Annotated in this window: 50 protein-coding genes (1 of these 50 running past the window's edge); 25 read left to right on the forward strand and 25 right to left on the reverse strand. The window is 58.0% G+C overall.

Going from position 1 to position 57,671, the window contains the following annotated elements; all coding sequences use genetic code 11:
* Positions 1-188 precede the first annotated feature (188 nt).
* Positions 189-2,144: a BACON domain-containing protein gene (locus tag EYB53_RS13060; protein ID WP_135478620.1), complete on the reverse strand. Its 1,956-nt coding sequence runs from the start codon at positions 2,142-2,144 to the stop codon at positions 189-191.
* Positions 2,145-2,188: 44 nt separating this feature from the next.
* Here EYB53_RS13060 and EYB53_RS13065 point away from each other — a divergent pair, with 44 nt between their 5' ends.
* Both EYB53_RS13065 and EYB53_RS13070 read left to right on the forward strand, forming a co-directional pair.
* Positions 2,189-3,322 carry a DegT/DnrJ/EryC1/StrS family aminotransferase gene (locus tag EYB53_RS13065; RefSeq protein ID WP_135478621.1) on the forward strand — a complete coding sequence of 378 codons (1,134 nt, stop codon included), beginning with the start codon at positions 2,189-2,191 and terminating at the stop codon, positions 3,320-3,322.
* Entirely contained in the window at positions 3,319-4,323 is a 1,005-nt protein-coding gene (locus tag EYB53_RS13070; RefSeq protein ID WP_135478622.1) for an NAD-dependent epimerase/dehydratase family protein, read from the forward strand. Before EYB53_RS13065 ends, EYB53_RS13070 begins: the two co-directional genes overlap by 4 nt.
* A gap of 49 nt (positions 4,324-4,372) precedes the next feature.
* On the opposite strand, the gene EYB53_RS13075 is transcribed toward EYB53_RS13070, so the two are convergent.
* Together EYB53_RS13075 and EYB53_RS13080 are read right to left on the reverse strand one after the other, a co-directional pair.
* Positions 4,373-7,528, reverse strand: coding sequence for a DUF2298 domain-containing protein (locus EYB53_RS13075; protein WP_135478623.1), 3,156 nt, complete (start codon positions 7,526-7,528; stop codon positions 4,373-4,375).
* 69 nt (positions 7,529-7,597) lie between these two features.
* A complete protein-coding gene (locus EYB53_RS13080) occupies positions 7,598-8,167 on the reverse strand; it encodes a dihydrofolate reductase family protein (RefSeq protein WP_205712652.1) in 570 nt (189 codons plus the stop codon).
* A gap of 174 nt (positions 8,168-8,341) precedes the next feature.
* Between EYB53_RS13080 and EYB53_RS13085 the strand changes: the two genes are divergently transcribed.
* The 4 genes from EYB53_RS13085 to EYB53_RS13100 all read left to right on the forward strand — a co-directional run bounded on the left by EYB53_RS13085 (position 8,342) and on the right by EYB53_RS13100 (position 12,612).
* Positions 8,342-8,845 carry a hypothetical protein gene (locus EYB53_RS13085; protein ID WP_135478624.1) on the forward strand — a complete coding sequence of 168 codons (504 nt, stop codon included), beginning with the start codon at positions 8,342-8,344 and terminating at the stop codon, positions 8,843-8,845.
* 270 nt (positions 8,846-9,115) lie between these two features.
* Entirely contained in the window at positions 9,116-9,805 is a 690-nt protein-coding gene (locus EYB53_RS13090) for a response regulator transcription factor (RefSeq protein WP_135478625.1), read from the forward strand.
* Positions 9,806-9,811: 6 nt separating this feature from the next.
* Positions 9,812-11,392, forward strand: coding sequence for a sensor histidine kinase (locus EYB53_RS13095; protein ID WP_254151059.1), 1,581 nt, complete (start codon positions 9,812-9,814; stop codon positions 11,390-11,392).
* An 8-nt stretch (positions 11,393-11,400) separates the two neighbouring features.
* Positions 11,401-12,612 (forward strand): molybdopterin molybdotransferase MoeA, encoded by a 1,212-nt coding sequence (locus EYB53_RS13100; protein ID WP_216863644.1) that lies wholly within the window; start codon positions 11,401-11,403, stop codon positions 12,610-12,612.
* A 45-nt stretch (positions 12,613-12,657) separates the two neighbouring features.
* Here EYB53_RS13100 and EYB53_RS13105 read toward each other — a convergent pair whose 3' ends face one another.
* The 4 genes from EYB53_RS13105 to EYB53_RS13120 all read right to left on the reverse strand — a co-directional run bounded on the left by EYB53_RS13105 (position 12,658) and on the right by EYB53_RS13120 (position 15,705).
* Positions 12,658-13,029: a cupredoxin domain-containing protein gene (locus EYB53_RS13105; RefSeq protein ID WP_135478627.1), complete on the reverse strand. Its 372-nt coding sequence runs from the start codon at positions 13,027-13,029 to the stop codon at positions 12,658-12,660.
* Between the two features lies 1 nt (position 13,030).
* Complete coding sequence (locus tag EYB53_RS13110) at positions 13,031-13,624, reverse strand: SCO family protein (protein WP_135478628.1); 594 nt, start codon at positions 13,622-13,624, stop codon at positions 13,031-13,033.
* A gap of 89 nt (positions 13,625-13,713) precedes the next feature.
* On the reverse strand, positions 13,714-14,265 hold the full coding sequence (locus EYB53_RS13115; RefSeq protein ID WP_135478629.1) for a copper chaperone PCu(A)C: 552 nt from the start codon (positions 14,263-14,265) through the stop codon (positions 13,714-13,716).
* 777 nt (positions 14,266-15,042) lie between these two features.
* The gene (locus EYB53_RS13120) at positions 15,043-15,705 is read right to left on the reverse strand and encodes an HD domain-containing protein (RefSeq protein ID WP_135478630.1); all 663 of its coding nucleotides are present in this window, start codon (positions 15,703-15,705) and stop codon (positions 15,043-15,045) included.
* A gap of 184 nt (positions 15,706-15,889) precedes the next feature.
* On the opposite strand from EYB53_RS13120, the gene EYB53_RS13125 reads away from it, so the two are divergent.
* On the forward strand, positions 15,890-16,861 hold the full coding sequence (locus EYB53_RS13125; RefSeq protein ID WP_135478631.1) for a bifunctional enoyl-CoA hydratase/phosphate acetyltransferase: 972 nt from the start codon (positions 15,890-15,892) through the stop codon (positions 16,859-16,861).
* Positions 16,862-16,994: 133 nt separating this feature from the next.
* Positions 16,995-18,185, forward strand: coding sequence for an acetate/propionate family kinase (locus EYB53_RS13130; protein ID WP_205712653.1), 1,191 nt, complete (start codon positions 16,995-16,997; stop codon positions 18,183-18,185).
* Positions 18,186-18,281: 96 nt separating this feature from the next.
* Here the strand turns inward: EYB53_RS13130 and EYB53_RS13135 are convergent, their stop codons facing one another.
* A complete protein-coding gene (locus EYB53_RS13135; RefSeq protein WP_135478632.1) occupies positions 18,282-18,986 on the reverse strand; it encodes a glycosyltransferase family 2 protein in 705 nt (234 codons plus the stop codon).
* Positions 18,987-19,217: 231 nt separating this feature from the next.
* Here EYB53_RS13135 and EYB53_RS13140 point away from each other — a divergent pair, with 231 nt between their 5' ends.
* From EYB53_RS13140 to EYB53_RS13150, 3 genes are read left to right on the forward strand one after another with little or no spacing between them, the layout of a single operon-like run.
* Positions 19,218-20,291 (forward strand): lysylphosphatidylglycerol synthase transmembrane domain-containing protein, encoded by a 1,074-nt coding sequence (locus EYB53_RS13140; RefSeq protein ID WP_135478633.1) that lies wholly within the window; start codon positions 19,218-19,220, stop codon positions 20,289-20,291.
* 15 nt (positions 20,292-20,306) lie between these two features.
* Complete coding sequence (locus EYB53_RS13145; RefSeq protein ID WP_167857388.1) at positions 20,307-21,095, forward strand: WecB/TagA/CpsF family glycosyltransferase; 789 nt, start codon at positions 20,307-20,309, stop codon at positions 21,093-21,095.
* Between the two features lie 52 nt (positions 21,096-21,147).
* Positions 21,148-22,548, forward strand: a complete 1,401-nt coding sequence (locus EYB53_RS13150) for a sugar transferase (RefSeq protein WP_135478635.1) — start codon at positions 21,148-21,150, stop codon at positions 22,546-22,548.
* An 82-nt stretch (positions 22,549-22,630) separates the two neighbouring features.
* On the opposite strand, the gene EYB53_RS13155 is transcribed toward EYB53_RS13150, so the two are convergent.
* On the reverse strand, positions 22,631-23,455 hold the full coding sequence (locus EYB53_RS13155; protein WP_135478636.1) for a sortase: 825 nt from the start codon (positions 23,453-23,455) through the stop codon (positions 22,631-22,633).
* Positions 23,456-24,134: 679 nt separating this feature from the next.
* Between EYB53_RS13155 and EYB53_RS13160 the strand changes: the two genes are divergently transcribed.
* Positions 24,135-24,890 carry a YceI family protein gene (locus tag EYB53_RS13160; RefSeq protein ID WP_167857389.1) on the forward strand — a complete coding sequence of 252 codons (756 nt, stop codon included), beginning with the start codon at positions 24,135-24,137 and terminating at the stop codon, positions 24,888-24,890.
* A 78-nt stretch (positions 24,891-24,968) separates the two neighbouring features.
* Here EYB53_RS13160 and EYB53_RS13165 read toward each other — a convergent pair whose 3' ends face one another.
* Both EYB53_RS13165 and EYB53_RS13170 read right to left on the reverse strand, forming a co-directional pair.
* Positions 24,969-25,757 carry an RDD family protein gene (locus EYB53_RS13165; protein ID WP_135478638.1) on the reverse strand — a complete coding sequence of 263 codons (789 nt, stop codon included), beginning with the start codon at positions 25,755-25,757 and terminating at the stop codon, positions 24,969-24,971.
* 136 nt (positions 25,758-25,893) lie between these two features.
* On the reverse strand, positions 25,894-26,568 hold the full coding sequence (locus tag EYB53_RS13170; RefSeq protein ID WP_135478639.1) for a histidine phosphatase family protein: 675 nt from the start codon (positions 26,566-26,568) through the stop codon (positions 25,894-25,896).
* Between the two features lie 170 nt (positions 26,569-26,738).
* Here EYB53_RS13170 and EYB53_RS13175 point away from each other — a divergent pair, with 170 nt between their 5' ends.
* Positions 26,739-27,386: a CAP domain-containing protein gene (locus EYB53_RS13175; RefSeq protein ID WP_135478640.1), complete on the forward strand. Its 648-nt coding sequence runs from the start codon at positions 26,739-26,741 to the stop codon at positions 27,384-27,386.
* 93 nt (positions 27,387-27,479) lie between these two features.
* On the opposite strand, the gene EYB53_RS13180 is transcribed toward EYB53_RS13175, so the two are convergent.
* The 7 genes from EYB53_RS13180 to EYB53_RS13210 all read right to left on the reverse strand — a co-directional run bounded on the left by EYB53_RS13180 (position 27,480) and on the right by EYB53_RS13210 (position 35,767).
* Complete coding sequence (locus EYB53_RS13180; RefSeq protein WP_135478641.1) at positions 27,480-28,400, reverse strand: diacylglycerol/lipid kinase family protein; 921 nt, start codon at positions 28,398-28,400, stop codon at positions 27,480-27,482.
* Entirely contained in the window at positions 28,400-29,599 is a 1,200-nt protein-coding gene (gene trpB / locus EYB53_RS13185) for a tryptophan synthase subunit beta (protein ID WP_135478642.1), read from the reverse strand. Before trpB ends, EYB53_RS13180 begins: the two co-directional genes overlap by 1 nt.
* 107 nt (positions 29,600-29,706) lie before the next feature.
* A complete protein-coding gene (locus tag EYB53_RS25320; RefSeq protein ID WP_097654546.1) occupies positions 29,707-30,048 on the reverse strand; it encodes a Trm112 family protein in 342 nt (113 codons plus the stop codon).
* A gap of 156 nt (positions 30,049-30,204) precedes the next feature.
* On the reverse strand, positions 30,205-31,635 hold the full coding sequence (locus EYB53_RS13195) for a metallophosphoesterase (protein WP_254151060.1): 1,431 nt from the start codon (positions 31,633-31,635) through the stop codon (positions 30,205-30,207).
* 7 nt (positions 31,636-31,642) lie between these two features.
* Positions 31,643-32,281 (reverse strand): phosphoribosylanthranilate isomerase, encoded by a 639-nt coding sequence (locus EYB53_RS13200; RefSeq protein WP_135478643.1) that lies wholly within the window; start codon positions 32,279-32,281, stop codon positions 31,643-31,645.
* A gap of 98 nt (positions 32,282-32,379) precedes the next feature.
* Positions 32,380-34,455, reverse strand: coding sequence for an NYN domain-containing protein (locus EYB53_RS13205; protein WP_135478644.1), 2,076 nt, complete (start codon positions 34,453-34,455; stop codon positions 32,380-32,382).
* Between the two features lie 388 nt (positions 34,456-34,843).
* Entirely contained in the window at positions 34,844-35,767 is a 924-nt protein-coding gene (locus tag EYB53_RS13210) for a glycosyltransferase family 2 protein (protein ID WP_135478645.1), read from the reverse strand.
* A 73-nt stretch (positions 35,768-35,840) separates the two neighbouring features.
* On the opposite strand from EYB53_RS13210, the gene EYB53_RS13215 reads away from it, so the two are divergent.
* Positions 35,841-36,617: an inositol monophosphatase family protein gene (locus EYB53_RS13215; protein ID WP_135478646.1), complete on the forward strand. Its 777-nt coding sequence runs from the start codon at positions 35,841-35,843 to the stop codon at positions 36,615-36,617.
* Positions 36,618-36,640: 23 nt separating this feature from the next.
* Positions 36,641-37,696, forward strand: coding sequence for an SPL family radical SAM protein (locus EYB53_RS13220; RefSeq protein ID WP_135478647.1), 1,056 nt, complete (start codon positions 36,641-36,643; stop codon positions 37,694-37,696).
* Between the two features lie 203 nt (positions 37,697-37,899).
* Here EYB53_RS13220 and rimI read toward each other — a convergent pair whose 3' ends face one another.
* Both rimI and EYB53_RS13230 read right to left on the reverse strand, forming a co-directional pair.
* A complete protein-coding gene (gene rimI / locus EYB53_RS13225; protein WP_135478648.1) occupies positions 37,900-38,550 on the reverse strand; it encodes a ribosomal protein S18-alanine N-acetyltransferase in 651 nt (216 codons plus the stop codon).
* 17 nt (positions 38,551-38,567) lie between these two features.
* The gene (locus EYB53_RS13230; protein ID WP_135478649.1) at positions 38,568-39,395 is read right to left on the reverse strand and encodes a hypothetical protein; all 828 of its coding nucleotides are present in this window, start codon (positions 39,393-39,395) and stop codon (positions 38,568-38,570) included.
* Positions 39,396-39,736: 341 nt separating this feature from the next.
* On the opposite strand from EYB53_RS13230, the gene rny reads away from it, so the two are divergent.
* From rny to EYB53_RS13250, 4 genes are all read left to right on the forward strand, one after another.
* Positions 39,737-41,269, forward strand: coding sequence for a ribonuclease Y (gene rny / locus EYB53_RS13235; protein WP_135478650.1), 1,533 nt, complete (start codon positions 39,737-39,739; stop codon positions 41,267-41,269).
* Between the two features lie 134 nt (positions 41,270-41,403).
* A complete protein-coding gene (locus EYB53_RS13240) occupies positions 41,404-41,742 on the forward strand; it encodes a stage V sporulation protein S (protein WP_167857391.1) in 339 nt (112 codons plus the stop codon).
* Between the two features lie 161 nt (positions 41,743-41,903).
* A complete protein-coding gene (locus EYB53_RS13245; protein ID WP_135478652.1) occupies positions 41,904-43,760 on the forward strand; it encodes a DUF294 nucleotidyltransferase-like domain-containing protein in 1,857 nt (618 codons plus the stop codon).
* Between the two features lie 213 nt (positions 43,761-43,973).
* Positions 43,974-44,681: a 3'-5' exonuclease gene (locus tag EYB53_RS13250; protein WP_135478653.1), complete on the forward strand. Its 708-nt coding sequence runs from the start codon at positions 43,974-43,976 to the stop codon at positions 44,679-44,681.
* A gap of 3 nt (positions 44,682-44,684) precedes the next feature.
* Here EYB53_RS13250 and EYB53_RS13255 read toward each other — a convergent pair whose 3' ends face one another.
* Positions 44,685-45,626 carry a DUF4938 domain-containing protein gene (locus tag EYB53_RS13255; RefSeq protein WP_135478654.1) on the reverse strand — a complete coding sequence of 314 codons (942 nt, stop codon included), beginning with the start codon at positions 45,624-45,626 and terminating at the stop codon, positions 44,685-44,687.
* A gap of 47 nt (positions 45,627-45,673) precedes the next feature.
* Between EYB53_RS13255 and EYB53_RS13260 the strand changes: the two genes are divergently transcribed.
* The 5 genes from EYB53_RS13260 (at position 45,674) to rpsR (ending at position 51,684) form a co-directional block, all read left to right on the forward strand.
* On the forward strand, positions 45,674-46,378 hold the full coding sequence (locus EYB53_RS13260; protein WP_135478655.1) for a class I SAM-dependent methyltransferase: 705 nt from the start codon (positions 45,674-45,676) through the stop codon (positions 46,376-46,378).
* Between the two features lie 14 nt (positions 46,379-46,392).
* The gene (locus EYB53_RS13265; protein WP_135478656.1) at positions 46,393-46,872 is read left to right on the forward strand and encodes a hypothetical protein; all 480 of its coding nucleotides are present in this window, start codon (positions 46,393-46,395) and stop codon (positions 46,870-46,872) included.
* Positions 46,873-47,331: 459 nt separating this feature from the next.
* The gene (locus EYB53_RS13270; protein ID WP_135478657.1) at positions 47,332-48,432 is read left to right on the forward strand and encodes a calcium/sodium antiporter; all 1,101 of its coding nucleotides are present in this window, start codon (positions 47,332-47,334) and stop codon (positions 48,430-48,432) included.
* A gap of 3 nt (positions 48,433-48,435) precedes the next feature.
* Positions 48,436-51,300 (forward strand): CHAT domain-containing protein, encoded by a 2,865-nt coding sequence (locus EYB53_RS13275; protein ID WP_135478658.1) that lies wholly within the window; start codon positions 48,436-48,438, stop codon positions 51,298-51,300.
* A gap of 123 nt (positions 51,301-51,423) precedes the next feature.
* A complete protein-coding gene (gene rpsR, locus EYB53_RS13280) occupies positions 51,424-51,684 on the forward strand; it encodes a 30S ribosomal protein S18 (protein WP_097654429.1) in 261 nt (86 codons plus the stop codon).
* Between the two features lie 72 nt (positions 51,685-51,756).
* Here the strand turns inward: rpsR and EYB53_RS13285 are convergent, their stop codons facing one another.
* From EYB53_RS13285 to EYB53_RS13300, 4 genes are read right to left on the reverse strand one after another with little or no spacing between them, the layout of a single operon-like run.
* On the reverse strand, positions 51,757-52,302 hold the full coding sequence (locus tag EYB53_RS13285) for a nucleotidyltransferase family protein (RefSeq protein WP_135478659.1): 546 nt from the start codon (positions 52,300-52,302) through the stop codon (positions 51,757-51,759).
* Between the two features lie 56 nt (positions 52,303-52,358).
* A complete protein-coding gene (locus EYB53_RS13290) occupies positions 52,359-52,964 on the reverse strand; it encodes a GNAT family N-acetyltransferase (protein WP_135478660.1) in 606 nt (201 codons plus the stop codon).
* A gap of 12 nt (positions 52,965-52,976) precedes the next feature.
* Positions 52,977-54,395 carry a serine/threonine protein kinase gene (locus EYB53_RS13295; RefSeq protein WP_135478661.1) on the reverse strand — a complete coding sequence of 473 codons (1,419 nt, stop codon included), beginning with the start codon at positions 54,393-54,395 and terminating at the stop codon, positions 52,977-52,979.
* On the reverse strand, positions 54,392-55,162 hold the full coding sequence (locus tag EYB53_RS13300; protein ID WP_167857392.1) for a class I SAM-dependent methyltransferase: 771 nt from the start codon (positions 55,160-55,162) through the stop codon (positions 54,392-54,394). The genes EYB53_RS13295 and EYB53_RS13300 overlap by 4 nt, the downstream gene beginning before the upstream one ends.
* A 322-nt stretch (positions 55,163-55,484) precedes the next feature.
* Here EYB53_RS13300 and EYB53_RS13305 point away from each other — a divergent pair, with 322 nt between their 5' ends.
* Positions 55,485-57,671: the 5' portion of an RNA-binding domain-containing protein gene (locus tag EYB53_RS13305; protein ID WP_135478663.1), read on the forward strand. It continues 174 nt past the right edge of the window; 2,187 of the gene's 2,361 nt are visible here — the first part of the coding sequence; the start codon lies at positions 55,485-55,487; its stop codon lies off the right edge, out of view.

A 57,671-nucleotide genomic window follows, 5' to 3' on the forward strand; every position in this document is an offset into this window, starting at 1 on the left:
TTGCGGGTGCCCTTGCGGGTGCCCTTGCGGGTGCCCTTGCGGGTGCCCTTGCGGGCACCCCTTGCGGGCACCCCTTGCGGGTGCCCGCAAGGGGTGCCTTGGCGGGGTGCATACACGGAAGATGCAATCGCCCTGACGGCCCCACGCGGGGCGTCGTTGACGGCCACGGCAGGAAGTTGCAACCGCTGTCACCGCCCCACAATTGGCAGGTAATGCCGGTTGAGCCGTGAACTGACGATTATGCGCAATGGGATGGTCGCGTTGCCAGCGCTGCTGGTGATGCGCAAGGTGCCGGTGTGCGTTCCTTCGCCCAGCGCACTGGGATTCAGGGTGAGTTGCACGTCGCTTGTGTAGCTGGTTCCGCTTGTCGGCTGAACGCTTGCCCACGCAACATCCAGTTCGGTTTGCCAGGTGATCGTCCCTGACCCTGTGTTCCTGAGCGCGATGTTGACGTTTTGTGGCCCTGTGCCCGGGCGTACCATGATCCCGATGGCGTCTGGGCTATGCTGGAGCACCGCAGGCAATCCTTGCCGCAGATAGACGGGACTCTCGCTGAGCCGAATGATGCCTTGACCCTCCTGGATTGGTAGGGATACTGCTTGCCCGTCGCGGTTGAAGAGATTCGCGCTCGTTCCAGGTTGCAAGGGGACGGCGACATCTTCAAGGCCTTCGTTCCGCCAGATGAGGTCGACCGTCTGGCGATCAGGTGTGGTAAAACGTAGGTGAAAGCGCGCCACGCTACTCAGCGCATCGGCCTGGTGCTGAAAGGTGTGCAGTGGCCCAAAGCCCACAAATTGCGGTTCCGGTCCAAGCTGAGCGACGAGGGTGGCATACGCATTCGCCGCCGGTTTGCGGGCGTACCCTTCCCTGACAGTACGCAAAAGCGCGGCCTGCTGCCAGAAGTTCTGGGCGGCCCCGTCAAATTTGTCTTCCAGTTGGAACCAGTTGAGATGGGTGATGCCCTGCGCCAGCGCGATCCCGTAGGTGCGCACCAGATAGTTCGCCTGCTGATCCTCGCTCTTGCCCACCAGCGCACTCAGGTCGCCCCGCGCGTTACAGTCACGACAGCTATGCAGCGGTGCGCGTGATGCGGTTGGGCCAAAATAGATGTGCTGGGACTCAGGGTTGCTGGCGATCTGGTTGCGTGCGGCTCCCCCGATGATGCAGCCAGGATCGGCAGCCGTACAGGTCGACCAGCCGACCTCGCTGATCCAGATTGGCCGCACTGGCCCGCCGCGCCGGGCAGTCTGCTCATTGAGCCAGTTGCGACTGGTGGTCAGGCGGCCCCACATGGTGACGCTGCCAAAAATCCCCGCCCCATCCGGCGCAGCCGTGGGCATATACGGGTGGATCGCCAGCGCATCAAAATTGAACCAGATTGACGGGCGGGCTGCCAGCGCATCGTTCATGAAACTCAACCCGTCACGATGCCCGATGCCGTCGTTCCAGCCTCCATCAAAGACATAGAGCCCGCCGGTTGCGACGATGGCGGTTGGATCGGCGGCTTTGGCGGTTAGGTAGCCCGTCTCGAGGAGGGCCGCATATTCGGCTGGCGAGGCCGGCCAGGTCTCCCAGGCATTCGGTTCATTCCAGATTTGCCAGACAGCAATGCGTGGTGAACCGGGCGCATCATTGATCCCGTCGCCATCGTAGCGCTCAACCACGGTCGCGACATAGTCGGCAAAATCTTGCGTACTGGCCGGAGGGCACCAGTATGCTTCGGCAAAAACACCTGCCCAGGCGTACTGGGTGCGGCGTTGCTCGCAATCGGCGATGCGCGCCCACTGGGGGGTGGTCAAGAGCATCCCGACAATGCCATAGCCGGCTTCGGCCATCTCCAGGATGCGTCGATCCATCAAGGCCCAATCCCACTGGCCTTTGCCCGCCCGCTCAAGATTGGCCCAACTCAGTTCCTCTCGGCCCCAGGCGACCCCAAGTTGCCGCCCCTCGGCCACGAGGGTGGCAATGCCGGCATCGCCGTCATTCCAGAAGCGTTCAAGACCCGTAAAGTAGGTGTTCATCCCAAACATCGTCAACCGCTCAGGCTGCCTCGTCGCCAACCCCGGATTAGGCTCGGCATGACTCGACGGCACGGTTGTGACTAGGATGCTGATGATCACGAGCAGTAAGATTAGTATTCTCATATACGGTATAATACCATTCAAAGTGTATTGCGGAGAAGAAGCATATGGCGAGCGCAGCGGTTCCCTTTGGCGACCTGAAACGTCAGTATGAAGCGATGCGCCCTGAACTTGATGCGGCGATTGCCCACACGCTCGCGAGTGGATGGTACATCCTCGGCGAGCAGGTTGCGGCGTTCGAAGCTGAGTTTGCGGCCTATTCCGGGGCGAGCCATTGCGTCGGCGTGGCCAGCGGGGCCGAGGCGCTCTACCTCGCTCTTGCTGCGCTCGGCATTGCTCCCGGCGACGAGGTGATTACCGTAGCTAATGCGTGTATGTATCAGGTTGCGGCTATCCTGCAAGTTGGGGCGCTTCCGGTACTGGTTGAGGTTGACCCTGCAACCCAGAATATGTCGCCAGCGGCCTTCGAGGCGGCCATTACGCCAGCTACCCGTGCGGTTATCCCGGTGCATCTCTTCGGGCGCATGGCTGATATGCCTGCAATTATGGACATTGCGCTTGGCCACGATCTCGTGGTGGTGGAGGATGCCGCCCAGGCGCACGGCGCTTTTCTCCTTGATGACCAGGGCCAGCCCAGGCGCGCCGGGTCATGGGGCCACCTTGCCTGTTTTAGCTTCTATCCTAGCAAGAATCTTGGGGCCATTGGCGACGGCGGGGCGCTGACAACCGAGGATTTTCTGCTCGCCGAGGTGCTGCGCCGCCTGCGTATGTATGGCTGGGGCAAGAAGTATGAGACTGTTGAAGCCGGCGGGCGCAATTCTCGCCTCGATGAGTTGCAAGCCGCGATCTTGCGGGTCAAGCTGCGCTATCTTGAACATGGCAATCAGGCGCGCCGCGAGCGCGCCGCCTGGTATCGCCAGTTGCTCGCCGATCTCCCGCTTGCATTGCCAGTTGATGATCCCGGCATGGTCTATCACCTCTTTGTGATCACGCTGCCCGATCACGCCGCTCGTGAGCACCTCCGTCAGACGTTGCTCGCCGCCGGGATTGGCTGCGATGTCCACTATCCCCTTCCCGCCCATCACCATCCCGCGTATGCCGAACTCTATGCTGGCACCGTGAGCTTGCCAGTGACCGAGGATCTCGCCGGACGCATTCTCTCGCTGCCGATGTTTCCCGAGTTGACCCGCGCCGAGATCGAGCGGGTCTGCGCAGTGGTGCGTGAAGGAGTCGCGCGATGAATGCTCTCTCTCCCTATGCCGATAGTTTCCATGGGGCACGGGTCTTGATTACCGGCGGCATTGGTTTCATTGGCTCAAATCTGGCTTTCCGCCTCGTTGAGCTCGGCGCGACGGTGACGCTCGTCGATTCGCTCATCCCTGAATATGGCGGCAATCTCCATAATCTTCAGGGTCTCGAAGATCAGGTCAGGGTTAATTTCTCTGATGTGCGCGATGAGCATTCGATGAACTATCTTGTCCAGGGCCAGGATTATCTCTTTAATCTGGCTGGGCAGACGAGCCATATGGATTCGATGCGCGATCCGTATACCGATCTTGAAATCAACGCACGTTCGCAGCTTTCGATTTTGGAAAGTTGCCGCAAGTATAATCAAGCTATTCGCGTTGTCTATGCGTCAACTCGGCAGATCTACGGCAAGCCTGATTACCTGCCCGTTGATGAGCGCCATCCCTTGCACCCGGTTGATGTCAATGGTATCAATAAAATGGCCGGCGAGTGGTACCATATTCTTTACAATAATGTCTATGGCATTCGCAGTTGTGCCTTGCGGCTCACCAATACCTATGGCCCACGTATGCGCGTGAAAGATGCCCGTCAGACCTTTCTTGGCATCTGGATCAAGCAATTGATCGAAGGACAGACGATCCAGGTCTGGGGCGATGGCTTGCAGATCCGTGATTTCACCTATGTTGATGATTGTGTCGAGGCTCTCTTGCTCGCAGCGGCGAGTCCCAATGCCCATGGGCAGATCTTTAACCTGGGCAGCGATGAGACGATCAACCTCCGTGATCTCGCGGCACTGATGGTCGAAATCTATGGGGAAGGTCAGTACGAGATCATTCCCTTCCCGAGTGACCGCAAGCCGATTGATATCGGTGACTACTACGGCGACTATCGCCTCATCCGCGGGCGCCTCGGCTGGATGCCACGGGTTCCCCTTCGTGAGGGACTTGCCCGTTGTCTCGCCTTCTACCGCGAGCATCGGGCGCATTACTGGTGAGACAAGGTTTAAACGAGCTTCCCCTCTTTCCTCTTTCCTCTTTCATCTTTCATCTTTCATCTTTCCCCCGGTAGATCTGAAAATCCCCCTGGCTAAACACCAGTTCAAAGTGCTCGGCAAAGAGTTGCTCGCCTTGCGTGCCATGAAATTCACGTTCGAGCGGGCTGACATAGATGTAGCTGATGTCGTGTTTCTGGAGCAGTTCGAGCGCTGTTTCGAGCGTTGTCGCCGCGTAGATCGCTGGTACGTCACGCTGCCGTTCGTTCATCACCGCCACCTGCTCGGCAAGGCCACTGCGCCAGAGCCGCTCGTGACCAACAAGCCAGCCCAGGACGCTCTGGACGCCACTCAAGGCCGAGGCGCGGTTCAGCCGTTCGTATTCGCAGTTGCAGAAGCCGTTGACCATCCGTTCCTCAAGGCCCACGTTGGCTTCGAGCCAGCGGATCGCGCCCAGTTCGTCGGGGGCGGTCTTCCCCAAAAAGGCCATTCCGTCAAAGGTGCGTTCGCCCGGTAGAACCGGTTCAGTCCAGCGGGCCAGACCAATTGGATAGATCGATGCACCGGCGAGCAAGATGATCAGCGGAAGTATCCACGCCAGATGGCTGCTTCGCCTGAGCCACGTGTGCCACACGGGGTGTCGCGCCTTCGTTTTATCATGGATCTGCTGTCGCTCAAGCCCTATTTGTGCGATCAGCCACCAGACGGCGTAGGCGGCGATGATGCCCCAGATGAGCCAGACTTGATAGTAGAATTTGAAGATCATATTCTGTCGGCTCATGATGGTCTGAAGATGATCTTCAATATAGACCACTTCGGGCACAAAAAGCGCGACGCCTCCCACTGCTGCCGCCCAGAATGCCACGCTTAATCCGGCACTCTGGGCTTGCCAGGCCCGTAATGTGAGCAGCACGATCAGGGGGAGCAGGAAGAGCAGGGGGAAACCGATGACCAAGCCGACCACCAGCGTGATCACGCCACCCCAGATCGCCCCCCGCACAAGCCAGTCTGGGACATACGTGGGCCTGGCTTGCGCGGCCTGATCTTGCCCAACCCGAGGTTGTGTGTCACCCGGACCACGCAGCGCAGCGGCTATGATCGGCACGAGAAAGAGCCCGAACATCACCAGAAAGCCGAGCAGCCGCGACCGGTGGTGTGACCAGGCCAGCATGGTTGCCAGCCGCCCAATGATGGGGAGGTCGGCGAAGCTTTCGTCCAGAACCGAGCCGGCTGGCGCAGTGAAGGTGAGCAGAAATGGGGCAATGGTGAGACTTGCTGCGATACCAAAGCAACAGGCCGCGATCAGCAGACGCGGCCAGTGTTCTCGTTCGCTAGTGCGCCAGGCCCCTAGGATCATCGCACCTCCAAAGAGCAGCGCGTAGGTCGGGGCATCCCACGAGTTGATGCAGTAGAGCGCACTTACCACGATCCCCGCGACCGCCGCCGTGAGCGGTTGTGCGCCACCTGCGACCAGCGCTAGCGCCAGCCCGAGCCCAAGCAGGGCAATGGGGAGCGCCAGGGTGTGCGGGTGCAGATCGCCAAGATAAAAGGTAAAAGCGGGGAATTCGGTAATTGCCTGTCGCCGCTCAACGCCGCCTTCAGGCAGGGGCATTTCATCGAAGATTACCCGCGAAGGCCGAAACCAATCGAACGAAGGCCACGGATCGACCGTCAGTTCACTCTGCGCTGGTTCTTGCCAGCCGCGCACCGTAGGCCGACTGAGCGTGATCGTCTCGGCCCCGGCGAGCCGTTGCTGCAACGCTTCGCCAAGCTGATCGATATCAAGTACCCACCAGCTCTGCGTGCCAACCGCGAGCTGGATCGCCGACGCCTGGCTGCCAAGCGGAATGACAAAGATCAGCGCCAGCAACCCAACCGCAAGGGCCTCTATCTGGCCCACTGGCCGCCTTGCGCGTTGGGTCAAGCGCACTAGCGCGACGGCAAGATAGGCCACGCCGACAACGATCAGCGCGACGACAACCGCAAAGCCAAGATTGAACGCATATGCTCCTGGTGTGCCCGTGAGCAGCGCCAGCGCTCCAATCGCGACATAGCCCAGGTAGTAGTAGTTGAACGGATACCCGGCAAACCAGGGTGAGGCCGGAGGAATCTGATCATACCGCAAGAGCGCGTTGATGATCATGACCTCCATTGGTTTTTCGGTACCCGTCAGGGCCGGGCCAACTGACCCATGCCAGCGAAACATGCATCCGGCAAAGAGGCCAACCAGCAAGAGCAATTCCCAGCCGACGATGGCCTGCCAGTTGAGGCGCGGCCAGTCAAGCCCCCGGCGCTGGGCGATGATCCACGCACCAATGCCAACCAGGGCCACCACCAGCAGCGCACCGATCACGAGTGGAACCTCGAATGGCGCAAGACCAGCAAGTGCGCCAACCCAGGCGACCAGGGTGACGAGCAAGAGACCAAGGATCTTGGCAAGCGGATACCCGGCGAGCGGCAGTGAGCGTAGGGCGAGCATCGTCAGGGGAAGACCAGTCAGGCCAACGAGCTGAAGTGCCAGCCACCAGCGCAAGACCAGTGGATCAAGGAAGGCTTGCAGATCCCGCAAGAAGGAAACCGTCAATTCGGGACGCAACGCCCACACGAAGACCAGGGCAACTCCGGCTGCGCTGGCGATCGTCACCGCCCGCGTCAGACCCAACCCGGCAAGCCCCAGGGCGATGAGCAGAGGCAGGATGCTCAGGGTTAGCCAGGCGAACCCTGGCGGCAGACGAATCGCCGGATCAAATGGACGTACCTCAACTTCAAACAGTGCCAGACCAATCTGCCGTCCCTCGACCACTGCTGGCGGCTCGGCGCGCAGGTGCAGATCAACCCACCCGAGGTGATCAGCAGGCAGCGGGGTGAGCAGATGATAGTGGCGCAACTCTGGTTCGCCTTCGTCAGTTACAAGCGTGACGAGTGGCATCGCGCCAACGCTGAGCGCAATCGTGGCCCCTGGTGCCACCGCACCGCGCAAGGTCAACGCACTGCGTTGCGTTGCCCGCACCGGCAGACTCAACCGCGCCTCGGGGCCACTCCAACGATATGCGCCAGTGGCATTGCGTTCAACCGGCTCGAAGCCTGCCAGTTGATCAAAGCTATGCAGTGACGCAGGGCGTACAACCGTAGTACCCTGATACTGCCACAGCAGCAGCGCCGCCAGCGGTGGCAAGAGCAATAGCCAGAGAATCTTCCATCTACGCATGGCATGATTCTACCTGATCACGCCTTGCGAGGAAAGACGAAACGAACGCCCACCAGGCCTCACAGGTCTTCAAGACTTGTGTGGTCTGACTCTTGCATACCTGACTTGCACAAAGCCATTCGCCGAGACACTGCATTCAAGCAGCTCCAGGCGTTGCTCGGGCGCAGGATCACCAAAGAGTCCGATGCCTGCCCCGAGTACGATTGGGACACGGGTGATCGTTAGCTCGTCAATCAGCCCGGCCTCCAAAAAACGCTGGATCGTCTTGCCCCCATCAATATAGAGATGTTGTTTGCCCTCGACACCTAGCTGTGCAACGATCTCTGCCGGCACCCCGTTCATCAGGCGCACCTTGCCTGCTAGTTGCTCGGGGATCGCCAGTGACCTATGCGAAAGCACAACCACCGGCACGCCCTCATAGGGCCACTGCTCAAAGGTCAACACCTGCTCAAACGTCTTGCGTCCCATCACCAGCGTATCCACCGTAGCAATAAAATCCTCGTAGCGCAACCCTTGCAACTCAGTCGTCGCATACTCAGGCCGCTGCAACCAATCAATGCTCCCATCAGGGCGGGCAATGAAGCCATCAACACTCGTTGCGATATACACCGAGCATTTCACCGTAGACGCGCTCATCATCTTTCTCCCCAGGATCTTCATAACTCCTTCACAATTCTTCCGTACTATACCTCTTGTCAGGACGCAAATAATCGTCCGCAAGGCCTATCCATACTCCTTTCAGCGGGAGGGCAGAGGCCCCAGAAACACCTTCATTTAGCTGGCTGATTGTGCCAGCGCAACAAGGAGAAAGCATTGAAAAAGCAAAACTGGCTCGGATGGCTCGCCCTTGGTGTCGCAGGGCTGGCCTTGATGGTTGCCCTTGGTGGATTTTTTGGTGGTACCATGATGCGGATGCGTACGATGGCGTATCAGCAGACAGCGCCACAGGCCGGTGCTCTGGTGGTACCCTTAGAAGGTTCGAGTATGCGCGGCGACCATGAACGTGGCGGGCCGCCGGCATTTGTTTTCGAACGGCAGCAGGAGCGCAATGACGCTATGCGCGAACGGATGGATCGTGGCGATATGCGCATGGAAATGGGGCAGATGGCGCATCCTTCGCGTGATCACGGACGGTTCGGCATCTTTGGGATGTTTGGGATGTTTCTGGGGTTGCTCAACGCGCTGAGCAAAATGGTTGCCCTGGGTTTGCTGGCCTGGCTCTTGTTGCGGCTCTTCCAGCAGCGCAATGCCAATAGTGGTGGTACACCGCCAGCCCCACCATTGACGCCCGCCGGGCATGATCCGCGTGTCGAGTAGGGGCGAAGCACTATGGTGCTGCGCGAAACCTCCCCTCCCCCCTCGTGGGGGAGGGGCCGGGGGTGGGGGGCAAAGGCGTCGCCAACGTGCATCGTTGGCAGGGAGAACGCAAAAACCTTTGCGCCTTTGCGCCTTTGCGCCTTTGCGTCAAAATAGCCGCCTTATTTGCCCATTATTGCCGCTCAACGCCCTTTGCGTCTTTGCATCAAATCATCAGAAAATGCAATTCATACCCTCCTAACGAGCGCACAGGTGTGAAAGAGAACGCCGATGAAAACAATCCTGGTGGTAGACGATGAACCTGGCATTGTCCAGATTGCCCGCGATTATCTTGATCGTGCGGGCTTTCGTGTGCTTACGGCTGATGATGGGCCTGGGGCTTTACGCCTTGCCCGTACCGAGCGCCCACATTTGCTGGTGCTTGATCTGATGCTGCCAGGGATGGACGGTCTCGATGTGACGAGGTCGCTGCGTCAAGATCAGGCGACCCGCAAGTTGCCGATCATTATGCTGACCGCCCGCGTCGAAGAGGCTGATCGCCTGATTGGCCTCGAGCTCGGGGCTGATGATTATATGACCAAGCCCTTTAGCCCCCGTGAGCTTGTCGCCCGCGTGCGCGCGGTGTTGCGCCGTACCGAAGATAATGCTCCCCCTGTTGCTCTTATCCAGATCGGCGCGTTGAGCATTGACCTCGAACGGCGCATTGTCCGTCGCAATGGGATCGCTATTGAACTCACGGCTACCGAGTTTGACCTGCTTGCGGTGCTCGCTCGTGAACCCGGGCGACCTTTTACCCGTAGTCAGTTGCTCGATCTGGTCTTTGATCTGAGCTATGCCGGGTACGATCGTACGGTTGATGCCCATATTAAAAATCTCCGCCGTAAAATTCAACCTGACCCCGATGGTCTTCAGTATATTGTGACGGTCTATGGGGTTGGATATAAATGTATTGAACTGTGAAAATATATGCGTAAAAACCCTCGTATCTTTAGTTTGATGCTGACTGCCTTTGGTCTTGTTATTGTGCTAGGCATTGGTGGCATGCTGCTCTTTTTCTGGGTTGCTGTGCTCAGCTTTCAGCGTGGTCATGATGATTGGGGTGCGCCGCCCGAGTTTGTCGCACGGGGCGAGGCTGCACGTCTGGCCCAGGTCTATCGCCGCGAGGGTTCGTGGGAGGGGGTCGAGCCACGTTTTGATGTGATCGAGCGCCAGTTGCGCGATGATCGCTGGCAGAGCATTACGCTGCTTGATGCCGATGGGCAGGTTGTCTCACGTCGCGTTGGGACTGAACCAATGATGCCGATGATGCCGATGATGGCTTCGGCTGAAAGCATGTCAAGTCGACCGCCACGTGGCGCGACCCCGCTTCTCTTGCCTGTTCCTCCCGAAGATGTTCTGTCAAGCACAGTGACTGCTGGTGGTGTTGCCATTGTCCCTGCCAATCCTGTGCAGATGATGTCAGCCGATGGGCAGGTTCTCTTGACGATTCCTATTCAGTTGCGCGACGAGACCGTGGGGGCGCTGGTGATCGATTATGCCAGTGGCGAGGGTCGGACGTTCGGGTTCGCTAATCTTGCCCGCGGGGTTGGCGCCGCCGGTCTGGCCCTGGCCGGGATCTTGCTTGGCCTGGCAATCTTCTTTTCGCGCCGGATCAGTACGCCCCTTGCTCAACTCAACCAGGCGGCCCGGGCGCTGACGGCGGGTGATATGCAGGTGCGGGTCGAGCCGGGCCGCGTGCGCGAGGTGGCCGATCTGGCGCTTAGTTTCAATCAACTGGCTGATGCCCTGGCTGCGGCTGACCAGCAACGGCGTCAGTTGACCGCCGATGTTGCCCACGAATTGCGTACGCCTCTCTCGATCATCAAAGGTCGCCTCGAAGGGGTGCAGGATGGCGTCTATGAACCCGATCAATCGCAGATCGCTGGTCTGCTCGGCGAAGTTGCCCTACTCGAACGCTTGATCGAGGATCTGCGTTTGCTCGCGCTGGCTGATGCCGGTCAACTCGCGCTCTATCCCGAACCTTGCGCCCCCGCCCACCTGTTGCACGATACGGCACGCTCGTTTGCCCGCCAGGCCGAGGAACAGGCGGTCGCGTTGCACGTGGAAGCCGCCGACGCGCTGCCCGAGGTGCTGGTCGATCCCCAGCGCATCAGTCAGGTGCTCGGCAATCTGGTCGGCAATGCGCTGCGCCATTCACCCCCAGGCGGCCAGATAACCCTGTCGGCGCAGGTTGTTGCTGATGAGGGCGTGGCGTTTGCGGTGAGCGATACGGGGCATGGTATCGCGCCCGCCGATCTTCCCCATATCTTTGACCGCTTCTATCGCGTTGATCGCGCACGGTCGCGTAGTGCTGGCGGTGCTGGCCTCGGTCTTGCGATTGCCCGCCGCATCATCGAAACCCATGGCGGCACGATCAATGCTACAAGCACGCTCGGTCACGGTACGACGATGCGCTTTGTCTTGCCCCTTGAACCGGCCAGCGATGGTACAATGGATCGTGCGCTGCCCCATCAAGGCAGCGCAGACGATCAAACACTGCCCGCGTGAGGAATGGCATGCCAGAGTCGCCCTATCCGATGGTGTCAGTTGACGAGGCCCAGCAGGTGATTATGGGCCGTGTGGTGCCGCTCGAAGCCGAAGAAGTTGATGCGCTGACCGCCGATGGTCGCGTGCTTGCCCAGGCAATTCAGGCACCGCTGAATATTCCCGATGTGCCCAAGGCGGCGATGGATGGCTATGCGCTGCGTACCGACGATGGCCTGAAGCCGCGTCGTATCGTCGCCGAGTTGACGGCTGGTACGGCTGCCGGGGTGTCGCTCGAACCAGGTACTGCCGTACGCATTATGACCGGTGCGCCAATGCCTGCCGGTGCCGATGCGATGCTTCCTGTCGAACTCGCCGAGGAGCACGCTGGCTGGCTGACGTTGCACCACACGTTGCAATCTGGTCAGCATGTGCATACCGTGGGCCAGGATGCCGCTCAGGGTGCGACGATCCTTGCTCGCGGTACGGTTATTGGTACGCCGGAACTTGGCTTGCTCGCTACCTTTGGCTTGACCAGGGTGCAGGTCTATCGCCGCCCGCGGGTTGCTGTGCTGGCGACTGGTGATGAAGTGATCGAGCCAGGCTTACCTCGCCCTGCTGGCGCAGTCTATGACTCGAATCGCTACGCCTTGATGGCGGCGTTGCGCGAGGCGGGCTGCGAGGTTCTCTCCCTCGGCATTGCCCCTGATGACCACACTAAGCAGCGCGAAGCCCTTCTCCGCGGGCTCGAAGCGGCTGATGTGCTGGTCACGAGCGGCGGCGTCAGCATGGGTTCACGCGATCTAATCAAGCCCCTGCTTGCTGAACTTGGCACGGTTCACTTTGGGCGCATCGCCTTCAAGCCGGGCAAGCCAACCACGTTTGCAACCGTGGGGGCCAAACTTGCGTTTGGATTGCCGGGCTATCCCGTCTCCTCACTGGTCTCGTGCGAAGTCTTTGTGCGCCCTGCCCTCCGCGCCTTGCAGGGCGATCCGCATCCCTGGCGCCCCCGCGTGCGCGTGCGCCTCAGCACCCCGATCCGCCCCTCGCACGATCGCCCCGAATACCAACGGGTCACCATTCGTCAAGAGGGCGTGCATCTGGTGGCGGGAACAACCGGCGGCCAGGGTAGCTCCCGCCTGATGTCGCTCCTCGGAGCCAACGGGCTTTTGCTTGTCCCCCCCGGCGAGGCAATCTACCCTGTCGGCACCGAACTCGAGGCGCTGTTGACGGCGTCACTCTGATGCGCTTCGTTGAAAAAAGCCAGCATAGCTGGCTTTTTTCTCCTCTCACCGTTTTACTACGATGCGCAGTTGCTCACTCGGATGGAGCGAGCAGACCAACTCGAACGTGCCGGGGCCGGCAAAGTGCTGGATAAAGCGTTGACCAGGGGCAATCCGATATGGCCCGATCGTGATCGCCTCGTCGTCGTCGTTCTGGATCACCAGCGTATCCTGTTCACTCAGGTGCAAGACGATCTCTTGGGGAAAGAGGTCGAGCTCTTCTCCGGCGGCAAGCCGCACCGCCGTACCGGGTGGCACGCTAATCACCAGTGTGCGCTGGGCTTCGTCACGCGTATTCAGCCACCAGATGCTTCCAATGCCCACGCCAACCAGCAGAACGAGCCCCACCAGACTGAGCAGCAGAGAACGACGATGCACCTCAGCCTCCCTCACGGGCGAGTAGGCGCAGGTCAGCGGTAATATCTTCTACCGGAGTACCGTGGGCAAAGAGGATCCGCCAGTTCCCGGCTTTGTCAATCGCGTAGATAAACCCCGAATGATCGATGGTATACCCCATCGCCGAATTCGGCAATTCGCGCTGCTCGGAAAAGACCCCGTACGACTTCAGAATCGGCGCGAGCGTTGCTTCATCGCCGCGCAAACCCTTAAAGCGCGGATCAAACGCCGTGACATATTGCTGCAAGCGTTCGCTCGTATCGCGTTCAGGATCAAGGCTAACCAGGGCTACCTGAATCGCCTCGGCATCCGCCCCGAGTTCCCGACTCACCGCCGACAGATCCGCCAGCGCCGCCGGACAAATATCAGGGCACATCGTAAACCCAAAAAAGAGCACAACCACCTGCCCTTTCTGCTCGCTCAACGTAAATGGTTGCCCCTGTTCATCAATCAACGTGAAATCAAAAGCTGGCTCAGCTGGCTCCAGTACCGTCCCGCGAAACTGGGGCGCGCTCGGCCCACAGGCAGTTAGCATCAATAACACCATCCCTAGCAGGATGAAGGAGAATTTTTTCATTATCAACACCTCAAAGCAACAGGTTTTAAGGGCGTCAGCCCTGAATGTCATGGGGATGAGGCGAACGCCCCATCCCCATCCCCAACACCTTACGGCTGACGTACAACGGCATTCACCTCGACGGTTCCTGCCCGCTCAAAAGTCAGCGTCACCGGAATACTCTCGCCTTCCTTCACATCCCTGGTAACATCAATGAACATCACGTGAAACCCACCCGGACGTAGTTCCACCTCGCCGCCGGCAGGAACCTCGATCTTCTCGACCGGGCGCATACGCATGACATTGTCTTCCATCAAGACATTGTGCAGTTCAATGGTCTCGGCAATGTCGGCAGCGGCAGCCACAAGATAGTCCGGTTCACTGCCACTGTTCGTGATGACCATATACCCTGCCGTCGTCGTTCCTGCGGACATAGCCCCATGTTCCGTTGTCTGATCCATCGTCCCATGCCCGCTTCCGCTCTGGGCAGTGCCCTCCATCGGCATCGCGGCAAGACTGGCGGGCCGTACCCAGGCGTCACGTATTTCAAGCGCCATCCCCGTCGCAGGGGCTACCGCAGGTGTTGTCGTCGGGGCAGCCCCACAGGCCACCAGGATCAGACTGCTGATTGCCAGCAGGATCACGATTATTGTATTTCGCATTGTTCTTAGCTTCCTCTTCCTTATCAAGCCCACATCAGGTGGGCTGCACCTTTAATAGTCTGTAACCTACGTCTCTTGATCCCAGCGGGAGCTTCGACAGACTCAGCATCCGTCTGTTCGCAACGCCCATCGTCCGCCGTTGGCTGAGCTTGTCGAAGCCAATACCTAGAGCAGCAAACTTCTGTTACGCACCACGTAGTGGTCTATGAAGTAAGTTTCCCGGTAGCGCCGCCGACCACGAATGCTGATCACGAAGAAACGAAGGGAGTGCCGGCTTTAGCCGGCTGAAGCCGGCACTCCCTTACCCTTTGCGCCTTTGCGCCTTTGCGTCAAATCATCAGCAAACTCGCTGCCGCATCAGGCGCGGGGGAGGCACCGGCGGAGCGTCGTTTATCCGCCTCTGCCAGAGGGGTGTATGCGCTCTGAGGCTATCTTGGAGGCGCAGAGCCAGGATAAGCAGCGCCGCAAGGGCTAAGTCCCCTTGCGTCAGGCTCTGAATCAGTCCTGGACTAAGCGGCGGGGGGAGGTTCTGGGCGAGGGCAAGGGTGTGACCACAGACAAAGGGTGATGCTTCATCAGTCGGGGCACCCCAAGAAAACGGCACTGAGCAGTGCAGAACACATGCCAGCAACGTGCCTGGCAAGATAAAACTCAGGAACGCACTGATCCAGGTACGATGCGCAGCGAGCCGGATCAGCCGTGACATCTGTTGGTGATGCGGTACAGCCATGCCATGATTATGGGCCAGATATCACAAGATTGCAAATAAGGCAACGCTTATTCAAGCACCGTCCCATTGATCACCAACCCAAACTTGCACTGCAAACGAGCCGCCGCCGAGCGACACATCACCATCCGCGAGAGAAAGATCGCAAAATAGTCCATGACAGTCGCAATTGATGGGTCAATCGTCATATTCAGCACAATACATCGTTCGTCGGCAAGCACCTCAAGGGTAGAGCGAGTGACCGCTAGATTGACCCGATCATGAATATCATGCTTCGCCGGATCAGGTTCGTTTACCCGTGAAAGATGCACATCGGCTTTATCGGCAAGAATCAAGGCCGCCGCGACCGCACTCGTGGCATGCCCATACTCCTCTTCGTGATTGCCGATCGCACAAATAATGACAAGGATTTCTGATAACTCCATGCCCAGTTCACCCAGCAATTCCTTCGCCAGCATTGCCCCAGTCTGACCATGCAACTGGCGATTGATCAGATTGCCAATATCGTGCAGCATCCCGGCAATGGCCGCCAGTTCACCTTCACGCTCAGGATACCCGAGCTCGGCAAGTACCCGGTGAGCCGCTTTGCTTACGCGGGTCGCGTGACGTACACCGTGTTCCGTGTAGCCGATCTGTCGCAAGTTTTCGTTGGCCGCATTGAGGTACGCAAGGGTGGTTGGATGCTCACGCACCTGCTGGATCGAGACGGGCATATGCAAACTCCTTGTTGGCAAGGTTGAGGAACGGGCGGGTTGGCTGGGTCTGCTACCCTGCCCCAACTACGCTGTAACTTGAACCAGTACGCTTAGATTGGCGCAGACTTTGCCTACGCTTTTTTAGTCTGGTATCTCGTGGCTAGTATACCAGACGACGCACCATATAGTCAGGAGTACTACCATGGGTCTGTATCATCAAGCAAACGATTTCCCCGAAGACAACGCTTTTAATGGCTATGAAATGTTGATGGATGCATGCAAGAATCTTGATCCCATCAACGTTGCGGTTGTGCATCCCTGTGACGATGTCTCGCTCTCTAGTGCAATTGATGCAGCCGAGAAGGGCTTGATTATTCCCATACTGGTCGGCCCTCAGGCTCGGATTCGGGCTGTCGCCGAAGAACACGGGCTTGATCTGAGCCCGTACAAGATTATTGATGTGGAACACAGTCACGCTTCGGCAGCCAAGTCGGTGGAACTGATCAGGCTCGGTGTCGCCGAGGCCTTGATGAAAGGGAGCCTGCACACCGATGAGTTGCTGGCCGAGGTTGTCAATAAGACGACTGGCCTCCGTACCGAGCGCCGCATCAGTCACTGTTTCATCATGGATGTGCCGACCTATCCCAAACCCTTGATTGTGACCGACGGTGCGGTGAATATTACCCCCAACCTCAAGGCCAAGGCCGATATCTGTCAGAATGCGATCGAATTGGCCCAGGTGTTGCGCATCGAACAACCAAAGGTTGCTGTGCTTTCCGCTGTTGAGACGATCAACCCCGAAATCCCTTCGACCATTGACGCCGCAGCTCTGTGCAAGATGGCCGACCGTGGTCAAATTGTCGGCGGTATTCTTGATGGTCCGCTGGCGCTCGATAATGCGATCAGCATGGAGGCCGCCCGTACCAAGAAGATCGTCTCGCCTGTGGCTGGTCAGGCCGATATTCTCCTCGTTCCAAACCTTGAAGCTGGCAACATTCTTGCCAAGCAACTCACCTTCCTCGCCCGCGCCGAGGCGGCCGGGGTGATCATGGGGGCACGGGTACCGATTATCCTCACAAGTCGCGCCGATACGCTCCGGGCACGCCTGGCCTCGTGTGCAGTCGCTGTCTTGCTCGTCTATGCCCGTCGTGCTACCCTGAAATTACCAGTCTAGGCGCAAAACGGTTCAAAGAAGCTGGTTTTTTGACGCAAAGGTGCAAAGGCGCAGAGGTTTGATGTAAGTCTATGCGTAGCTTTGCGTCTTTGCGCCTTTGCGTCAATATGGGTCAACCTTCTTCAGGAGTTCAATGATGAGCAAAGCCATTCTGGTACTTAACGCAGGCTCGTCGAGTATCAAATGTACGATCTTTGATGATGTCGATACCACGCTGACTGTACGCTATCAGGGTCAGATCGAGGGAATCGGAACACAGCCCCATTTCAAGATGACTGATCAAGCCGGTGCGGTGCTCCTTGAGACTACCTGGGCCAATCCGCCCTCAGGCAAAGGTCATGCCTATGCGCTTGAGCAACTCGCTGCCTGGCTCGATCCCCATTTGCCCGAGGCTGGTCTGCTCGGTATTGGCCACCGTGTCGTCCACGGTGGGGCGCGCTACAGTGCCCCCGTGCTCATTGACGAAGTGGTGCTGCAGGATCTGCACGGGTTTATCCCCCTGGCCCCCTTGCATCAGCCTGCCAACCTCGCTGGCATTGAAGCAACGATGGCTTTCTTGCCTGGTGTGCCCAATGTTGGCTGCTTTGATACCGCTTTTCACCGTACTCATTCCATCGAGGCCGACCGTTTTGCCCTGCCCTATGCTTTCTATGATGAGGGTGTGCGTCGCTATGGCTTCCACGGTCTCTCCTACGAATATATTGCCCGCACGCTACCCAAACTTGACCCCGACCTGGCTCAGGGTCGCGTTGTTGTGGCGCATCTCGGCAATGGGGCAAGTATGTGCGCTCTCAAGGCCGGGCGTAGTGTCGATAGCACGATGGGCTTTACGGCGCTCGATGGCTTGCCAATGGGTACCCGGTGTGGCCAGATTGATCCGGGGGTCTTGCTCTATCTGATGCAAGCCAGAGCCATGGATGCTAGCGCAATCCAGGATCTGCTCTATAAAAAATCTGGTTTTCTCGGGATGTCTGGGGTCAGTAGCGATATGCGCAATCTTGAGGCCAGCGCTGACCCGCGGGCCGCCGAGGCGATTGATTATTTTGTCTACCGGATTATTCGTGAAACGGGTGCCCTGGCATCGGTGCTGGGTGGGCTCGATGGCATCATCTTTACTGCGGGGATTGGTGAAAATGTGTATAGAATCCGCGAACGTGTCTGCCGTGGCCTGGCTTGGCTTGGCCTCGAATTTGATCCGGTCGCGAATGCCCACCACGGTCCACGGATCTCGACCGCTGCCAGTACCGTTTCAGCCTGGGTCGTGCCCACCAACGAAGAGCGCATGATCGCCCTGCATACAATTGCCGCCCTGACCGATTGTTAACGTGAGACCTCACAGGTCTTGAAGACCTGTGAGGTCTGTTTTTTGATCTATATCCGCTTGGTATTCAGATACGTTCTCAATACCCTTTGCGTCAAATTAATCGGCTAAGCGATAGCGAAACAAGGCCAAAATGGCATACAATCCCTGGCTCGGTTTCATCTTTTTGCCCTCTTCATAGGTGCGCCCGATGTATGAGATTGGCACTTCAAGGATGCGATGGCCCCGCTTTAAGACTTTGGCGGTGATCTCGGGTTCGAGACGAAAGTCGTTGCTCTCTAGGCTAAGCTCACGAATGATGTCGGTGCGCATCACTTTGTAACAGGTCTCCATATCCGAGATCCAGCAGTTGAAGAGGAAATTGGTCAGGAAGGTCAACCCTTTGTTGCCAATGGCATTCCAGAAGTACATGCCGGTGTGACTTCCCATAAACCGGCTGCCGTAGACGACATCAACCTGGCCTTTGACAATCGGCTTGACGAGCGCATAATAATCATGCGGATCGTATTCCAGGTCGGCATCCTGAATAATCGTAATCTTGCCGCGGGCATGCGCCAGACCGCTTCGTACCGCTGCTCCTTTGCCGCGATTGGCGGGATGGCTGATCACGCGCATCCGGGGGTAGCGCTCGGCTGCTGCTTGCAAGACGGCCAGGGTCTCATCCGACGAATGATCGTCTACCGCAATGACCTCTTTTTCTAGCTCAATTGCATACACCTGCTCGAGGATCTGGGGGAGGGTCGTAGCCTCGTTGTAGCAGGGCATAATGATTGAGAGCAAAGGGCGTTCGTTGTGTTGGTCCATAGGATGTGTGATTTTTATTTATATTTGTGATCTAAAATCACAATGATGCCGCATGATCACCGACGTGACGGCAGATTGTAGCAGAAGCATGTGTCTCCCGTCAAACCCGGCTCAGGTTTGGTGGTATACTGCGCTCAGTTCCTTCTGTCGCTAATGCGTCAGGTTTCGTGTGCCGATGCACCGCATCGGGATGCGCTGTAGTGCCTGGCAGATCCCCACGAGAAGAGGGAGATGGCAATGTGGCGGCTCCAGAGACACCAGTGGTTCCGCCTGGGCCTCGGGCTCGTGATTAGTCTTGTGACGATCTATCTGGCGCTCAAGGGGGTTGACCTGGCAAGCGTTGGGCAGTCGCTGCGTGAGGCGAGTCTGCTCTTTGTTGGGCTGGCGCTCGGGAGTGTGGTGATCAATAACGTTGCGAAGGCCGCCCGCTGGAAGGTGCTGCTGGGTGAACGTGGTGCGCCGATTAGTCTGTGGCAGGCGTTGCGCCTGCATCTCGTTGGTCAGATGATCAATAATCTTTTGCCGGCTCGCGTTGGCGATGTGAGTCGCGTCTATCTCGCGGGTGAACTCGGGGTTTCGCGGTCGTTTGTGCTCGGTACGGTCGCGATCGAGAAGGTCGTGGATATGCTCTGTTATGCCATGATCTTTGTGCTGCTGGTTCTGTTGATGCCGTTGCCAGCTTGGGTCAGTCAGCCAGCATATCTGATGCTGGTTGTGACTGGGCTTGCGCTTGTTGCGGTGCTTGCTGGCCTTGTTGCCTACCGACGTGGTCTGCCAGTGCCTGCGTGGGTGCTTCGCTGGCTGCCCCGGCGCTTCCAGGATCGCGCTGATGCTATGCTTGCTCATCTTCTCGCAAGTTTGCATGTGTTGACCGATGCCCGCGGGCGCTGGCAGATCCTCTTCTGGTCAACGGTGGTCTGGATCACCGCCACCCTGACCAATTATCTGGTTTTGCGGGCGCTTGCCATTGATGTTCCTCTCGTTGCGTCGCTCTTTGTGCTCTTTGTGCTGATGGCCGGGATCAATGTCCCTTCAGCCCCCGGGCGCATCGGTCTCTTCCAGTACCTCTGCATCCTTTCCCTCGCGCTCTTTGGCGTTGAACAGGCTCCCGCCCTCAGTTTTGGGGTGCTCTTGCACGTGTTGACGTTTTTGCCGCCGATCATTGCTGGTTTGATCGCCCTCTGGCTGAATTTCCAGGGGAAGAAGGCCCGATCCGGATCGGCCCAGTCTGCTTCGTGTGCTGATCCTGATGAGCATGCCCGGCGTACCGAAACACGATCATCCGTTGAACACCGTACCTCGTAACGAATGAGACCGCCTATGCTATCCGATCCTTCACCTTCGCCAGACGAGGCGATGCGTTTGCCTGATCCTCAGCGGATCGGGCAGCTTGATGTGCATCCTGTACGCCTCGTCCAATTGCTCGCCTGGCTTGAATATGCCCTTGCTTGCACACAAAAACACACGGTTTTTTATGCAAACATCTATGCGGTAAATCTTGCCGAGGATGATGCTGGCTTCAAACATGCCTTTGCTCAGGCTGATCTGGTTTTTTGTGATGGTCAGGGGTTGCGCCTCGGGGCTGCGTTGCTTGGCAAGCCACTGCCTGAGCGTTTTACCCCGCCTGATTGGATTGATCGTCTCGCAGCAAGCTGTGCGGCTCGTGGCTATGGCCTCTTTTTGCTTGGGGGAGAACCGGGCGTCGCCGCAACCGCAGCTGCCCGCCTGATCGAGCGCCATCCCGGCCTCCGGGTTGCCAGTCACCACGGCTATCTCAGCCCTGACCCAACGGTCGAAGCTGCCGCGCTAGAGGCCATCGCCGCTTTTCAGCCTGCGCTGTTGCTGGTAGGGATGGGGATGCCTATCCAGGAGCGTTGGGTTACAGCACGCCGCACCGACCTTGCGGTGCCTGTGGTGATGACCGTTGGCGCGCTCTTTGATTATCTCGCTCAGACTGTGCCACGTGGGCCGCGATGGCTCACTGACCATGGCTTTGAATGGCTCTGTCGGCTCTGGTACGAGCCACAGCGACTCTGGCGGCGTTATTTGCTGGGTATTCCACGCTTCTTTGGCTTGATTCTTCGTCAGAAGATCACGCCTCGCGGGTAATGCCGGTAAGCGAGGGCGTCGCGCCCTCACACGTAGAACGAGAGCATGGCGTATGCGCGAACGGATCGAGGCACGTTTAGCCATCTTCATTCTGGTGCTTGATATCAGCGTAACCCTGGGCTGCCTCTGGGTTGCCTCGCAGTTGCGTCTCTATCTTGCATTTGGCCGCGATATTACCTCAGCGCAAACCGCCCTTCCCTGGGTCCTCTATCTCGCCGTCGCGATCCTCTGGACGAGTATCTTTGGGTTGCTTGGTCCGCACCGGCGCCTCTTGCGCAGTAGTCTCGTCGAGGCGATTGGCTGGCTCGTGGCCTCAATTGCTCTCGCTGCTCTCACCTTTGCCGGCATGCTCTACCTCTCGCTCCGCGATGTCTCACGGCTCCAGTTTCTCTATTTTGCCGGCCTGAATCTGAGTACCCTGGTCTTAATTCACATCGGCGTGCGTTTTTATCTGCATCGACGCACACCGCAGACGTTGCATCGACGAGTGCTCGTGGTGGGCGAGGCACGCACTGCCGAGCGCCTCGCCGAAACTTTTGCGACACCACGCTGGTCGGGCATGCTCGTCGCTGGCTATGCCCATACAACGGCTGACCCAAAGAGCGCGTTGCCCCATCTGGGCGCGGTCGAGGCGACGCCTGATCTGGTGAAGGCACATCAGATTGATGAGGTTATCTTTGCCCTCTCACCAGAAGAACACGCGCTGGTGGCACACATTTCGCTGGAGTTATTGCAGCAACCGGTGATGGTCCATATGATCCCCGATGTGATTGACCTCGCGTTTGCCCGTACACCTGTCGAGCAAGTGGGCGGCATTCCCTTGATCAGCCTGCGCGAACCAGCCCTCACCTACCCCCAGCGTGTCCTCAAGCGCCTCTTTGATCTGACGGCGAGCAGCCTCTTGCTCCTGCTCCTCGCCCCGCTTATGCTGGTCATTGCACTGCGGATTCGCCTCGAGTCACCTGGCCCGGTCTTCTTCTTGCAAGAACGCCTGGGAGAACAGGGGCGACGTTTTCGCATGCTCAAGTTTCGCAGTATGTACGAGCATGCCGAGCAACGCTGGCACGAGGTGCTCAAACACGATGCAGATGGCCGGGTGATCTACAAATTAGCCGACGATCCCCGCGTCACTCCGTTTGGACGCGTGTTGCGTCGCAGCAGTCTTGATGAATTACCCCAGTTGTTCAATGTGCTGCGTGGCGAAATGAGCCTCGTTGGGCCACGTCCCGAAGTGCCGGTCGTTGCGGCTGACTATGAACCATGGCAATGGCAGCGTTTTCGTGTCCCGCCGGGCATGACCGGTTGGTGGCAAATCAATGGCCGCAGCCATCGCCCGATGCACCTTCACACCGAAGACGATCTTTATTATATTCAGAATTACTCGTTTTTTCTCGATCTGCAAATTTTATTCAAAACGATCATCGTTGTCCTTCAGGGCAAAGGCGCCTTTTAATCCGTTGGGGCACGGCGGTGCCGGTGCCGTGCCCCAACTCGGCGCCGGTGGGGGCACGGCGCCGCCGTGCCCCAACTCGGCGTCAGGGCTGCCCACCATACGCGCTACCTGGCGGTTCGGCCCGCACAATGACCCGCTGGTTAAAGCGGTTGGGGCCAGTCGCAGGCCAGCAGGTGACCATCGTCAACATTTCGCGGTCGGTTGGGCCGATCAGTTGCGCATTCGCCAGCCGCTGCTCAGCCGGAACGCCCTCTTCATCAACGACTAGCCGCTCGGTGACAATATAGAGGTGCTCGCGACCTTCACTATACACAATCACTGGATCGCCAGGTTGTACATAATAAAGATCGAGAAAGACTTTGCCATAGCCCCCGACATGCCCGGCTAGCACGATATTATTCTCTTCACCAGGATTCGCCGAGCCTTTGTGGTGCCCGACCGCAAATTCGGCTACCTGCCAGACGGCGATGCGTTGCTCGCCCTGCTCGATCACATCCCAGCCCACCTCAATCACCTTCGCGTCAACCTGAATGCTCGGGATAACCAGACGCTCGACGTGCGAAACATGATCCGCCGACAATGGTGCGGGAAGCGGTGACGCGAGCACACCTGGATCGGGCGGCTCAATCAGCGGTAACCCACTGCCCGCAGGTACACTGGTCGAACGGGCTTGATCGAGGCTACTGAGATCAGGCACTGCCATGCTCGGCGCATTGATCACCAGCGCAGGCATCTCGATATCATTATCACCGCGTGCTGCAAGGCGCAGGTGCTCGACATAGAGGTAGAGACCACCCACATAGACCAGCAGATAGAGGCCGCTCACCAGCAAGAGATTGCCGAGCGTCCAGTAGATTCGGGCGGTGCGGGTCGTCGGTTCGCGTCGATGGGTCTGCGCATGTGGCATACGTGTTTTTGAATGTATCAACATAGGCTTTACTTTTATTATAGCACTCAGGAGTCTGTAACGTACGTGTTCTGGTGTCGTTCGCCAGGGCGATTGCATCATACGAAACCGGATAAGAAATATGCTCTCTTTGGCAGCATGTGCATGCAACCAGCGGCGCAAACGGCGGCATCCGGCAACAACGAGGCTCCCGCAAGGGGTGCCCCTACACAGGATCCGGCCCCCGGCCCTGTAGGGGCACCCCTTGCGGGTGCCCTGGTGGGGTGCATGCACGGAAGATGCAATCGTCCTGTGTCGTTCGCCGACCACGAATGGGGCCACGAATAAACGAAGAGCGCATGGGGCAGCCCATATTCGTTTATTCGTGAGGGTTCTTCGTGGTCGGCGGCGCTACCGGGAAACTTTTGTTACAGACTACTCACGAGTCTGTAACCCTGACAGGGCTCAGTCCGGTTAAGGTCTCATGCGTTCCGACGGCAGCAATGCTTCGCCGCCGTCGGAACATAGGACAAGTTTTGTTATCGTAGTAGGTACGTGAGGGCGGTACGACTGGATGTATGTTGTTGATCTTGGAGGCCTGCGCCATGTTCTCAGCAAATGCTCATTTGACGCGACTTGTGAAGCGGTGTACGTTAAAATTGAGCGTGACAACGTATGCTACCGATATCAGGAGGATTTGATGCGTCTACAGATGATCGTGGTTGTCTTGCTGGCGGGGTTGCTCGCAGCATGTGGCAGCGCACCAGCTGCGGCTCCTGTCGCAACCGAGGCCCCGGCTGCCGTTGCCACGACGGCCCCTGCCGCTGCCCCGGCGGCAACAACCCCAGTTGAACCAACGGCTCAGCCAGCTCAAACAACGCCTACCGAAGCGCCAACGACCAGCGAAGCGACTGAAGTTCAACTCTTTCGCATTGATCCTGCTTCATCCGAGGTGACGTACGAGGTTGGCGAGGTCTTTCTGAATCAGGACAATCGGTATGCCCTTGCGGTAGGCCGAACGCAGCAGATCAACGGCGAAATAGAGCTTGATCGTGCTAACCCGCAAAATAGCATGGTGGGGCCGATTGAAATTGATATCAGTGCGTTTGCCTCGGATAGCCCTCGTCGTGACAATGCAATCCGTGATCGCTGGCTCGAGTCGGCCCGCTTTCCCCTCGCTACCTTTGTGCCTACGCTGATCGAGGGCTTGCCTGAGCAATACACTGATGGCGAAGAGCTTACGCTGATGATTACCGGCGATTTGACGGTACGTGATGTGACCAACTCGGTCACCTTTACCGTCACGAGCCAGCTCGACGGTGCGCAACTGATCGGCAATGCCAGTGGCGAAGTCAATATGACCGACTTCGGCTTTGATCCCCCTGACATTGTTGGTGTCCTGCGCGCCGAAGATAAGGTCATCATCGGCTTTCGTTTTGTCGCCAACGCAGATTGAGCCGCGTGCCAGCAACGAGCCTTGTTGCTCGCGTGAAAACAGCCAGCATTGCTGGCTGTTTTCACGCGAGCAAAGACATTACTCCTGACCAACCAGATAAAAAATTCGGTACTCACGCACGAAGTGCTCAACAAAACGTTCGGGATCGCCATCAGAAGGCAGGTCGAGCCGTGTACGAAGCGCGTTGGCGAGTTCAGTTGCCAGCAACTGGCGTTCTTCCTGGTGGAGGGTTTCGCGGCGTCGCAAGAAGGCTTCCGCGAGTGCGTAGTCGTCAGGGCCTACCTGGTGGAGATTGGGCAGCAAAGGTGATGTCGGCGCGGCACTGTTGCGTGGCGGCACCACCACCGGATCGAGGCCACGGGCGATCTGTTCCAGCGACAAGGGATAAGCTTCGCGGATGACGAGCGTTCCCGCCGCAAGATCGCCGAGACGGCGGGCGCGATGATCGACAAACATGACCAGGACGCCCAAGCCATACCCAAATGGCAAAAAATCAACAATCCGTACGAGATTGCGGATCACCGCCGCACTGAAATCAAGAGGACGTCCACCTTCACGCATCACCCGTAAGCCGAAGATCCGCTTGCCGGGGCTTTGCCCTGACCAGAGCATTTCAAAGCTAACATAGTAACCCCAGAGCAACGCAAACGCGAGAGTTGCCCAGAGCGCGAGGATGATGGTGCCCAGGCCATTATTGCTCGCAATTGGCAGCATCACCAGGCTGAGCATAGCCTGAAGCAACAGGATCAATGTTGTATCAACGCTTGCGGCAAGGCACCGTGAGGCAACCCCGGCCACCACATATTCAATCGTGACGACCTCGGGGGTTTCGACGGCGTATTTTTCGCTCTGCAGTGCCGAGGTCATTGCGCTTCCTTTTCCTGGGGGCCTGTGGTACCGGAAGCCCGCGTGTGCTGGCGAAAACGGCCTGCGAAGTTGGCCGTTTTCGCTAGCATATGCATGAGTTTTTTGGGTGCTAGCCCGCACCCACCACGGGTCAAGTTCACAGGGCTGGCTGTTCCGCGTCGTCAGGTGGGGCTGAGATGAGCTCGGCTTCGTTGGTGGCAGTCAGATGGCTCATATCATTCACCAGACTCAGTGTCCAGTGATTGCCGTTAACTTCGATGACACTGATGGAGGTGTTGCCGATATGGGGAAAGCGCTTGAAGCCGTCACCTGCATAATTATCCGCGTGCGCAAGCAGCATACGGATGCAACCACCATGGGTCACAAGGGCCAGGGTTTGCCCCTGATGATGATGACCGAGGGCGGTGACTGTCTCGACCACCCGTGTACGCAGGGCACCCAGTGACTCACCACCACCACGGGGGATGTCTATGTTCTGGTCGAGCAGTGCTATCTCGTCGGGAAACTTCGTCTTGATCTCCTCATAGGTGAGCCCACTCCAGGTACCCAGATCGATCTCGCGGAGGCTCGGCAGCAGTTGCACGGCAACCTTGACGGCAGCCCCAATCGCCCTGGCAGTCTCGTACGCTCGGGCGAGATCGCTGCTATAGATGGCATCAAAACGCCGGCCCTCCTGTGCCAGACGACTGGCAACCAGCTCAGCCTGTTGCAACCCAATTGCATTGAGTGGCACATCGGTGTGGCCTTGCCAACGGCCTGTCATGTTCCAATCAGTCTCACCATGGCGGATGAGCAAGATGGTCGTACTCATTGGGTTTGTCGTTCCTTCTCTTCGCTAGGTAGCACGCTCTGTTTTATCATAGTACAGAAGCCGAGCAGCGGCAAGTTGCGATCATAGGTGGTATGTTCCTGGTACCATTGTGGTGCTATACTGGACGTACTACCCTTTATCCTATTTCAACGTCGCCCGGGGTATTTTCTATGAAAACCAGAAGTAACCAGCCAGTGTATCAGCGGATCGCGGTACGTCTCCTCCTGCTCTTCCTGCTCATCTTGCCCGTCGTGCAAGCAGGGGCAGGTGGGCCTGAACATGGCCTTTATGCCACCTCAAGCGTGCAAGCGCCTTTAGCCGAAGTTGTGACGACAACCGATGCGACGTCTACGCGTGCGATGATCGTCTATCTGCCTTTCGTTGCACGTAGTGAACCCGAACCAATTGTTATCCCTCCCGAACAGCAACTTTTTGTGAGCGAGGTACTTGCGGCGACGAATGCCTACCGTGCGCAGGCCGGATGTGCCCCGTTAACGCTCAGTCCGCTGTTGAGCACCTCGGCGCAGCGCCATACCGACGATATGGCGTACAACAATTTTGTCTCGCACACCGGCTCTGATGGGTCATCACCCTGGGATCGCATTCGCGCTACAGGCTACACCTACAGTCGGGCCGCCGAGAATGTCGCGGCGGGCCATACATGTCCACAGCAGGTTGTCGAGGCTTGGTATAGCAGCGATGGTCATCGCGCCAACATGCTTAACTGTGCCCTCACCGAAATTGGGATTGGCTATACCCACAACGAGCCGAGCCTCTACAAATATTATTGGACGCAAGATTTTGCGACGCCACGCTAAGACTGGTCGTTTTGCTCGCCGAAAATGCCAGCGTAGCTGGCATTTTCGGCGAGCAAAACGACCAGTCTTTTAGGGCTTTAGCCCTCCATCCACTTAGGCGAGCAACTGGATCGCACCAGGCATGACCTCGATATGCACAGCTGAGGCATCAGTCGCGACGACCTCCCCATCAGTTGCAACGGGGAAAGGCCGTGGCGAGGCAATGCTCAGTGAACGTGCCTGGGCTGTGGTCACCACTCGCAGGTTGACGTGGGTTCCCTCGATCAGCTTGGGGTAATAGCGGATCACCTGGTCAAACCGCAGGCTTTGCACGGCGCACAGGTCAAGCAGGCCATCGTCGATGACGCCCGATGGGGTCATCAAAAAACCGCCGCCTTGAAATCGCCCATTGCCAATCGTTGCAAAATAGAGTTTGCGGCGAAATTCTTTGCCATCGTAGCGAACCGACATCACGCCAGGGCGATAGGTTGCCAGGGCGCGCATCGAGGCGACGATATAGGCCCCAATGCCACTCACCCAGGTAATCTTGGGTACTTCAACGGCAACCTGCGCATCAATGCCCGCCCCGAGGCCATTGATAAAGACCCGGTGCAACTCCTGGTTGCCTGCTTCCACCACAATCTGACCAAGATCAACCGGTCGCGTCACCCCCGCTGTGATGCGCTGCACCGAGCTATTGAGGTCGCCATCGCTAAATCCAGCCAGAGCCCTGACAAAATCGCTGCCGGTGCCCAGGGGAATAATGCCAAGCTTCGCATCGCCAATGTCGCGCTGGCGACTGCCAATGATGCCATTGACGACCTCGTTGATCGTGCCATCGCCACCCACCGCCACAAGGCAATCAAATCCCCGGTCGATCGCCTGGAAGGCAAGCTCAGTCGCCCCACCACGGCTATGGGTCGCGACCAGGGTATACGCGAGATCGGCCCGGCGCAAGGCAGCCTCAAGCTCGGCTCGTCGTTGACCGGCAACCCCGCGTCCGGCGGCTGGATTGAGAATGACACAGATCTTCATCAGATCTTGACTCCTAGCGCATCGGCAACGGTAAAGATATCTTTGTCACCCCGTCCCGACATATTGATCAAGATAATCTGATCGCGGTGCATCGTCGGCGCAAGTTTCAGCGCCTCGGCGACCGCGTGCGCACTTTCGAGCGCCGGGATAATGCCCTCGAGGCGGGAGCAGGTCTCAAACGCATCGAGCGCCTCTTCATCGTCAGCCGAGGTATAGGTTGCGCGCCCAGTATCGTGCAACCAGGCATGTTCAGGCCCCACGCTTGCATAATCAAGGCCCGCCGAGACGGAATGGGTCAGAGCAATCTGGCCGGCCTCGTCTTGCAACACATACGAGTAGGTACCCTGCAACACACCGGGGCTAGCGGCGAGGAAGCGTGCCGCGTGATCGCCAAGCACCGTTCCCCGGCCACCCGCCTCGACCCCGCGCAACGCTACCTCAGCATCATCACGGAAGGCATCAAAAATGCCAATCGCATTCGAGCCACCACCAACACACGCAATGATCACATCGGGCAACCGCCCGACGGTTGCCAGCATCTGGGCACGTGCCTCACGACCAATGACACTTTGGAAATCGCGCACCATCGTTGGGTAAGGATGTGGCCCCAGGGCCGACCCGAGCAGGTAGTAGCTATCAGGATTGGTTACCCAATCGCGCATCGCCTCGTTGATCGCATCTTTCAGCGTACGTGAACCACTCGTGACCCCTCGTACCTCGGCCCCCAGCAAGCGCATCCGAAAGACATTCGGACTCTGGCGGGCCATATCCTCGGTACCCATATAGACCACGCACTCGATGCCGAGCAGCGCACAGACCGTTGCCGTCGCGACCCCGTGCTGGCCCGCGCCTGTTTCGGCAATAATGCGCCGCTTGCCCATCCGACGGGCCAGCAGGCCCTGCCCGAGGGCGTTATTGATCTTGTGGGCACCCGTATGTGCCAGATCTTCACGTTTGACATAGATGCGGGCACCACCACACTGCTCGGTCAGACGCGCCGCAAACGTCAACGGCGTTGGTCGCCCCGTATAGGTGCGTTGCAGGTGATCAAGCTCCTCCCAGAACGTCGGGTCGGCAGCGGCATCCTGATAGGCTGCCTCAAGGCTTGTCACTGCGGGCATCAACGTCTCGGGCACATAGCGTCCACCATAAGGGCCAAAACGCCCTGTGCCGATGCTTTCGGCTGAGCCTGGGATCATAGCAGTCAAACTCTCTCTCAAGGTAAAGTTAGGGGGTGGCGCAAGAGGTGGTTGCCTCTGGCAACCACCTCTTGTACCCCTACGTTGCAACAAAGCGAGGACAAGGCCTACTTCTGGATCAGGCTCTCGTCCTTATTTTTCTCACCCTCTTCAAGCAGCATAATGGGAATGCCATCCTCAACCGGGTAGCGGAAGCCGTTGCGCCGGTTCACGAGCCATTCTTTGCCACTGCTGTCGGTGATCAGTTCAACCGGACCTTTGTCGCCTGGATCGGCAAGAATGCTGAGCAATTCAGGACTAATGACCCGCCGACTCCCTTCACCAGGCAGAGAAGTTGCCTGTGGAACATCAAACGCGCTATCTTCGCGATACTGGCGAATGGCTCGGAAGATCACAATGCCAAGCCCCACAAATGCGACAAGACCAAGGAGACGTAGCCAACCTTTCATTGATTCCTCCTCATATATAGACGGCACAAACCTGTACTGAAGTACGAACTACGACCGTAGTACGAACATACTCCCCTCAATTATAGTACACTTTTCCCTAGCGTTGTATCGCATGGTACTCAGTTTGCAGGGGCAATCCCTACGGGGTGGACTACTTTATGGACGTACCGTCCGTCCGCGTACCGGTGTCACCTCCTCATGCCACGGATGGGCGATGCGATCGGTGTCGTCCCACACAAGCAGGCGACCCACCGGACGCGATCCCTGGGGGTAGGTTACTTCGAGAAAGGGAAAGCGCTGCTCTTGACGTCGCATCGTCGCAATATCGAGAATAATCTCGGTCCAACTGCCAGTATTTACATAAAATTGTCCAAGGCCAAGGGGCACGATGCGGGCGAGATGCGTATGACCACAGACAAAGAGCGTGTCATGCTGATGCGCGGGGCGACGGGCAATTTCAAGGATGGCGCGGGTTGACTGATCGCTGAATGTGCGTTGTTCGCGGGCGATCTGCCGCGTCGCTTCACTCTGCAGTTGCAACAGTACTTCATCAGAAGGTTTGACCGCCCCCGCTACGTTGCCCACCTGGCGCGCCACTTCGCGGCGACGCGCTACCCGTCCACGGCGGAACCGTACCACCGCCGCCCAGAGCCGATGCAGGATCGGTAGGTCTGGCATGGCCTCTGGCAGGCTTTCATCACTGACTGGCGATAACTGATGTGATGCCGGCCAGGCGACAACCTGGAGAAACCCGGTCACTCCACGTGCCAAAAAACGTCGGGACGCCTGGTTCCGCAACCGCGGTAGGGCAAGCAGATACCAGAAGAGTGCAGACGAGGGCTTGATATTGTCAATCAAATGGGCAAATGGAAGGGGATCATCTTCCAGATCGTTGATGACTTCTTTGACTAATTGACTCCCACGGATCATCTCAAATGGTTCGCTGACGCCATTAAAGTGAACAAAGCGGTTCCAGGGATCAAACTGGTTGCCATGCACAATATAGACGCCCCCGCCATGATAGTGCAGCCCGAAACGTAACCGTAGATCATCAACCCTGACCCCGAGCGCCTCACGGAGGCACTGCCTGGCACTTGGAAAGTGCAACTCGAAGTCGTGGTTCCCTACGAGAATGGTGAGACAATGGCGCGGCTGTGCAATGAAGCGTGCCAGGGCCTCAATCGCCGGGCGATGCGCCTCCAGAATAGCCTCCATGCGCTGGCGAGCGGCACTATCGCTATACTCGTCATCCCGCAGATCGGGCAGGCGTATTTGCAAAAACTCGAAGGTGTCTCCGGCCAAAATCAGATCCGTTGGTTCATCACTTTTGACATATTGATCAACAAAACGGACAAAACTTGCATCAGTTTGAAAATCATCAAGCAGATCTCCTCCTCCCATATGGAGATCGCTCAGCACAATCCGGCGTTGATGCGTCTGGATCAGGGCTGGATCAAATTGACCGGTGGTATATCCCGTGGGACGGAGAATAATGCGCCGGAAGTGCATCACCAGACGGCGGAAGAGCAAGATGACAACTGTAACCCCCAGCACCAGCACTTTGAGCCGGAGGAGAAGACGAAGCAATGAGAAGCTACTGGGAGGCACGTGCTGCTGCAATGAAAGCCTCAATCTTTGCGCTATCTTTTACACCATCGGTCTCAACGCCACTGCTCACGTCGACCCCATGTGGTTGCACTGCGGCAATCGCCGCCGCGACATTCCCTGGTGTCAGCCCGCCCGCTAGAAGTGCCGGTACTCGTGCGGCCAGTTCACGGGCCTGACCCCAATCGGCCAGGGCACCAGTCCCACCATAATGACCGGGAACATGGGCATCAATCAGCAGGGTTACTCTGCCTCTGTCCGCTTCACGCTCGGCCAGTTCCAGCCAGGCTACTTCGTCAGTTGAACCGTCAAGGCGCACCGTTTTGAGAATCGGGCACTTGATGGTTGTGGCATCACTGGCTGGCTCGGTACCACTGAGTTGCACCAGATCTAGATCCAGGTGATCGGCAACCTCTTGAATGAAGGCAGGTTCACGATTGACAAAGAGGCCGACCAGGCGTGGGTAAGGGGGCGGGCCTGCGCGAAATGCAGCCACAAGTTGGGTCGCCTCGGTAAGGCTTACCTGGCGGCGACTCGGCGCAAACACAAGCCCGAGCATATCAGCACCTGCCAGCGCGGCTACACGCATGTGTTCTTGCGTACGTAAGCCACAAATTTTGATCAGCATAGGCAACGTTCCCGCAAGTCTCCCACCTTCTGCGAAAGTGCCCCCAGAGCACTGACGAGCTTTGGGGGCACCTTCCCGTACCATCGTACGTGTCATCTCTACTCTGCGTCGAGAGGGGTTTCCTCTTTGAGCACGTAGTAGATGCGTTTGCCACGGCCGCTCCGCTCAAGGATGCCATTGTTGATGGCTTGTTTGACCATGGTTCGGAGTTGCTCATTGGTGCGTGCAAGGTTGTGTTCTTTGCGCCAGCCACGTAGTGTATCGAAGATCTGCTGGAATGAGGTCGGCTTGGCAAAACTCGCCATCATGTGCCGAAATACGTCCCACTCTTCATCGGTAAACAAGATTGGCTCAACCACTTCTTGTTCACCCGCAGGGGCTTCTTCCGTCTCGTCAACGGTCTGAACAACCTCCGTGGATGCAGGCTCTCCACCCTCGGGTGCTGCTTCGGCGTGGGTCTCGGCGACCGCCTCGGGGTGGGTCTCGGCGACCGCCTCGGGGTGGGTCTCGGCGACCGCCTCGGGGTGGGTCTCGGCGACCGCCTCCGCATCGTGTGCATCCTCAGCGTGCCCCTCGGTGAGTTCAGACACGGGCGCGGCCTCGCTCGGGTGAACCTCCTCAAGATCAGTTGACTGGCGGGCCTGATCCTCAGCGGCAACCGCGTGGGCCACAGCTTCCCAGGCCTCTTCGTGAGGAACCTCTGGTTCAGACGCCATCGCCTCCCAGTCAACCTCAGCGGGGGCGAGCAGTTGGGCGGCAAGCGCACTGGCTGCTGCTTCCCAGGCTGCATCATCAGAACCATCGCTGTCGAGCGCCAGAAGATCTGGTGACTCAGCGGCCAGGAGTGGTTCAGCGGAGTGAAGTTCGCGCAGATCAGCAGCCATCAACTCATCGGGGGCGTGCTCTTCAAAGAAAGCAACGACTTCAGCCGACTCTTCCAGGTGATCGAGCGCGAGCAGTTCATCATCACCGACAGAGGTTGCATCGTCAGGATCATCAAAATTGAGCGCACTCTCAGCGGCCAGCAGTGGATTGACACCCTCGGTTGAGGGATGGGCCGCATTCTGCGGACGGCGGGAACGGCGACGACGGCGGCGGCTACTTGATGCTGGTGGCTCGGGCGCAGGTGGCTCGATCAGAAGTGGTTCGCTGCGACCATTCAAGCTTACTGAAGGATCAATGACCGGCTCAAGCGGTAATTCATCGGTCAGCGCAGCGGCAAACTGCGAGAGTTTGTAGGGGTCTTCGCCGGGCAGAAAGACTTCATTGACCGTCCCACTCGTAAAGATCTGCACCTTGCCACGCTTTTCCGCATCAACGACAAAGTCCTTAAACTTGGCAAACGGGCGATTATTCAGGTCGCGATAGCGGCTCTCTTTGAAATCACCGCCCATCAACTCTTTCATCACCAGTTTGATCGAGCCAAGGGTCGAGACATAGCCACGCTTGCGGACGAGATGGATTGCTTCAACCAGTACGGCATAGATATCAACCTCAGCTACAACCGGTACTGGTGATGGCGGTACCGGGGTTGCCACTGCCACTGGTTCGGGAACCACCGGTTCACGGCTTCGCTCACGGGGCGCAGGCTCGAAGGTGGCGGCATCAAGACCACGGTTGATCTCAGTCGCCCGATTGGCAATCGCCGTTGCCATCACTGAACCACCGGTCTGACGGCCTACCAGTTGCTCATAAAAGACAAACTCATCGGCACTCTGCGCGAGGTGCGTGCTGGCCGCACCGCCAATGCCAATGATATAGACCTCTTTGCCTTGCTGGCGAATACTATTGACCAGAGGGATAAAATCACGATCCCCCGTTACAAGGACAAACTTACTGATATTCGTATTAACAAACAGGGTCTTCATAGCATCGATACAAAGATTCATATCAACGCTATTTTTAATTGCCCGCCCTGTGCGGCCCATATCCTTATCGTAATAGTAGGTAGCCACATAGATAGGCTCTATCGCATTGGCATAGAGCGCACTAGTGACCCGTGGATAGCGATACCAATCGGCGTATGCCCGTGAAATAACCACACGTCCGAGGTCGCTACAACGATCCATTATCGCTTCGAAATTAGGATTGGCATTCAGCTTATCACGGACACTGACATAGACGTTTTCGAAGTCGATAAAGACCGCGACATCAGGTCGCCTCTGCTCATACATTGGTTACTAACTTACTCCTGTTGTGTGGGTGAGGTGAGGTGCGGAGAGAGATACTTCGGGGCCAGCACGAGGCAACGTTTCTGGTTATCTGGTAGAGCGGGAGTCGGCTACCACCATGATGTGCATGTGATTGAGGGAGCGTGCCAGGCGACGACTATCGTAGTCAGGGACAGTCTTCGACTGCCAGTCTTCGCACAGGCATATCACTATACAACCAAACCAGGCCAGGGGCACAGCACCGGGAAAATTCTCGTGAGCGACCTCATCATACTATTCTTCAACTACATCCATGCACGAGTAGCTGCTTGCCATTGCCTGGTCAAGACTACTCTCTGCGCTTGTTACTATAGCATTGGAATACCTTCTCTGCAAGGTGTGATTCGGGCTTTTAGAGGCGAAAAACGGTGCCATAGGCCCACAAATTGCTTCGTAGGTTCTCGTATGAGAGCATGCCACGAGCATAGGCCAACCAGGCGAGGAGGGTTAGGCGGATCATGCCGAGGCGTATGAGGCTTCGCTGGGCATGCAAATATGGCGGCGAACGGTGCTGTGCGGTGAATTGGAGGCGACTCTGCCAGAGTGCGACAAACATCCGTGGGCGTACCTGGCTGGTCGCCGCACCACCGATATGGGTAACGGTGGCAGCGGGAACTTGCCAGATCGCCCAACCCGCTGCTTTGATCCGCCAGCACCATTCGATCTCTTCGCTATACATAAAATAGCGTTGATCAAGTGCCCCCACCGTGGCAACTACTTCGCGGCGCACGAGCATGCACGCCCCGAGCGGATGTTCAATGGCGAAGGGTGTCGTCCCCGTTTCGTGAGGATAGCGGCCATGCCACCATGACCCATAGAGTCGGCCTGGCAAGACCTCGCCGGGAGGGAAGAGATCGAGCAAGGTCATCAGCAGTGTGGGGAAACGAAACGCTGCCGGTTGGAGCGTGCCATCGGGATTTAAGAGGCGTGGCCCAACCAGGCCAACGCGAGGATGGGCCTGCAGGAAAGCCACGAGCGTCTCGATGGCCCCGGGATGCACAACCGTATCGGGGTTGAGCAAGAGGCAGAAGGGTGGCGTACCCGTCACGGCGGCAAGGCCACGATTGGTTGCGCTTGCAAAGCCCAGGTTGCGGTCGAGGGCCAGCAGCCGCACCTCGGGAAATTCGGCGCGTACCATAGCCGGGCTGCCATCGTGCGAGTCATTGTCAACGACAATCACTTCGAGCGACAGTTGGCATGCACGCAACGAGGCCAGACACGTGCGCAACAACGTGACTGTATTGAAGCTGATAATGATGACGGAACAGACGTGCATAGCAGGCGCGATTGTAGCGCGGAATCTCTGCGAGTGCAAATTGAGGGTATAATAACCTCTTGGAGGAATACCTATGCTGCATTTTGTCATTGATCTCGCCCTGCGTGCCGGGGCACTCTTGCGCGCCGGATTGAGCTCGGAACGTCGTATTGAAGCCAAAGGACGGGCCAACCTAGTCACTGATATTGACCAGGCCAGCGAAGCCTTGATTGTTGGGGCGCTCAAGCAACGTTTTCCTGACCATACCGTGATTGCCGAAGAGGGCAGTGGGCACGAAGGGCAGAGCGACTATGTCTGGCTGATCGATCCGCTCGACGGCACCATGAACTATTTGCATGGCAATCCAACGTTCAGTGTCTCACTGGCTGTTCTGTATCAGGGGCGTTTGCAGATTGGGGTTGTCTATGACCCGTGCCGCGATGAACTCTTTGCGGCCGAACGCAGCAAGGGTGCCTATTGCAACGGGCGGCTTTTGCGTGTCTCGCAGGTCGATGCGCTCTATGATGCCCTCTTGACCACCGGCTTTCCCTACGACCGGTTCACCCAACCCGACAATAACCTGCGCGAACACAACCATATGTTGCTCAAAGCGCAAGAGATTCGCCGCCCAGGTTCAGCGGCCCTGGATCTCTGTTATGTTGCCGCAGGGCGCACCGATGCTCACTGGGAACTAGGCTTGAGTCCGTGGGATGTTGCCGCAGGGGCTTTGATGATTGAAGAAGCCGGCGGCATGATCACAGATTGGCAGGGTCAACCGTGGCATCCCGATGAGGAACGAATGGTGGCCTCGAACGGCAAAATCCACGCCGAACTGATCCAGGAATTGGCTGCCGCACGTGCCGCAGGCTGAGTCCTCTTCTAGCTGAGGTTTGTATGGCCTACTATGTTCGGGAACCGCTCAAAGGCATGCCCGCGCTGAGTGTTCGGCGTCCAACCATCAATGAGTTTTTTCTTTCGAGCTATACCCTCAGTATTTATAACGGATGCGAATTCGGCTGTCCGTATTGTGATAGCTGGGTCTACAGTGAACGACCTTTGAACGAAACCATCCGGGTGCCGGTTGATCTTGCTGAACACCTGACCGCCGAATTGGCTGGCGTTGACCAGGGCGATCTGATTGCAATCACCGCCTTGAGCGACCCGTACCAACCTGCCGAGCAGACCTATCGTTTGACTCGTCAGACGTTGCAGATCCTGGCTGATCAGCAACGCCCGACCCTGGTGATGACCAAGAGTCCGTTGATCCTCGAAGATATCGCGCTGTTGCAGCGGATCAACGAGCAGAGCCTTGCGCTCGTTGTGACGACCCTGCTGACGGTCGATCCGCACATGGCGTCACGGCTCGAAGGCAAAGCCCCCGCGCCGGCGGTGCGCCTCGACATGCTGGCCGAACTCAAGCGTGCCGGCATCCCGGTGGGGGTGGCGTTTGTTCCGATCATGCCTTATGTCAACGATACCAACAGCAACATCCGTAGCGTTTTACGGGGAGCGGCTGATGCCGGGGTTGACTTTGTGATCTGGGACTATCTGCACCTTGCCAATGAACGCCACCGGGTCCGCATCAACGAGATCCTGGCCCGGCTCGGTTCATACCCGGTGAGTTACTACCGCGATATCTACGGCGATCAGGCTATTGTCAACTCACGCTATCGTCATGATCGTGACACCGTTGTCATGGATCGCTGCAACGGGCTCGGGCTGGAGACGCGGGTACCGCAGCATATCTTTGCAGGCAAACTAGCCCCGCACAACGAGGCCGCCTTGCTCTTGAAGCATGCGGCTTTTCGTGATCGGGTGGCTGGACGTGACCAGATGGCCGAGCTACACCGGCAGCTTGCCGACCAGGTCTACGCCAAACAGATCGTTGCGGATGACCTACGGCGCAGCCCACTTGCGAACGAGGTGCGCAAACTCATCACCTCCCAGTAGAGCCGAAGCACCCGCACGGGGGGCGTGAGGTGTTCCGGAGGGCGAGAGGGGCGGGTGCTTCGGCCTTACGAGGCGGTGGGTTCGCGCCGCCAGGCCGAAGCACCCGCACGGGGGGCGTGAGGTGTTCCGGAGGGCGAGAGGGGCGGGTGCTTCGGCCATACGATTGCCGGTCTGCCGGTCGGGCCGTGCCCGTTGCGCCCCTCCTACGGTTTGCTCTGGGCCTGGAGGCGGGCAAAGAGGTGGCGGCGGTGGTCGCGCAATTGATTTTTGTAGTCGGGTGTATGAATTGAATCGGTGGACATAATCAGCGCATCTTCACCATTATCGGTGTAGTAACGGCGACGACTTCCAACGACCTGAAAGCCATACTTGAGGTAGAGTTGTTGGGCGGTATGATTACTTACCCGTACTTCAAGGGTAAGCATCTGTGCCGACAACTCATAGGCGTGGTCAATCAGGGTATTGAGCATCAGTTCACCGATGCCGCGACCACGATGGATCGGATCGACTGCGATCGTTGTCACATGGGCTTCGTCGAGGGTCACCCAGAGTCCCCCGTAGCCAACGATAGGGTTGGTTGCCTGAGGGGTCAACTGAGCGGGCATACCCAGCAAAAGCGTACTGACAAGCTGACTGAAGATACCTGTGCGCTGCGCATTGGGCACTCCGCCATTCTTGCTGAGCGACGTAGGGGGAGAGCCGCTCGCCTTGGCAACGACATAGCGGCAACTCTGGGTATTCCGGACTTCGCGGCGATACGTATTGGCCGACCAGGATGTCGTAAAACTTTGCTGTTCAATGGCCTGAACGTAGGGCACGTCATCCTCGACCATTGGCTCAATAAAATAGTACATCTGGCCGGCACAGATTCCTATTGTGGCAAAGCCACGGCTGACTCAACAAAAAAGACACTCTGGTAGGCCCCATCACGCCCAAAGCCACCACCGGTCTGGAAGCGACCAGTCACCTCAACGAAGCCCCAGACAAAGCTATTATTGGGCCCAACATTCAGATTGGCCGACTGATCAGGCGGAAAGCCCTCCATCCAGATTGGGGTGCCAAGCGGTTGCGGCCCGGCCCCATCTTCCTCGGTACTCACACCCTCAGCCAGCACATAGATGACAGAATTCCAGAAATAATACCCACGGGTTGTAATCGTCTGCTCGTGGTACTGTTCAGGATTGCGCTGAAGTTCAAAGAAACTGACCTTACCCTCACCGAGGGGTTGATCCTCAATCCGATGTTCAACGCGACGAATGCGTTCGATGGGTTCCGCCGACGTGATGGTCAGTTGATGTTGAAACTGCCCATTGGGGCCAAAGCTACCGCCCGAGTCAAAGCGACCGCGCACGCGCACAAAGCCATAGACCGAATCACCGGGGCGATGGAGGTGCTCGGTTACCTCGGGAGGGAAGCCCTCAACCCAGATCGCCTCACCGAGTGGCTCGGCATCGAGGCCATTGTCAAGGGTACTGACCCCGAGGGCCAGCACCGAAATGGTCGGATCGCCGGGGCGCCAGAGGTAGGCCCCATCAACGGTAATGTCCTGCCCACTGAACTCTTGGGGACTACTGGTGATCTGCTGGACATAGAGTGCTGAACCGGCAAGGGGACTCGTAGAGGTACACGTTGCCAGCATCAGCAAGAGCAGCAAACAAAGAGAAGCGAGCGACAGGGCTCGCCATGGTCGCAAAAGCATCGAAACAGCCTCCTCAGCTTGTCAGGTAGATTCCCGACAAATCGGGCGCATGGGTGTCATGTGGCACAGCATCGTGCAATGAATCAACGCCAAAACAACTGCTGGCAGCAGCGCCTCAGCCTCACCTGAATTATAGCAGAAGCGGCACAGCGGGGCAACCGGGGGCCAATTAGGGGAATTTCCCTTCAGATCGCAAGGAAATTCTTGACATCAGGAGTCTAGATCAGTATTATGAGCATACTTATGGCAGCGTAAATCCATAACCTTCAATTTTCGCACAGCGTGGCTTCATCGTGGGTTGCCTCGTATCGTGCACATTAACAACCGCATAGGAGGCTATTGTGATCGAGCTATACTGGGCTGCGCTGGCCCTGGTAGGGGGTATAGCCGCTGGTCTGGGCATAGGGATTGCGTGGACGAATTATGGAGCCAACGCCCTGGTTCAGCGCAAAGCGGCTGAGTCTCGCCTCCTCCTCGAAGAGGCGCGTTCCCAGCAGAAAGAACTTTTACTTCAGGCCAAAGACGAAGCGCTGCGGGTGCGCAATGACGCGGAAGCAGAACTGCGCGAGTCTCGGCAAAGCCTGCAAAAACAGGAAGAGCGCATTCAGCGCAAGGAGGAAAACCTCGACCGAAAACTGGAAAGCTTTGAACGTCGTGAGCGACAACTTCAGGTACGTGAACGACAGACCGAGCAATTGCACCAGGAGGCAGAGCGTCTCAAGCACGAGCAAGTGCAAGAGCTTGAGCGGATCTCGCAACTGACGCGTGACGGGGCGCGCGAGATCATTCTGGCGCAGGTTGAGCAAGTTACCCGTGATGATGCAGCGCGGCTCATTCGTGAAATAGAGCAACAGGCCAAAGAAGAAGCCGAAAAGACGGCACGGAAAGTCATCGGACTGGCTGTGCAGCGCTGTGCAAGTGACTATGTGGCAGAAATAACGGTTTCTACAGTGAACTTGCCGGGCGAAGAGTTGAAAGGGCGCATTATTGGTCGTGAAGGCCGCAATATTCGCGCCTTTGAGCAGTTCACTGGTGTTGATATTATTGTCGATGATACCCCCGAGGCCGTGACGCTGTCGTGCCATGATCCGGTACGGCGTGAAGTTGCCCGGGTTGCCTTGACCCGCTTGTTGAAAGATGGACGCATCCATCCGTCACGCATCGAAGAGGTCGTGCAGAAGACCCAGGTTGAGATTGAACATGTTATGCGTGAGGAGGGTGAACGAGTTGCGTATGAAGCGAATGTACAGGGCTTGCATCCCGATCTAATCAAGTTGCTCGGGCGACTGAAATATCGCACAAGCTATGGACAAAATGTCCTCCAACATTCGCTTGAGTGCTCACTGCTGGCAGCGCATATGGCTGCTGAGCTGGGGGCAAATATTACGGTCGCCAAGACTGCGGCCCTGTTGCATGATATTGGCAAAGCGGTCGACCACGAAGTCCAGGGACCGCACGCGCTCATCGGGGCAGATATTGCACGTCGGCTGGGTCGTTCACCCAGCATTATCCACGCCATCGCGGCTCATCATTACGATGAAGAGCCAACGACCATCGAGGCCTTTCTGGTCATTGCCGCTGATGCGATCTCGGGCGGGCGACCCGGGGCACGCCGTGAAACGCTTGATCTCTATATCAAGCGCCTGGAAGCCTTGGAAACAGTGGCAACATCGTTTCCGGGGGTGCAACGGGCCTTTGCCGTGCAGGCTGGGCGTGAAGTTCGCGTTCTTGTTCAGCCCGACCAGATTGATGATCTTGCCAGCATCCACCTGGCCCGGGATGTCGCCAAAAAGATCGAAGAGAGTCTGCAGTATCCGGGCCAGATCAAGGTGACGATTATTCGCGAGACTCGTGCAGTTGATTATGCACGGTAGCATGGTACAATTTGTGTACCGCATGTTCGTAGACAGCATCGTAACCAGAAGGAGGACTGGGCACTATGAGCCTTGGGATGCCGTCTGATGACCTACCGATCGAATCATTAACAACCGACCCTCAGGAGGACAGAATGACTAATGCTCAGTCATTACCCATTGCGCGCGCTGTTGGGGCCAGTTCACCATCTACGGGTGAGGTACAGCGCTCCGCCGAAGTCTTAAAGGTGTCTACTCGTTCACGCCCAAGTGCCGTCGCTGGGGCAATTGCCGGTGTGATCCGCGAGAGCGGCATGGCTGAAGTTCAGTCGATTGGAGCCGGGGCTACGAATCAAGCGATCAAGGCCGTGGCAATTGCACGCAGCTATTTGAGTGAAGAGGGCATTGATATAATCTGTATCCCCTCATTTATTGACGTTGCGATTGACGATGAAGAACGTACTGCCATTCGTTTGCTTATTGAGCGTCGTTAGCCTTCTGTGCGGCTAGGGGTAGGGGCTTGTTTTGCACGCGCCGGTGACTCGGGACAGAACCCATTAAAGCTGTACCTGGGACACCGGCGTGTGTTGTGTCACGGTCAGCGCCGCACTGCATACACACTCTGCGTTGAGCCGGGTGAAGGTTGTTGCCTTTTATGGAAGAGATTACGTCTTTTTTGACCGGTTATCCGCCTTTTGATCAATTGCCCCCTCAGGCTGTCGCCCGCGCCGCCCGTGGGATGCAGATTGAGTATTTTGCCACTGGTCAGACAATTCTTGAATTCGGCGGTGCTCCGGCGAAGTTCTTATATGTTGTGCGCAAGGGTGGCGTTGATCTGTTGCGCGAAACTGGGAGCGAGATTGAGATTTTTGATACGCTCGGTCCTGGTGAGGCTTTTGGGTACCCGTCGTTGATCCGCGATCAAGCTCCGGCGGTGACGGTACGAGCCCATACCGAGACCCTGGCCTATCTGCTTCCCTCTGAACTGTTTCATCGCCTCCGTGACGAAAATCCAGCCTTTCATCGCTTTTTTGCTGCCGTCGCTTTTGATCGGCTTGGCTTTGCGCTGAAGGTGCGCCAGGATCGAGCCGATCCGGCCCTCTTTCAGACGCGCCTCGGCGATCTTGTGCGACGTTCGCTGATGGTGATTTCACCCGACGCGACGGTGCGCGAAGCAGCCCAATTGATGAGCAAGGAAGGTATTTCCTGTCTCCTGGTTGATCTCCCGCCTGTTGGGGTGCTTGATCATAATACGGGTATTATTACCGACCGTGATTTGCGGAATCGCGTGCTTGCCGCCGGTCTCCCGGCTGATACGCTGGTACGTGAGGTGATGACGGCTCCGGCGCTTTCGTTGTCAATCGATAGCCTGGCCTTCGAGGGGCTGTTGTTGATGCTCGAACGGGGGATCCATCACTTGCCCATAAGCGAACAGGGGGTTGTGGTTGGGATGGTGACCAACACTGATATCCTGCGCCGCCAGAGTCGCAGTCCCGTCTTTTTGCCCCGCCAGGTTGATCGGGCGACCGGGCTTGATGAACTGCGCAACTATACGGATCAGGTGGCAATGACCGTCAGTGGGTTGCTTGATGCGGGGGCACGGATTGCTGATATCGGGCGGGTGGTCGCTGTGGCCCATGATGCCTTGCATCGCCGTCTCTTGCGCGATATTGAAATGGAGATCGGGCCGCCACCTGTACCGTATGCATGGATCGTACTGGGCAGTGAGGGACGCCTCGAACAGACGCTGCGCACCGATCAGGATAATGCGCTGATCTATGCTGATGATGCACCTCCCGAGGCACCAGCCTATTTTCGTACGCTTGCTCATATGATGGTCGAGCAGTTGGTGGCATGTGGCTTTCCGCGTTGCCCCGGCGATGTGATGGCGACCAATCCGCAGTGGTGTCAACCGCTTGCTTCTTGGCAGGCGATGTTCCGGCGCTGGATCGATGTCCCCGAAGAAGAGGCGCTGATGCGCAGTTCGATCTTTTTTGATTACCGTCAATTGTATGGCGATCTGGATGCCGAGGCGGGGTTGCGCTCGGTGATCGCACGGACTCAGGGCAATACGATCTTCCTGGCCCGCCTGGCCCGGGCCGCCCTGCGTGCGACGCCACCGTTGACTTTCTTCCGTTCGGTCGCCCTTGACGACGAGCGCATTGATCTCAAGACACGGGGTACGGCCATGGTCGTCGATTTGGCCCGGCTCTTTGCCCTCGAAGCAGGTCGCTCAGAAACCGGTACGCTTTCCCGGCTTCAGGCCTCGTGGCCCACCGCGAGTGTGAGCCAGGCGGCTGCCGAAGGGCTTGCTGATGCATTTGAATTGTTGAGCCTGTTGCGATTGCGTCATCAGCATCAACAGATTACCCGTGGTGAAGAACCAACAAATCTGGTGGTCTTTCCTCAGTTGAGTCCACTTGAACGCCGTGAATTGAAAGAGTCACTGCAGATTATTGCCCGGATCCAGCGTTCCGTGGCGATGACTTATCAGACGAGTCGGTTGGGCTAGGTTTGGGCAGAGCTAGACGTGACAGGTTGTTTGTGGTTGGTGGAGCGTTGAGACATTACCGCAGACGGAGTTTTTGCTTCTTTGGACGGGCATTGCCCTCCACACCTCCTCTGAGCAGGGGTAAACGGGTATCCTGGGTGACCGTAGATACCTGGACACCCCTGCGTACGCAACGACTGCGGGGCATAGAGGCCATCAAATCGGGGGGGTAACATGGTGTTTTTACGGAACTGGGATCTCTTCCGCAAACGCGAACGACCAGCTGTGTTACAGGCGTATGAAGCAGGGCCATGGCCTGATCCTCGTTCGCACTGGCGCGATGCGAGTTATGTGGTGCTTGATGTTGAGACGAGTGGTCTCGATCCGCGACGTGATGTCTTGTTGGCGATTGGTCTGGTCGGCATTGAAGGGGGCCGTATTCGTCTGGATACGTGCTGGCGCACGTTGGTTCGTCCGCCTGAAGGCTTTCTCGTTGATGCTAGTTCGATTCGGATTCATAACCTGACCCGTGCGGAAGTGGCCGAGGCTCCGACATTTGACGCAGTGTTGCCCTCCCTGATTGATCACCTGGCCCGGCGCATCTTGGTGGTCCATGTGTCCCAGGTTGATGTTGGCTTTTTGAATCGAGCCTTGCGCACTAACTATGGAGGACGGCTAGCCGGGCCGATCATTGATACGGCGCGTCTGGCGATGCGCCTCCATGATCGGGCACAGATTCTCGGCGAAATTGCCCACGAGCAACCTGCCCCGACGATTCAGTTGCGTGCGCTTGCCACCAGTATGGGCTTGCCGGTATACGGTGAGCACGATGCATTGAATGATGCCCTGACGACGGCGCAACTCTTTCTTGCCCAGGCGACACGCCTTGATCCCAAAGGCAATCTTTCCATTAAGAGTCTGCTGCGTAGCGGCGGGGTGTAGACACTAACTCAGGGCAAGCACACCATTGGGCGCATAGGGTACCAGTGCTTGCAAGCCAGGGTCAGTCAGGTTGAGCCGCACGGGTTGGGGCGAGAGTAGCATGGGCAAGCCGAGGGCGCGCACCCATGCTTCGTCGTTCGCTGCTTCAGGCGGGCGCGGGCCTGCCCGATCAGTGATGAAGGCGAGCTCGCAGCGGTCAAAGGGTAGCCCACGACGCACCAGGTCACTGGTTGCTAGCCCAAGGATAACGACCTCAGCCGATGGGTCGGCCAGCAAGCGACGGGCCTTGTCAAAGGTGGCCGCAGCATGGCTCACCACATGTCGAGCCATGGACTGATATGCGGTGACCAGGTGGCTCACTGTTGCGGCGCGTTGCTCTTCGCCGGTGACCGCGATCACAGTCACGACACCAAGGTCATCCCAGGGTACCGGGGGCGGATTTCCCCCAGATCCAGCCAACTGTTCGGGATCAATGTGCCAACCTTTTGCGCCATAGCCGATCTGCAGGGAGCCATCCTCGCGCATGAAGGTTGGCAAGCCTCGCTGGTACGCTTCGGCCATCAACTGGAGGATCGCCACAGGGAGTGCTTCGCGCCGTCGCCGGGCCTGCAAGGTGTAGAGGGGGGCGTTGCGATCCCATTCCTCATCCCCCAGGGCTTCGTGGTTCATGCCGGTGACGACATAGGCGCAGAGCGCGGCACCGATGCCGGGCATGGCGGTATCAAAGGTTGCCGTCATCAGCACCCCCTCGGCGTTGGTTTCGGTAATGACGTCGAGATTAGCGAGCACCAGGCCAATAAACTGCGCCGCATCTTTGATGGCGGTACGCATGCGGTTGCCACGATGGTGATCCGAGCGCACCAGCAGCATCACCCCCGGTGAGGGCGAAAGAATGTTGGGCCCATCGTAGGCCACGAGTTGAATGATTTCAATTGGTGAAGTCATAGCAGTATGGTATCATTTTTTCGCATTCCTGGAAAATCGGAGCCAGCATGAACGACTATGCCGTGTTGCACGAGCCATATGCCGAGCTTTTACGGGTGGCTTTGCGCCAGGCCAGCCCTGAGGGGGCCGTCGTTGCCCTTGATCTTGCTGCTGGTGATGGGCATAAAACGGCGTGGCTTGCGGCCATTGGCCAACCCGGTGCTTGGGTGCTGGCGCTTGATCATGATCGCACGCAGATCGCCTGTCGCAAGAGTTCAGGCGTGGCCTATCTCGTTGCCGATGCTCACCGTCTTCCGCTTGGCACGGCGCAGGTTGATCTGATCTGGTGTATCGCGGCGTTACACCTCTTTGCTGATCGAGCAGGTGTGTTGGACGAGATCCAGCGCACGCTGCGACCTGGAGGAACGGTCGTTCTTGCGGTGGCTGGCGACTACTGGGTTCGGCGACGCACCTGGCCTGCCGGATCGGTGCCGACAGACAGGCACCCACCGCCCCCGGCCGACGATCTGGGCGGCACGCTGCGGTGTACACTGGAAACGAGTGGCTTTGCCGATGTGCAGATTGCGGCCTACCTGCTCGAGGCAGCGGGACAGGCCGTAGAGTTTGCCTGGATGCCGCTGGTGGATGCTGGCACTGTTCAGTTGAAGACCGCGTCAGGGGCAACCGGGGTACCTGGCTTGCCGGTCAACATTGGTGAACCGGAAATAGCCTCCATCTTGCTGATCGTCTCGGGGCGCAAGCGCGTTGGGTAAGGAGAGCGGAGCGTATGGCAGAGCATACAAATGAGGCAGGGATTGTCTGGTACGAAGGGCTTGGCTTTGATATCGGGGCGCGGGTCGAGATTACCGACAGCCGTGAGATCCCGATCAGCGGGGTCACGACGGGAAGTGTGGTTGGGTTTGATGCAAGTGGGCCACGGCCAGGCGAGGATTTCATTCGTGTGCTTGTGCAACCTGACGGGCCAACGGCAATGATTATCGCGCTGCCCCCGTCAGCGCTGATCCCCGAGGGTGGAGGTGATTTGGTCGGCCTCGCTCGCACTGTCCTCACCGGGCTCGAACAATCCATGCGCCCCGAACAGTTCACGATCCTGCTCACCTGGTTGACCAGTGAGCAAGCACGGGCTATGGCCCAGGATCCTACGATTCGGCTACAGCGCATCCGCAGCGGGAGTGTTTTTATTCCGGGGCTCGTCTTGCCTGAGGTCATCGAGTTGGCGGCAGAGCGCCTGAGGGCGCGGGTTTAACGCCAATACGTTGCAAATAAGGCGGTTCTTTTGACGCAAAGGCGCAAAGGCGCAAAGGTTTTCGTGTAGGTGAGCGAACCCTTCGCGCCTTCGCGTGAGCTTATGTGCAAGGTGTTGGGTTTAACGCAGCGGCGCAGCGCGGCGGGTTTGCTCTGGAAGGGCGGTTGCATCTTCCGTGTATGCACCCGCAAGGGCACCCGCAAGGGGTGCCCGTACACCGGATTCGGCCCCCGGCCCTCCCGGCCCTGTAGGGGCACCCCTTGCGGGTGCCCCTACAGGGCCGGGGATCCCCGTTTGCGCCTCTGGTTGCATGCACAGGCTGCCACATAGAGCATATGTTTGTGTCCGGTTTCGTATGATGCAATCGCCCTGGCACGCTTTGGTCGCGAGCCTTGACGATGGACAGTGAATCGGTTAGGCTGTCTAGTAGTATATCGAAAGGGGTAGCCAGACCGATTTATGAGTATAGTGACGCTTAGCTTATTTGCGATAGGCTTTATTTTATTGCTAGCCGGTGCAGAACTGTTAGTACGGGGGGCCTCACATATTGCCGCTGTCTTTGGAATTTCGCCCCTGGTGATCGGGTTGACCGTGGTCTCGTTTGGCACGAGTGCCCCGGAACTGGCGGTGAGCTTTCGATCATCAATGGAGGGGCAGTCGGCCATTGCGCTGGGCAATGTAGTTGGCAGCAATATTTTCAATGTGCTCTTCATTCTCGGCCTTTCGGCGATCATTGTGCCGCTGGCAGTTGATCGACAGTTGATTCGGCTTGATGTTCCACTGATGATCGGCATATCGCTGGTGATGTTTGTGATGGCGTTTGATCGGCATATTGGGCGCATTGATGGATTGATCATGGTGACTGCGCTGGTTGCCTATCTCAGCTTTTTGATCTATCAGAGTCGCTGCGATCATGAAGCAGAGGAAAAACGTAAGGCACTTGAACACCACGTCCTGCCTGAGAAGCCACGACAACTGGTGCTGCATATCTTCTTTGCCGTTGCCGGTCTGGGGTTGCTTGCGCTTGGGGCGCAGTGGCTGGTCGATGGGGCCGTGGCAATTGCGCGCTTTTTCGGTTTGAGCGAGTTGATTATTGGGTTGACGATCATTGCGGTTGGTACCTCGCTGCCCGAAGTTGCTGCCTCGCTTGTGGCGGCTGTGCGGGGTCAACGCGATATCGCGGTGGGCAATGTGATTGGCAGCAATATCTTCAATATTCTTGCGATTCTGGGTTTGACCGGTTTGCTGATCCCCAATGGAGTGAATATTCCTGTTGAGGCCTTGCGGTTTGATCTTCCGGTCATGATCCTTGTGTCATTCGCGTGTCTGCCCATCCTCTTTACCGGTTATACTATTTCGCGTGGTGAAGGGGTGCTCCTGTTTGGCTATTATCTGGCCTATACAGGCTTTTTGATTTTGAATGCGATGCAGCACAACATTCTGGCTCTCTTTAGCTCGGTGCTTGGTTTTGTAATTTTGCCCATCACGCTCGTTGGCATGCTGGTATTCTTTGTCAGGGCGCTACGACGCCAGGGTTCTCCGTGGATGTTGCAGCGGTGAATAATGCTACAGCTAACCCTTGATCACCCCCATACGCCGCTGGCGTGTGCCCGCATCTTAACGATCAGTGCGCGTGCTCCGCAACGTGGGCTTGCGCTGGCGCAAAGGGCCTGGCACGCTGCGGCTGGTGGTACACCCGAAGCGCAGGCCCACGCGGCGATGACGCTTGGGATTGCGCTGTTGCGCTCTGATCAGATCCACCAGGCGTTGGCGATGCTTGAGGTCGCCCGAGAAGGCTGTGCAACGCTCGGTTTATCTATTGCTGGACTCTATGTCCAGCGCGCACGGATTCAGGCGTTGCGGATGCTTGAGCAGATCGCCGATCCGCTGGCCGCTGTGCGTGAACTGGCTCAGGCGTTTGCAGCGGTTGGTCTGCATGACGAAGTGCTCCGCACGCGCATGGATGAGGTTGCGCTGCTGAATCTGCGCGGGCATCAGTCAGAGGCCCTGGCCCTCGCTGAGGAGCTCCAGCCTACCCTGGAGGACCTAGGCACCCTGGCTGATCATGCACGTCTTGCGCGCTCGTGTGGGATCGCTCTCTCAAATATCAGTCGGCTCGATGACGCTCTTGATGCCTTTGCGCGGGCACGGGCCTGGTTTGCGGCGTTCGGGTACGGGTTTGATGTGGCGATTACGCGTGCTGAGGCGACGATGATTGCGTTGCGTCGTGAAGATATGGCCGGATGCATTGATGAGTTGTATGCATTGACCAGAATCTTTGCCCGCTACGGCAGTGAGCAGAATATCGGGTATTGCGAAAAGCGGATTGGCATCGCGGCCAATGGTCTGGGCCGTTATGATGAGGGCATTGCCGCTTTCAGTCAGGCGCGCGTCCGTTTTCAGGCCCTTGGACGGGCGTCGCATGTTGCGGAATGCGACCTGAATCTTGGCAATAGTGCCTATTACAGTGGCCTCTTCGAGCTTGCCCTCGCCTCGTATCGGCGTGCCGAAGCAAGCTTCGAACACCTTGGTTTGCGGCCCCTCGCGATCTTGAGTAGACGCAATCAGGCCCTGGCCCTGCGGCTGCTGCAACGTCCGCACGAGAGCCTGGCGTTGCTTGAGCCAGTGGCCGAGGAATTACAGCAATTGGGCAATCGGCTTGAGTATGGCGAGGTGTTGCAAGCGCAAGCCTATGCCCTTGATGATCTGGGGGCGGGCGAGGCGGCGCTGGAACGGTTTCGGCAAGCTGAAACGATCGTGCGCCGCGAAGGCAATCTGCCTGCTGCTGCCGAGAGTATGATCGAACAGGGCTGGATACAGCTGCGCGCCGGTGATGCCGCCGTCGCCCGTGAGCTCTTTGAGGCAGCCTTGCCTCACCTTGAGGGTCGGCTGAACCATCGCTGGCGGGCGCTGTATGGGTTTGGGCGTTGCGTAGAGGTAATGGGCGATCGCACAGCGGCCCTGGGCCACTATCGCGCCGCCGTGCGCCTTATTGCCGACCTGCGGCGGCGTCTGGCGAGCGAGCACGCATCGAGCGGCATCTTTCAGATGGCAATGGATCTCTTCAACGCTGCACTGCGCCTTGCCCAGGAGCTCGATGATCCACAGGCCGTGCTTGAACTGGCCGACTCGCAGCGGGCGCTGGCCTTGCGTCGCCAGATGAACAGTTCGCAGGTATGGGTGCCGCAGGAGCTTCAGGGTGAACTGGTGAGCAATAGTGCCACGCTTCGTGAGGCACTTCATCAGAAGATGACCGGAGCCGCGCTTGATGCAGCATTGGATGGCTATGTTGACCTCTTGTTGCGGGCACGTCATCAGGTTCCCCTGCCCCAACCACCCGAAGTGACGCCGGATCTTGAGGAATTACGTGCAGCGTGGTCGGTGGCGTATCCGGAAGGATGGATGGCGCTCTTTTACCTTGAGGTTGCAAGTGGCCTGCTTGCCGTGGTTGTGACACTTGATCGGCTCGCACTCTACCCGATTGCTGATGACCAGACCCTCCGGCAGGCGCTCCAACGGGCCACGCAACCAGCGCGCCGCATGATGACGTATGGAGGTCTTGGCGATCCTGCGACATGCTGGGCTACCCTGGAGACGTTGGGTGAGCGGTTGATTCCTCGCGAGGTCTGGAGCGTGCTGGAACCAGCGCAACGCCTGCTGATCGTCCCAGCCGGGATGCTCCACGCGATCCCCTGGGCCACCTTGCGCATGGAGGGACGCTGGCTGGTCGAATATGCGACGATCCAGATCTTGCCAGCTCTTGGCACCTGGTCAACGCTCTATCGACGGCAGGCCGCGCACCGTGCTGGCTTGCTGGTAGGCGTGAGTGAGTTTGGCGAGCGTGCCAAAGCCTTGCCGGGAGTGGGGCTGACGCTCGATCTGGTGGCCGAGCGCTGGCAAGGCCCGACCGAGCGCTGGGAGAATGAGGCGGCTACCCGCGAACACCTGTTGCGTGCCGCCGCCGAGGGTACGTTGCGACAGTTTGGCCTGATCCACTTTGCCATGCACGGACAGGTTTATGCGAGCAAAGGCTTGCTAGCGCATCTCAAGTTATGGGACGCCGATTTGCAAGCTGACGAAGCGATGCGGCTGCAACTGGATGGAGCGCTGGTGGTGCTTTCGGCGTGTGAAACCATGGTGAGCGAAGTCTTGCCTGGCGAAGAAGTCTTGAACCTGGGACGCGCCTTTCTGGCGAGCGGCGCACGCGACGTCATCGCGAGTCTCTGGCAGCTCTATGATCGAGCCTTGCCCGAGATGTTACCGCCGCTCTACGACCGCCTCAGCCAGGGTACCGATGCACCGACAGCCCTGGCGGCGAGTCAGCGTACCCTGATCCAACGTGCCCGTACCATTGCCAGCGATGATCCTGATGCCATCCTCGTTTCACCCCTTGTCTGGGGGAGCCTGACCGCCATGGGCGGAGGGTAGGGGTTTACGGTTCGATCGGCAAGCAAAGCTTGCCGATCGAACCGTAAACTATGGTATACTATCAGGCAGTGTGTTCGTTTTCGGGCAGAAGCTCGTAGGTTCAGGTGAAGGAGTCAGAACGTTATGACGTTCAAGAGTGGACGTGGATCTTCGGGGGGGCGTGTGCGGGGCCGTCGCCGCGAGTGTGAGTTTACCAAGCTTGGCATTGATCCCGATTACAAAGATATCAAGCGGTTGCAGAAGTATATTACAGCTCAGGGCAAAATTCTGCCCCGGCGCCGCACGGGTGTGACGGCCAAGATGCAGCGTCGTTTGTCGGTTGCGATCAAGCGGGCGCGCCATCTGGCGCTGTTGCCTGCCGCACCGCAGCACACACGCGCATAGCGTACCTTTTGGGTTGGGCATCAAAAAAGCCAGCTAGGCTGGCTTTTTTGGTGCCCAACGCAAGTCTGAAGGTTAGATCAGAATCTCCAGGGCTGCCAAGCGTTCGCGGAGCAGGGTTTCGGCGTTGAGCAGGCGGATACGCGTGGTCAAGTAGGCATGATCGAGGGTCTGGCGGCGGATGATGCCAACGACATCTTCGTGATCATACTTGCCTTCGGCGGCACCACGATTGAGCAGCAGTTTGTGCGCGATAATGTCTTCAGGGCTGGCAACCGCGACCTGCGCCCCAAGCAGAGGCATTTGCCGCAGATGTTGCTGCATCGGCTGATCGAGTTGGAGCGGATGGATTTGTCCGCCCTGGCGCACGGTCAGATCGTCGACGAGCTTGATGCCACGCCAGAGGATGCGCTGACCATCGAATTGCACGGCTTTGCCGTCGGCTTTGAGTAAGGCGACGACGGTGGGCAACTTGCCACGGGCGACCAGCAGATCGACATCCTGAATAGGCCGCCGTGGGCCATACAGATAGGCCGCTGCACCGCCAAAGACAGCCCACGGCATCCCGTTGGTTGTGAGGAGACGTTGGACAACAGCGAGATTCCCGGCAATGAGTGACATAGCAGACTCCCTGGGTTCTTGCGCAGTACCGCTGCCTTTAGGATAGCACACGGGTATTACCGCAACGAGCCAAGCCAGTCTTCACGGGTCAGGAGCATCTCGTAGAATTCGACCAGGGTCTCAAAGCGGTTACGGCGAAAAAAGACCGTCAAGTCGGCGTATTGTGGCTCGGCGAGCAGGCGGAGGGCCGGGTCATTGCCGGCACTGCGCCATTCACTGTCGATATACTGAAAGCCGAGGCGGTCGTAACAGCGTACGGCGCGACGGTTGAAGGCCGCGACATCGAGCGAAAGTTGTTTGAAGCCGAGCGGTCCAAAGTAGTGATCAAGAAAGAGTTCGAGCGCCTCGGTGCCGAAACCCTGACTCACATAGGGTTGGGCGAGCGAGATACCGAGGCGCGACCCTGCGCCTGCGGGTTCGATGTCACGCAGCGAAATACGCCCGATCATATGGCGATGACGGTCATCAATGGCCCACACATACCGCTGCACACTCCGCCCGTTGAGCAGATCAAAGCCGTTAGAACTCGGAATATTCCAGAGCGAATGAAAAGGTTCGGTATAACGGGGCCAGAGTTCCTGGGCCAGGGTATCACCACGCTGCCAGGGGCGTAGCATGACCCGTTTGCCGTGGATGACGCGCGATCCTCGTTCCTCTCTCATCACCTTCCCTCATCACTGTGGTTGCAGATACGCGAGCGACACCCAGCCCTCACGTTGGCCTTCCTCAAGTTCGACGCGAACGCGTAACCAGGTAGCATTCCCGGTTTGTCGAGGCCCCTCAAGCTTACGTACGAGGGTACCCTTGGGAATGACGGCGATCACATTGGTGTTGCTACTTGCATCGGGCGTACGGCGCAAGTTGAGTCCGGCCTCAATTGTGACGATATAGATCTCGCCCTGTTCTTGTTGCGTGCTTGGACTTCCGGGCCACCACCGGGGAAGAGCGGGGAAAGGGAAATTGGGATAGCCGTTGAACTGATCAGCCAGGGCGCGCACACCGAAATAGGAGCCAAGGACAACCATCGTGAGCAGGGCCATCATCACGAGCCAGCCAACTAGGTTGCGGCGGCGATTCTGCTGGCGGAACTGGTTTTGATCAACGTGACGCACCTGCGCGGTTTGTGGTTGGCGGGTACGTTTGCTACGCGGCGGACGGGCAACGGGTTGGTTGGGCGTGGGCGTGGGCGTCGTGAGGGGTGCGGGTTGCTGCGGCATCGGGGGTGGGGTGGTGGTTCGCTTCATTCGGTACGTGGCGGCGCTCAGATCACGCCAAACGGCCTCGAGTTCGTGGGCGAAGCTCTGCACATCAGGAAAGCGCTGTTCAGGCAGGCGTGCGGTTGCGCGAGCCAGCAGACGCTCAACACTCGGCAGATAGAGCGAGGGCCGTAGGCGGCTGAGCGGGGGAAGTTGGGCACGCTGGTGGGCGAGGGCAATCGTATGGGCATCGGAGCCAGTGATGGGGCGTTCGCCAGTCAGCATTTCATAGAGCAGAATTCCGAGCGCATAGACAGCGGTGGAAGGGTTATCAGGCAAGCCTTCGCTCAACTCGGGCGCACGGTAATGCGCCTGGTCACGCTTCAACTCTTCGTGGGGCGCGCGCCAGTTCTCGACGAGTTTCACCCGCTGTTCATCAACAATGAGGACATTGCGACTGCTGATGGGCGGATGGTAGAGGCCAGTGGGCCTTTCCGCGCTGCGTTGAGCCTGACAGACGACGATCGCCGCACTGATTTGGCGCATAAAGCGCAAAGCCTGTTCAACACCCAGCGCCCCAAGGCCATAGAGTGCCCGCCCGGTACAGTATTCCGTCACCATAAAGGGTCGTCCCCCGACTTCGCCCCGGTCAAAAACTTCGAGCAAGGTCGGCTGCGAACAAGCGGCCATCTGGTTGATCTGCGTGATAAACCGTGTCCGCAGAAGCTCCTGCCCAACGAGGTGCTTTTGCAAGAGATGGAGCAGCACCCGACGCTGGAGGCGTTCGTCGGTCGCGTCATAGACTGCGGCCAGGCGTGTGGTGCCCAGTTGGGTCTGGACACGATAACGCCCAAAGAGCAGAGGGTTCGATGAAGGTGTAGCAGGTTCGTCTGTCATGCGAAATTATCTGTCTTTGTACGAACGATAACCAATTCATAATGACCAGGTTGCCAGGGCAGCACATGCACCTCAACACACCCGAGTCCTGTCAGGAGGGTGACGAGTTGCCGGTGGGTCAGGGCCCGCCCCGGTAAATAGCGTGCCCAGGCATCAGGGATCTTGCTGAGTAGCATCCAGGCCCCGGGGCGCAGCACCCGTACCATTTCCGCCAGGGCTCGCCTCGGTTGCGGAAAATACTCGAGGGCCTCGAGACATGTGACCAGATCAAAGCTTCCCGAGCGCCAGGGTAGCCGACTCGCTTCGCCCTGATGCCAGAGGATCTGGGCCGGGTGAAGATAGGGTTCAAGCTTCTCGCGGGCGATACGGAGCATCTGCGGGGTCAGATCGAGGGCCGCAAGATAGCCTGCATAGGGCTGACTGCTCGCAAGCAAGAAGGGCACCCGCCCGGTGCCTGTGGCAACATCAAGCACCAGAGGGCGGTCACAACCAGCCAGAGCCCGCGCCAGCCACGGCTGCAACCGGGCATCCGCTTCAGGCTGCCACGAGGCGCGCACGCGATCATAGTGTTGTGCGCCAAAACGATAGACCAGTTGAACCGCACGCGGCCCGAGATAGGCTCCTTCAGCCAGGATCGCCTGCCAGTAGATCAAGCTCGCGAGGCATGCCGCACCACCCGACCAGCAGAGACCGTTGCGCAACATCGTCAAGGCCCTCGGGCGTGACGATGTGCCAGACTCGCGGGTGAGCAGGTCAGGCTGTACCATCTGCTTGAACCGTATCATAGAAAGAATTATAGCATGTTGTCGTTCGTGAAGCTTTCGGGTATGATACGTGAGAAGCAAAGTATGGTTGCAAGCATAAAACAACCGTTGTCGTCACAAAACCACCAGAAAGGAGGCTCCTGGTCGTACCGTCTTTATCCCTTTGCGGTACAGGCCTGAAAGTAAAACCTGAAGCAAAAAGAGCCTTAAACCAGAAGCCGAGTTGCCCACCTGATGAAACAAAATGATGGGGCGTGCGGCAAGATGGCTGGCGAAGGTGAAGAGTTGAAGAGAAGCAAGAGATTAATTGTGGAGTTAAAAACCTATGAGTCTCCCTACCGAAGTTCGTAGTGGTATGCGCTGGATGCGTGCGGATTTGCATATTCATACTCCAGCATCAGAGGATTATGTAGAACCTGAAGTTACGTATCTCGATATTCTGCAGGAAGCTGAGCGCCGCGAATTAGAGATTATTGCGTTCACGGATCACAATACTGTCCATGGGTACGAGCAATTTCAGCGTGAGCTTGATTTTTTAGGTGCCCTTGAGACAGCCGGTCGCTTGACCGCCGAGGAGCAAGTGCGGCTCGATGAATATCGCCGTTTGCTCCAAAAGATCACCGTGTTGCCGGGCTTCGAGTTTACGTCCCACTTTGGGGCGCATGTGCTGGGCATCTTTCCCCCGAATCGCCCGATTAGTCTGATCGAGACGACGCTTTTGCAACTCGGTGTTCCGGCTGAACATCTCAAGGGTGGCGTCTGTGGCATTTCGAATACGCGCCATGTGACCGATGCCTACGAGATTATTGCGCGGGCAGGCGGGATTGTCATTGCCCCACATATCAATGGGCCCAATGGCGTGGTGAATGAGACGCTGCGGATGGGCACGAGTGGGCAGTCGCGGATTGCGGTCTCGCAGAGTCTGCATTTGCATGCTCTCGAGTTTGTTAATTTTTATACTGATCACGAGAAGTTCACGTCGCCGGGCTTTTATAATGGCAAAACAGAACACTACGACCGGCGTATGTTTTGCATTCAGGGGAGCGATGCCCACCGCCTGCGCCGTTTGCCCCAGAGTGATGGGCAGGTGGTGCATAAACACGGCATTGGCGACCGCTATATCGAGTTGCTCTTGCCCAACAATAGCTTTGAGGCGCTGCGTAACCTCTTTGCGAGCCAGGAGTTTGATCGCGTGCGCGTGCCCAAGCGTGACCAGAAGCAATGGGCGGTTGATGCGGTGCGCTTTGGTGGTTCCACCGAACGCCAGGTGTTGCGGGCTGTCGGTGATGATCCTTCGACGGTAGCATTGCTCTGGACTGATGTGGCTGCCCTGGCGAATGCCGGTGGCGGCGTGCTTGTGCTTGGCTGCGAGCCTGGAGGCAAGGTGCTTGGCGTGGCTCGCCCCGATTATGTGAGCGAGATGCTTCGCAAGAGCGTCGCGGAACAGGTCATACCACAGCCTTATCTCTCGTTTGAGTTGATGAGTTACGAGGGCCAGGATGTTATGCGCGTCGAGGTGAAGGCGAGCGAGCCTCCTCCCTATGTCGGGCTCAATGGCACGATCTATGTGCGTCGTGATGGTGAGACGACGATTGCCGATCGCAGTGAGATTATTCAACTCTGCCGGCGTGCGCTCGCTGAAGGCGCTTCGTCCCCCCTCGATAATGGGCAGGATCTCGATCTGCCCCGCTCGGGCGTCGAGATTGTGACGTGCCAGAAACGTGGCGGTGTCTGGCTCTATGAGGTGCGTGATTTGCGCACCACTGCCGGGGTGACCCGCGACCGCGCTCAGGGCCTCTGGGCTTATGCGATCAGTCGCCACGAAGATCTGCGCGATGGTCGCGTTGACCTGCAGAGCCAGGTGCGCTGGCGGGGGCGGCTTGGGCTCTGGCGGGCGTATCGTCAGGGCAGCCGTACCAAGTATGATCTGGTGCATCGCGATGCCAATGGCGTGATTGACCATGTCTTCTTTGGGGTGAGCGATTGGGGCCTCAGTGATGGCTGGATGGCGTTGCTTTCGGAACGTACCGGTGAGCCGATAGAGCAAGAGACGCAGGCGTTTGATCCGGCTGATGATGTCCCACAACAACTTGTGGTGGGCGATGAACTCCTCTTCACTGATAGCGCCGCACTCTTTGAGCCCGATATCTGGGCCGAACGCCGTGTCCGCTGGAAGGGTCGCGGCGGGCTGGCCGGCATTCATCGCGATGCCTATGGGCAGCCGAGTTTTGACCTGATGATGAAGGATAAGGACGGCACCGGTCAGCAGAGTTATCCTGGTGTGTCGCTTGAGAAGCTGACTGATGCATGGCTCGGTCTGATTCGCATTGCTCGCCCGCGCACTGGTATTGAGGTCATCAGTGCGACCCGCAGCGAAGATGGTGAGTGGCAGTATGTCTTTCGCAATCTGCGCACTGGCGATGTCAGTGGGGTGCCCTGGCGCCTGCAGGATATTGAACCCGGGACGGTGCGGGAGTATGCCGCACGAATGTATCAGCAGGATCTGCCCCTC

This window comes from Candidatus Chloroploca mongolica, assembly GCF_004762035.2.
Taxonomy (GTDB): Bacteria; Chloroflexota; Chloroflexia; order Chloroflexales; family Chloroflexaceae; genus Chloroploca; species Chloroploca mongolica.

Coding starts and splice junctions, on each gene's coding strand:
- EYB53_RS13285 (WP_135478659.1), bottom strand. CDS start 52,302: ATGTCACTCATTGCCGGGAATCTCGCTGTTGTCCAACGTCTCCTCACA.
- EYB53_RS13270 (WP_135478657.1), top strand. CDS start 47,332: ATGAGTATAGTGACGCTTAGCTTATTTGCGATAGGCTTTATTTTATTG.
- EYB53_RS13250 (WP_135478653.1), top strand. CDS start 43,974: ATGGTGTTTTTACGGAACTGGGATCTCTTCCGCAAACGCGAACGACCA.
- EYB53_RS13115 (WP_135478629.1), bottom strand. CDS start 14,265: ATGCGAAATACAATAATCGTGATCCTGCTGGCAATCAGCAGTCTGATC.
- EYB53_RS13130 (WP_205712653.1), top strand. CDS start 16,995: ATGATGAGCAAAGCCATTCTGGTACTTAACGCAGGCTCGTCGAGTATC.
- EYB53_RS13135 (WP_135478632.1), bottom strand. CDS start 18,986: ATGGACCAACACAACGAACGCCCTTTGCTCTCAATCATTATGCCCTGC.
- EYB53_RS13255 (WP_135478654.1), bottom strand. CDS start 45,626: ATGACTTCACCAATTGAAATCATTCAACTCGTGGCCTACGATGGGCCC.
- EYB53_RS25320 (WP_097654546.1), bottom strand. CDS start 30,048: ATGAAAGGTTGGCTACGTCTCCTTGGTCTTGTCGCATTTGTGGGGCTT.
- rimI (WP_135478648.1), bottom strand. CDS start 38,550: ATGTACTATTTTATTGAGCCAATGGTCGAGGATGACGTGCCCTACGTT.
- EYB53_RS13090 (WP_135478625.1), top strand. CDS start 9,116: ATGAAAACAATCCTGGTGGTAGACGATGAACCTGGCATTGTCCAGATT.
- EYB53_RS13070 (WP_135478622.1), top strand. CDS start 3,319: ATGAATGCTCTCTCTCCCTATGCCGATAGTTTCCATGGGGCACGGGTC.
- EYB53_RS13265 (WP_135478656.1), top strand. CDS start 46,393: ATGGCAGAGCATACAAATGAGGCAGGGATTGTCTGGTACGAAGGGCTT.
- EYB53_RS13100 (WP_216863644.1), top strand. CDS start 11,401: ATGCCAGAGTCGCCCTATCCGATGGTGTCAGTTGACGAGGCCCAGCAG.
- EYB53_RS13140 (WP_135478633.1), top strand. CDS start 19,218: ATGGCAATGTGGCGGCTCCAGAGACACCAGTGGTTCCGCCTGGGCCTC.
- EYB53_RS13295 (WP_135478661.1), bottom strand. CDS start 54,395: ATGACAGACGAACCTGCTACACCTTCATCGAACCCTCTGCTCTTTGGG.
- EYB53_RS13110 (WP_135478628.1), bottom strand. CDS start 13,624: ATGAAAAAATTCTCCTTCATCCTGCTAGGGATGGTGTTATTGATGCTA.
- EYB53_RS13205 (WP_135478644.1), bottom strand. CDS start 34,455: ATGTATGAGCAGAGGCGACCTGATGTCGCGGTCTTTATCGACTTCGAA.
- EYB53_RS13290 (WP_135478660.1), bottom strand. CDS start 52,964: ATGAGAGAGGAACGAGGATCGCGCGTCATCCACGGCAAACGGGTCATG.
- EYB53_RS13120 (WP_135478630.1), bottom strand. CDS start 15,705: ATGCCCGTCTCGATCCAGCAGGTGCGTGAGCATCCAACCACCCTTGCG.
- EYB53_RS13060 (WP_135478620.1), bottom strand. CDS start 2,144: ATGAGAATACTAATCTTACTGCTCGTGATCATCAGCATCCTAGTCACA.
- rpsR (WP_097654429.1), top strand. CDS start 51,424: ATGACGTTCAAGAGTGGACGTGGATCTTCGGGGGGGCGTGTGCGGGGC.
- EYB53_RS13095 (WP_254151059.1), top strand. CDS start 9,812: ATGCGTAAAAACCCTCGTATCTTTAGTTTGATGCTGACTGCCTTTGGT.
- EYB53_RS13180 (WP_135478641.1), bottom strand. CDS start 28,400: ATGAAGATCTGTGTCATTCTCAATCCAGCCGCCGGACGCGGGGTTGCC.
- EYB53_RS13245 (WP_135478652.1), top strand. CDS start 41,904: ATGGAAGAGATTACGTCTTTTTTGACCGGTTATCCGCCTTTTGATCAA.
- EYB53_RS13215 (WP_135478646.1), top strand. CDS start 35,841: ATGCTGCATTTTGTCATTGATCTCGCCCTGCGTGCCGGGGCACTCTTG.
- EYB53_RS13210 (WP_135478645.1), bottom strand. CDS start 35,767: ATGCACGTCTGTTCCGTCATCATTATCAGCTTCAATACAGTCACGTTG.
- EYB53_RS13300 (WP_167857392.1), bottom strand. CDS start 55,162: ATGGTACAGCCTGACCTGCTCACCCGCGAGTCTGGCACATCGTCACGC.
- EYB53_RS13230 (WP_135478649.1), bottom strand. CDS start 39,395: ATGCTTTTGCGACCATGGCGAGCCCTGTCGCTCGCTTCTCTTTGTTTG.
- EYB53_RS13220 (WP_135478647.1), top strand. CDS start 36,641: ATGGCCTACTATGTTCGGGAACCGCTCAAAGGCATGCCCGCGCTGAGT.
- EYB53_RS13175 (WP_135478640.1), top strand. CDS start 26,739: ATGAAAACCAGAAGTAACCAGCCAGTGTATCAGCGGATCGCGGTACGT.
- EYB53_RS13170 (WP_135478639.1), bottom strand. CDS start 26,568: ATGAGTACGACCATCTTGCTCATCCGCCATGGTGAGACTGATTGGAAC.
- EYB53_RS13240 (WP_167857391.1), top strand. CDS start 41,404: ATGACTAATGCTCAGTCATTACCCATTGCGCGCGCTGTTGGGGCCAGT.
- EYB53_RS13125 (WP_135478631.1), top strand. CDS start 15,890: ATGGGTCTGTATCATCAAGCAAACGATTTCCCCGAAGACAACGCTTTT.
- EYB53_RS13155 (WP_135478636.1), bottom strand. CDS start 23,455: ATGCCACATGCGCAGACCCATCGACGCGAACCGACGACCCGCACCGCC.
- EYB53_RS13275 (WP_135478658.1), top strand. CDS start 48,436: ATGCTACAGCTAACCCTTGATCACCCCCATACGCCGCTGGCGTGTGCC.
- EYB53_RS13080 (WP_205712652.1), bottom strand. CDS start 8,167: ATGATGAGCGCGTCTACGGTGAAATGCTCGGTGTATATCGCAACGAGT.
- EYB53_RS13160 (WP_167857389.1), top strand. CDS start 24,135: ATGCGTCTACAGATGATCGTGGTTGTCTTGCTGGCGGGGTTGCTCGCA.
- EYB53_RS13165 (WP_135478638.1), bottom strand. CDS start 25,757: ATGACCTCGGCACTGCAGAGCGAAAAATACGCCGTCGAAACCCCCGAG.
- trpB (WP_135478642.1), bottom strand. CDS start 29,599: ATGATCCCAGGCTCAGCCGAAAGCATCGGCACAGGGCGTTTTGGCCCT.
- EYB53_RS13075 (WP_135478623.1), bottom strand. CDS start 7,528: ATGCGTAGATGGAAGATTCTCTGGCTATTGCTCTTGCCACCGCTGGCG.
- EYB53_RS13150 (WP_135478635.1), top strand. CDS start 21,148: ATGCGCGAACGGATCGAGGCACGTTTAGCCATCTTCATTCTGGTGCTT.
- EYB53_RS13145 (WP_167857388.1), top strand. CDS start 20,307: ATGCTATCCGATCCTTCACCTTCGCCAGACGAGGCGATGCGTTTGCCT.
- EYB53_RS13260 (WP_135478655.1), top strand. CDS start 45,674: ATGAACGACTATGCCGTGTTGCACGAGCCATATGCCGAGCTTTTACGG.
- EYB53_RS13200 (WP_135478643.1), bottom strand. CDS start 32,281: ATGCTGATCAAAATTTGTGGCTTACGTACGCAAGAACACATGCGTGTA.
- EYB53_RS13065 (WP_135478621.1), top strand. CDS start 2,189: ATGGCGAGCGCAGCGGTTCCCTTTGGCGACCTGAAACGTCAGTATGAA.